The sequence below is a fragment of the Gordonia sp. PvP123 genome (assembly GCF_040547295.1).
GTDB lineage: Bacteria > Actinomycetota > Actinomycetes > Mycobacteriales > Mycobacteriaceae > Gordonia > Gordonia terrae.
On the sequence record NZ_JBEPPN010000001.1, the window covers coordinates 115,344 to 173,014 of the forward strand.

General features: G+C 68.6%; 51 protein-coding genes and 1 pseudogene (2 of these 52 cut by a window edge). 22 read left to right on the forward strand and 30 right to left on the reverse strand.

Annotated elements, in window-relative coordinates:
- Nucleotides 1-920: the 5' portion of a mechanosensitive ion channel family protein gene (locus ABIC25_RS00515; RefSeq protein ID WP_064570804.1), read on the reverse strand. Its footprint begins 10 nt before the window's first position; only the first 920 of its 930 coding nucleotides appear in the window; it begins with the start codon at nucleotides 918-920; its stop codon lies off the left edge, out of view.
- Nucleotides 921-1,012: 92 nt separating this feature from the next.
- Nucleotides 1,013-2,275 carry a M23 family metallopeptidase gene (locus ABIC25_RS00520; RefSeq protein WP_354559514.1) on the reverse strand — a complete coding sequence of 421 codons (1,263 nt, stop codon included), beginning with the start codon at nucleotides 2,273-2,275 and terminating at the stop codon, nucleotides 1,013-1,015.
- A gap of 112 nt (nucleotides 2,276-2,387) precedes the next feature.
- Between ABIC25_RS00520 and ABIC25_RS00525 the strand changes: the two genes are divergently transcribed.
- The 3 genes from ABIC25_RS00525 to ABIC25_RS00535 all read left to right on the forward strand — a co-directional run bounded on the left by ABIC25_RS00525 (nucleotide 2,388) and on the right by ABIC25_RS00535 (nucleotide 5,991).
- Complete coding sequence (locus ABIC25_RS00525) at nucleotides 2,388-3,455, forward strand: nucleoside hydrolase (protein WP_354559516.1); 1,068 nt, start codon at nucleotides 2,388-2,390, stop codon at nucleotides 3,453-3,455.
- 4 nt (nucleotides 3,456-3,459) lie between these two features.
- A complete protein-coding gene (locus ABIC25_RS00530; RefSeq protein ID WP_354559518.1) occupies nucleotides 3,460-4,410 on the forward strand; it encodes an LLM class F420-dependent oxidoreductase in 951 nt (316 codons plus the stop codon).
- Nucleotides 4,411-4,653: 243 nt separating this feature from the next.
- Nucleotides 4,654-5,991, forward strand: coding sequence for an IS110 family RNA-guided transposase (locus ABIC25_RS00535; RefSeq protein WP_354559519.1), 1,338 nt, complete (start codon nucleotides 4,654-4,656; stop codon nucleotides 5,989-5,991).
- Between the two features lie 328 nt (nucleotides 5,992-6,319).
- Here ABIC25_RS00535 and ABIC25_RS00540 read toward each other — a convergent pair.
- From ABIC25_RS00540 to ABIC25_RS00555, 4 genes and pseudogenes are all read right to left on the reverse strand, one after another.
- A pseudogene (locus ABIC25_RS00540) lies at nucleotides 6,320-6,895 on the reverse strand (P-loop NTPase family protein); the annotation flags it as partial.
- A gap of 55 nt (nucleotides 6,896-6,950) precedes the next feature.
- Entirely contained in the window at nucleotides 6,951-7,949 is a 999-nt protein-coding gene (meaB, locus tag ABIC25_RS00545) for a methylmalonyl Co-A mutase-associated GTPase MeaB (protein WP_004019109.1), read from the reverse strand.
- Nucleotides 7,949-10,237, reverse strand: a complete 2,289-nt coding sequence (gene scpA / locus ABIC25_RS00550) for a methylmalonyl-CoA mutase (protein ID WP_354559520.1) — start codon at nucleotides 10,235-10,237, stop codon at nucleotides 7,949-7,951. Before scpA ends, meaB begins: the two co-directional genes overlap by 1 nt.
- The gene (locus ABIC25_RS00555; protein WP_354559522.1) at nucleotides 10,234-12,180 is read right to left on the reverse strand and encodes a methylmalonyl-CoA mutase family protein; all 1,947 of its coding nucleotides are present in this window, start codon (nucleotides 12,178-12,180) and stop codon (nucleotides 10,234-10,236) included. Before ABIC25_RS00555 ends, scpA begins: the two co-directional genes overlap by 4 nt.
- Nucleotides 12,181-12,325: 145 nt before the next feature.
- Here ABIC25_RS00555 and ABIC25_RS00560 point away from each other — a divergent pair, with 145 nt between their 5' ends.
- The 3 genes from ABIC25_RS00560 to ABIC25_RS00570 all read left to right on the forward strand — a co-directional run bounded on the left by ABIC25_RS00560 (nucleotide 12,326) and on the right by ABIC25_RS00570 (nucleotide 14,451).
- The gene (locus ABIC25_RS00560) at nucleotides 12,326-13,111 is read left to right on the forward strand and encodes a TVP38/TMEM64 family protein (RefSeq protein WP_354559523.1); all 786 of its coding nucleotides are present in this window, start codon (nucleotides 12,326-12,328) and stop codon (nucleotides 13,109-13,111) included.
- 81 nt (nucleotides 13,112-13,192) lie between these two features.
- The gene (locus ABIC25_RS00565; RefSeq protein WP_101818860.1) at nucleotides 13,193-13,804 is read left to right on the forward strand and encodes a hypothetical protein; all 612 of its coding nucleotides are present in this window, start codon (nucleotides 13,193-13,195) and stop codon (nucleotides 13,802-13,804) included.
- Complete coding sequence (locus tag ABIC25_RS00570; protein ID WP_004019114.1) at nucleotides 13,801-14,451, forward strand: hypothetical protein; 651 nt, start codon at nucleotides 13,801-13,803, stop codon at nucleotides 14,449-14,451. Before ABIC25_RS00565 ends, ABIC25_RS00570 begins: the two co-directional genes overlap by 4 nt.
- A gap of 16 nt (nucleotides 14,452-14,467) precedes the next feature.
- Here ABIC25_RS00570 and ABIC25_RS00575 read toward each other — a convergent pair whose 3' ends face one another.
- The 3 genes from ABIC25_RS00575 to ABIC25_RS00585 form a co-directional block, all read right to left on the reverse strand.
- A complete protein-coding gene (locus ABIC25_RS00575) occupies nucleotides 14,468-15,691 on the reverse strand; it encodes an SPFH domain-containing protein (protein ID WP_004019115.1) in 1,224 nt (407 codons plus the stop codon).
- A 50-nt stretch (nucleotides 15,692-15,741) separates the two neighbouring features.
- Entirely contained in the window at nucleotides 15,742-16,170 is a 429-nt protein-coding gene (locus ABIC25_RS00580; protein ID WP_004019116.1) for an NfeD family protein, read from the reverse strand.
- A gap of 82 nt (nucleotides 16,171-16,252) precedes the next feature.
- Nucleotides 16,253-17,080, reverse strand: coding sequence for a DUF3097 domain-containing protein (locus ABIC25_RS00585; RefSeq protein ID WP_064570799.1), 828 nt, complete (start codon nucleotides 17,078-17,080; stop codon nucleotides 16,253-16,255).
- Nucleotides 17,081-17,223: 143 nt separating this feature from the next.
- Between ABIC25_RS00585 and ABIC25_RS00590 the strand changes: the two genes are divergently transcribed.
- On the forward strand, nucleotides 17,224-18,093 hold the full coding sequence (locus ABIC25_RS00590; RefSeq protein ID WP_354559837.1) for an Rv1486c family protein: 870 nt from the start codon (nucleotides 17,224-17,226) through the stop codon (nucleotides 18,091-18,093).
- Here ABIC25_RS00590 and ABIC25_RS00595 read toward each other — a convergent pair.
- The 9 genes from ABIC25_RS00595 to ABIC25_RS00635 all read right to left on the reverse strand — a co-directional run bounded on the left by ABIC25_RS00595 (nucleotide 18,079) and on the right by ABIC25_RS00635 (nucleotide 27,680).
- Complete coding sequence (locus tag ABIC25_RS00595) at nucleotides 18,079-18,600, reverse strand: hypothetical protein (RefSeq protein WP_354559525.1); 522 nt, start codon at nucleotides 18,598-18,600, stop codon at nucleotides 18,079-18,081. The two genes, ABIC25_RS00590 and ABIC25_RS00595, sit on opposite strands and share 15 nt — an antisense overlap.
- 452 nt (nucleotides 18,601-19,052) lie before the next feature.
- Entirely contained in the window at nucleotides 19,053-20,156 is a 1,104-nt protein-coding gene (locus ABIC25_RS00600) for a ferrochelatase (RefSeq protein WP_354559527.1), read from the reverse strand.
- Nucleotides 20,153-20,992, reverse strand: coding sequence for an NADH-dependent enoyl-ACP reductase InhA (inhA, locus tag ABIC25_RS00605; protein ID WP_004019121.1), 840 nt, complete (start codon nucleotides 20,990-20,992; stop codon nucleotides 20,153-20,155). Before inhA ends, ABIC25_RS00600 begins: the two co-directional genes overlap by 4 nt.
- 76 nt (nucleotides 20,993-21,068) lie before the next feature.
- Nucleotides 21,069-21,803, reverse strand: coding sequence for a 3-oxoacyl-ACP reductase FabG1 (fabG1, locus tag ABIC25_RS00610; RefSeq protein ID WP_004019122.1), 735 nt, complete (start codon nucleotides 21,801-21,803; stop codon nucleotides 21,069-21,071).
- A gap of 86 nt (nucleotides 21,804-21,889) precedes the next feature.
- Nucleotides 21,890-22,858, reverse strand: a complete 969-nt coding sequence (locus tag ABIC25_RS00615; protein ID WP_354559528.1) for a VWA domain-containing protein — start codon at nucleotides 22,856-22,858, stop codon at nucleotides 21,890-21,892.
- 4 nt (nucleotides 22,859-22,862) lie between these two features.
- The gene (locus ABIC25_RS00620) at nucleotides 22,863-23,801 is read right to left on the reverse strand and encodes a DUF58 domain-containing protein (protein WP_004019124.1); all 939 of its coding nucleotides are present in this window, start codon (nucleotides 23,799-23,801) and stop codon (nucleotides 22,863-22,865) included.
- Nucleotides 23,791-24,990, reverse strand: coding sequence for an AAA family ATPase (locus tag ABIC25_RS00625; protein ID WP_004019125.1), 1,200 nt, complete (start codon nucleotides 24,988-24,990; stop codon nucleotides 23,791-23,793). Before ABIC25_RS00625 ends, ABIC25_RS00620 begins: the two co-directional genes overlap by 11 nt.
- 193 nt (nucleotides 24,991-25,183) lie before the next feature.
- The gene (locus tag ABIC25_RS00630; RefSeq protein WP_033203537.1) at nucleotides 25,184-26,695 is read right to left on the reverse strand and encodes an NlpC/P60 family protein; all 1,512 of its coding nucleotides are present in this window, start codon (nucleotides 26,693-26,695) and stop codon (nucleotides 25,184-25,186) included.
- Nucleotides 26,696-27,068: 373 nt separating this feature from the next.
- A complete protein-coding gene (locus tag ABIC25_RS00635; protein WP_239398643.1) occupies nucleotides 27,069-27,680 on the reverse strand; it encodes an Rv1476 family membrane protein in 612 nt (203 codons plus the stop codon).
- A gap of 372 nt (nucleotides 27,681-28,052) precedes the next feature.
- Between ABIC25_RS00635 and ABIC25_RS00640 the strand changes: the two genes are divergently transcribed.
- Nucleotides 28,053-30,875 (forward strand): aconitate hydratase, encoded by a 2,823-nt coding sequence (locus tag ABIC25_RS00640; protein WP_085944170.1) that lies wholly within the window; start codon nucleotides 28,053-28,055, stop codon nucleotides 30,873-30,875.
- Nucleotides 30,876-30,890: 15 nt separating this feature from the next.
- Nucleotides 30,891-31,457 carry a TetR/AcrR family transcriptional regulator gene (locus ABIC25_RS00645; protein WP_101818848.1) on the forward strand — a complete coding sequence of 189 codons (567 nt, stop codon included), beginning with the start codon at nucleotides 30,891-30,893 and terminating at the stop codon, nucleotides 31,455-31,457.
- Between the two features lie 3 nt (nucleotides 31,458-31,460).
- Here ABIC25_RS00645 and ABIC25_RS00650 read toward each other — a convergent pair whose 3' ends face one another.
- The gene (locus ABIC25_RS00650) at nucleotides 31,461-32,324 is read right to left on the reverse strand and encodes a hypothetical protein (protein WP_239398640.1); all 864 of its coding nucleotides are present in this window, start codon (nucleotides 32,322-32,324) and stop codon (nucleotides 31,461-31,463) included.
- 151 nt (nucleotides 32,325-32,475) lie between these two features.
- On the opposite strand from ABIC25_RS00650, the gene ABIC25_RS00655 reads away from it, so the two are divergent.
- From ABIC25_RS00655 to ABIC25_RS00680, 6 genes are all read left to right on the forward strand, one after another.
- Nucleotides 32,476-34,086 carry a GMC oxidoreductase gene (locus ABIC25_RS00655; protein ID WP_452206333.1) on the forward strand — a complete coding sequence of 537 codons (1,611 nt, stop codon included), beginning with the start codon at nucleotides 32,476-32,478 and terminating at the stop codon, nucleotides 34,084-34,086.
- 112 nt (nucleotides 34,087-34,198) lie between these two features.
- On the forward strand, nucleotides 34,199-35,761 hold the full coding sequence (locus ABIC25_RS00660; RefSeq protein WP_354559530.1) for an acyl-CoA synthetase: 1,563 nt from the start codon (nucleotides 34,199-34,201) through the stop codon (nucleotides 35,759-35,761).
- Nucleotides 35,762-36,019: 258 nt separating this feature from the next.
- Nucleotides 36,020-37,702: a thiamine pyrophosphate-binding protein gene (locus ABIC25_RS00665; protein ID WP_354559531.1), complete on the forward strand. Its 1,683-nt coding sequence runs from the start codon at nucleotides 36,020-36,022 to the stop codon at nucleotides 37,700-37,702.
- Entirely contained in the window at nucleotides 37,699-38,364 is a 666-nt protein-coding gene (locus ABIC25_RS00670) for an SRPBCC family protein (RefSeq protein ID WP_354559532.1), read from the forward strand. Before ABIC25_RS00665 ends, ABIC25_RS00670 begins: the two co-directional genes overlap by 4 nt.
- Nucleotides 38,361-39,392, forward strand: coding sequence for a 3-oxoacyl-ACP synthase III family protein (locus ABIC25_RS00675; RefSeq protein WP_064570809.1), 1,032 nt, complete (start codon nucleotides 38,361-38,363; stop codon nucleotides 39,390-39,392). Before ABIC25_RS00670 ends, ABIC25_RS00675 begins: the two co-directional genes overlap by 4 nt.
- On the forward strand, nucleotides 39,389-40,447 hold the full coding sequence (locus ABIC25_RS00680) for a pyridoxal phosphate-dependent aminotransferase (RefSeq protein ID WP_354559534.1): 1,059 nt from the start codon (nucleotides 39,389-39,391) through the stop codon (nucleotides 40,445-40,447). Before ABIC25_RS00675 ends, ABIC25_RS00680 begins: the two co-directional genes overlap by 4 nt.
- Here the strand turns inward: ABIC25_RS00680 and ABIC25_RS00685 are convergent.
- A complete protein-coding gene (locus ABIC25_RS00685) occupies nucleotides 40,431-42,059 on the reverse strand; it encodes an ABC-F family ATP-binding cassette domain-containing protein (protein ID WP_033203399.1) in 1,629 nt (542 codons plus the stop codon). The two genes, ABIC25_RS00680 and ABIC25_RS00685, sit on opposite strands and share 17 nt — an antisense overlap.
- Nucleotides 42,060-42,159: 100 nt before the next feature.
- On the opposite strand from ABIC25_RS00685, the gene ABIC25_RS00690 reads away from it, so the two are divergent.
- Both ABIC25_RS00690 and ABIC25_RS00695 read left to right on the forward strand, forming a co-directional pair.
- Nucleotides 42,160-42,972, forward strand: a complete 813-nt coding sequence (locus ABIC25_RS00690) for an SDR family oxidoreductase (protein ID WP_004021937.1) — start codon at nucleotides 42,160-42,162, stop codon at nucleotides 42,970-42,972.
- Nucleotides 42,973-43,029: 57 nt separating this feature from the next.
- Complete coding sequence (locus tag ABIC25_RS00695; RefSeq protein WP_354559536.1) at nucleotides 43,030-44,157, forward strand: lycopene cyclase family protein; 1,128 nt, start codon at nucleotides 43,030-43,032, stop codon at nucleotides 44,155-44,157.
- Here ABIC25_RS00695 and ABIC25_RS00700 read toward each other — a convergent pair whose 3' ends face one another.
- From ABIC25_RS00700 to ABIC25_RS00735, 8 genes are all read right to left on the reverse strand, one after another.
- On the reverse strand, nucleotides 44,158-44,550 hold the full coding sequence (locus tag ABIC25_RS00700; protein ID WP_004021939.1) for a DnaJ family domain-containing protein: 393 nt from the start codon (nucleotides 44,548-44,550) through the stop codon (nucleotides 44,158-44,160).
- Between the two features lie 101 nt (nucleotides 44,551-44,651).
- Nucleotides 44,652-45,044 carry a metal-sulfur cluster assembly factor gene (locus tag ABIC25_RS00705; RefSeq protein ID WP_101818846.1) on the reverse strand — a complete coding sequence of 131 codons (393 nt, stop codon included), beginning with the start codon at nucleotides 45,042-45,044 and terminating at the stop codon, nucleotides 44,652-44,654.
- The gene (sufU, locus tag ABIC25_RS00710) at nucleotides 45,041-45,508 is read right to left on the reverse strand and encodes a Fe-S cluster assembly sulfur transfer protein SufU (protein ID WP_004021941.1); all 468 of its coding nucleotides are present in this window, start codon (nucleotides 45,506-45,508) and stop codon (nucleotides 45,041-45,043) included. The genes ABIC25_RS00705 and sufU overlap by 4 nt, the downstream gene beginning before the upstream one ends.
- Nucleotides 45,509-45,511: 3 nt before the next feature.
- Nucleotides 45,512-46,801: a cysteine desulfurase gene (locus ABIC25_RS00715; RefSeq protein WP_101818963.1), complete on the reverse strand. Its 1,290-nt coding sequence runs from the start codon at nucleotides 46,799-46,801 to the stop codon at nucleotides 45,512-45,514.
- Nucleotides 46,802-46,845: 44 nt separating this feature from the next.
- Entirely contained in the window at nucleotides 46,846-47,619 is a 774-nt protein-coding gene (gene sufC / locus ABIC25_RS00720) for a Fe-S cluster assembly ATPase SufC (protein WP_239398630.1), read from the reverse strand.
- Between the two features lie 55 nt (nucleotides 47,620-47,674).
- The gene (gene sufD, locus ABIC25_RS00725; RefSeq protein WP_354559539.1) at nucleotides 47,675-48,862 is read right to left on the reverse strand and encodes a Fe-S cluster assembly protein SufD; all 1,188 of its coding nucleotides are present in this window, start codon (nucleotides 48,860-48,862) and stop codon (nucleotides 47,675-47,677) included.
- Nucleotides 48,862-50,310: a Fe-S cluster assembly protein SufB gene (sufB, locus tag ABIC25_RS00730; RefSeq protein WP_354559540.1), complete on the reverse strand. Its 1,449-nt coding sequence runs from the start codon at nucleotides 50,308-50,310 to the stop codon at nucleotides 48,862-48,864. Before sufB ends, sufD begins: the two co-directional genes overlap by 1 nt.
- Nucleotides 50,307-51,161, reverse strand: a complete 855-nt coding sequence (locus ABIC25_RS00735) for a helix-turn-helix transcriptional regulator (protein WP_033203401.1) — start codon at nucleotides 51,159-51,161, stop codon at nucleotides 50,307-50,309. Before ABIC25_RS00735 ends, sufB begins: the two co-directional genes overlap by 4 nt.
- Before the next feature lie 133 nt (nucleotides 51,162-51,294).
- Here ABIC25_RS00735 and mptB point away from each other — a divergent pair, with 133 nt between their 5' ends.
- The 4 genes from mptB to ABIC25_RS00755 all read left to right on the forward strand — a co-directional run bounded on the left by mptB (nucleotide 51,295) and on the right by ABIC25_RS00755 (nucleotide 56,077).
- Nucleotides 51,295-53,127: a polyprenol phosphomannose-dependent alpha 1,6 mannosyltransferase MptB gene (gene mptB / locus ABIC25_RS00740; protein WP_101818841.1), complete on the forward strand. Its 1,833-nt coding sequence runs from the start codon at nucleotides 51,295-51,297 to the stop codon at nucleotides 53,125-53,127.
- Nucleotides 53,128-53,235: 108 nt separating this feature from the next.
- A complete protein-coding gene (locus tag ABIC25_RS00745) occupies nucleotides 53,236-54,225 on the forward strand; it encodes an ABC transporter ATP-binding protein (protein ID WP_420871548.1) in 990 nt (329 codons plus the stop codon).
- 35 nt (nucleotides 54,226-54,260) lie between these two features.
- Complete coding sequence (locus ABIC25_RS00750; protein WP_354559839.1) at nucleotides 54,261-55,037, forward strand: ABC transporter permease; 777 nt, start codon at nucleotides 54,261-54,263, stop codon at nucleotides 55,035-55,037.
- Complete coding sequence (locus tag ABIC25_RS00755) at nucleotides 55,034-56,077, forward strand: COX15/CtaA family protein (RefSeq protein ID WP_354559542.1); 1,044 nt, start codon at nucleotides 55,034-55,036, stop codon at nucleotides 56,075-56,077. Before ABIC25_RS00750 ends, ABIC25_RS00755 begins: the two co-directional genes overlap by 4 nt.
- A 12-nt stretch (nucleotides 56,078-56,089) precedes the next feature.
- On the opposite strand, the gene ABIC25_RS00760 is transcribed toward ABIC25_RS00755, so the two are convergent.
- Nucleotides 56,090-56,476: a hypothetical protein gene (locus ABIC25_RS00760; RefSeq protein ID WP_004021951.1), complete on the reverse strand. Its 387-nt coding sequence runs from the start codon at nucleotides 56,474-56,476 to the stop codon at nucleotides 56,090-56,092.
- Between the two features lie 32 nt (nucleotides 56,477-56,508).
- On the opposite strand from ABIC25_RS00760, the gene ABIC25_RS00765 reads away from it, so the two are divergent.
- On the forward strand, nucleotides 56,509-57,483 hold the full coding sequence (locus ABIC25_RS00765; protein WP_101818837.1) for a quinone oxidoreductase family protein: 975 nt from the start codon (nucleotides 56,509-56,511) through the stop codon (nucleotides 57,481-57,483).
- A 7-nt stretch (nucleotides 57,484-57,490) separates the two neighbouring features.
- Here the strand turns inward: ABIC25_RS00765 and ABIC25_RS00770 are convergent, their stop codons facing one another.
- On the reverse strand, nucleotides 57,491-57,671 hold the 3' end of the coding sequence (locus tag ABIC25_RS00770) for a heme o synthase (protein ID WP_086535445.1). The gene runs 815 nt beyond the window's last position; the window shows 181 of its 996 coding nt (coding positions 816-996); the start codon falls outside the window, past its right edge; the stop codon is at nucleotides 57,491-57,493.

Below are 57,671 nucleotides of genomic sequence, written 5' to 3' on the forward strand. Positions count from 1 at the left end.
ACGGAATCCGCCAGCGCCGCCCAGGCCCGCGAGTACGGCAGGTCGATCGAGTTCTCCACGAAGGCCCGCAGGATGGCACGGCGCAGACGCCGCTGCACCGCCCACTGGCCGTTCGGCTTGGTCTTCACCGTCAGCCGCAGGACGACCTGATCCGACGACACCTCCTGCACGCCGAGCATCTCGATCTGGCCGAGGATGTCCGTCGAGTCCTCCTCGACCGCGGTGCGGGCCGCCTCGTCCGCCACCTGCTGCGCCTTGTCGATGTCGGCACCCGGTGCCACCGGGACGTCGACACGCGCGACCGCGAATTCCTGGCTCATGTTGCCCACCCGGGCGATCTCGCCGTTGCGGACGTACCAGAGGGTGCCGTCGATGTCGCGCAGCGTGGTCACCCGGAGACCCACCGACTCGACCTCGCCGACCGCCTCGCCGAGATCGACGATGTCACCCACGCCGTACTGGTCCTCGAGGAGCATGAACACGCCGGTCACGAAGTCCCGCACCAGATTCTGCGCGCCGAAACCGATGGCGAGGCCGACGATCCCGGCCGAGGCGATGAACGGTGCGATGTTGACGCCGAGGACGCTGAGCACGCTGAGCACGACCCAGACGAGCAGGACGATCGACACCGTGGACTTGAGGACCGAGCCGATCGTCGCCGCGCGTTGCGCCCGCCGGGCGGCGATCTGCGCGCTGCGTTCGGGCGAGGGCGATTTCGACCGGAGCCCACGCATGAGGGCCGTCCCCCGGCCCGGCTCGCCACCGGCGGTTCGCGGCCGGGTGGCGCGGTCGATGGAGCGATGGATCACGAAACGGACGATCAACGCGACGACCACGTAAGCGACGATGCGAGCAGGATTCTCGATCAGCCATTCGCGATTCGTTTCCGTCCATTCGAAGGCAGAGTCTTGAATCGACATGGGTCCGACCGTACGGATGATGACCTCGATGTCCAGTCGCGACGGGCCGCGTCATCGCGGGCGGTCGCGTGTGACGGAGTCGAAAACCGTTGTCAGCCTGCGGTGAACGAGACGATGTTCTGATCGAGGATCATCTGATCCTCATGTGTGCTCTCGGTCACGCCAGGGCTGAGCCGAAGCGGTACCCCGGTCCCCTCCGACGCGTCGAAGGCCGCGGTGTCGGCCACGCGCCCGGTGACCGTGAATCTGTCGGTCACACTGGGGACGCCTTCCGACCCGAGGAACTCCGGTCCGTTCATCACGTGCACATGCAGGTGCGGCGCCACCGAGTTCCCGCTGTTGCCGACCTTGCCGAGGACGTCGCCGCGCCGCACGCGATCGCCCGCTGCGAAGCGCACCGAACCGGGTTGCATGTGCGCGTAGTTCACGTAGAAGCCATCGCCGATGTCGAGCACGAGATTGTTGCCGTCGGCGTCGTCGATCGGCAGTCCGGCCGGATACTCTCCCGGGATCTGCTCGGGCAGGTCGTTGCGGCTCGCGACGACGGTGCCGTCACCGACGGCGAGGACGTCGTCGCCGAAGATCCGATAGCTCGCCGGGTTCTTCGCGTCGCCGACGAAGATCCGTCCGTCCGCGGCCGCCTGTTCCCAGTCCACCGCGTAACGCTGCGCGAGGACCGGCGATCCGTTCAGCGGGAGGACGGCACGGGTGTGCCGGACGGCGTCGCAGCACGCATCGGCGGCGATGTAGTACTCGCCGGCGAGTGGCGGTCCCAGGACCGGGACGGTCGAGTCGCTGACCGTGACGGGCGCGATGCGTTCGTCGAACACCTGCATACCCGGCGGCGCCTGGTCGGCGCGTACCGCGATCTCGTGGACCAGTTCCTTCGGCGCGTTCCCCGAGAAGATCACGTGCAGGAAGAGGACGCCGTTCTGACCCGCGGCCAGCACGGCCGCGTACCCCTCCGGTGTGCCGGGGGCCGTCGGCACCGACGGTGCGCCGGTGGGCTTGAGCCGGCTGCGGACCCCGTTCTCGTCGAGAGCGAGCAGCGGTTCGCCGTTGGCGGTGGCGTCGAGAACCTCCACCCCGGTGATCGTCACCGGTGCGCGCATGAAATTGGTCAGCGAGATCTCGTAGACGAGATGGTTGTTGCCGTCGGAACCGGCGAACGGCGTGGGGGCGAACATCACCGAACCGACCACCGGTGTGACGACGGGTTCCGGCGGGGTGCCGCTCGACCCGGCCGTATCACTGCTCGCGGAGGCATCCGGATCCGACGAGTTCGCGCCGCATGCGCTCATGAGGAGTACCGCAGCGGCACCGAGGGCGGCCAGCATGAGTCGTGTCGAGGCCATCGGTTTCCTCCGGGCTCATCGGGCCGACGTCGGTTCGTCCCGGCTGCGGCGAGCGTAGGGCTCCGGCGGGGTGGTGCGGCGACGTTCGCGCCGGACCCGGCACAATTGTGTGGTGACCCAGCGCCTGTTCTTCGACTGCGACACCGGCATCGACGACTCGCTCGCCCTGATCTACCTACTCGCACGCGCCGACGTCGATCTCGTCGGTATCGCATCCACGGCCGGCAACGTGCCCGTCGACGTCGTCACGTCCAACAACCTGTCCTGGCTGGAACTCTGCGGCCGTCCCGAGGTACCGGTCTCGACCGGTTCGGCCACTCCCCTCGTCGCGGCACTGATGACCACCGAGGACACACACGGACCGCTGGGTGTCGGGCACGCCGAGCTGCCTGCCCCCACGACGACGCCGAGCCATCTCGATGCCGCCGACGCCTGGATCGAGGCGTCGCAGGCGCACGACGGTGAACTCGTCGGCCTGGTGACCGGACCGCTCACGTCCCTGGCGACCGCGATCCGCCGGGACCCCGGCCTGCCGCAACGCCTGCGGCGACTGGTCATCATGGGCGGCGCCTTTCACACGCACGGCAACACGACACCCACCTCGGAGTGGAACGTCGCCGTCGATCCGGAGGCCGCCGCCGAGGTGTTCGCGGCCTTCGGCACCGCGGGTGCGCCCGAACCCATCGTCTGCGCACTCGACCTCACCGAATCGGTCGTGCTGACCCCCGATCATGTGGTCCGGCTCGCCGCCGCGGCCGGCAGCGCACCCGTCGAATGCCCGGACCCGACCGACGAACGCGGCCTCCGGTCGGTCGCCGACAACGAGATCGTCCGGCACCTCGTCGACGCCCTGCGGTTCTACTTCGAGTTCCACGACGACCACGACGAGGGCTACATCGCCCACCTCCACGATCCGTTCGCCGCGCTCGTCGCGCTGGTCCCCGACACGGTGCAGACGCGCGCGGCGTATGTCGACGTCGAGCTCGCCGGGAGCCTGACCCGGGGCATGACCGTGGCCGACGAACGCTGGATGACCTCACCCGGCCCCAACGTCCGCATCGCGACATCGGCCGACGTCGACGCCGTGTTCGACGAACTCATCGAGACGATCGGCGCGTTCGCCCGACGCCGTGCAACGGAAATGAACGGCGCCACGGCGGAGTCCGCCGGACTAGTCTGAACGGGTGACTCGACTCGGATACCAGATCCCGAACTTCACCTACCCCGGCGTGCCCGCCGACCAGCTGTTCCCCACCGTGGTGGCGCAGGCGCGAGAAGCCGAGAACTCCGGATTCGACACCGTTCTCGTGATGGACCATTTCTATCAACTGCCGATGCTGGGTGAACCCGACGATCCGATGATCGAGTGTTACACCCTGCTCGCGGCCCTCGCGCAGCACACCTCGAAGGTCCGTCTGTCATCGCTGGTCACCGGCAACACCTATCGCAATCCGACCCTGCTCGCGAAGACGGTCACCGCACTCGATGTGGTGTCCGGTGGTCGGGCTCAGCTCGGCATCGGCGCGGGATGGTATGAGCTGGAACACGATTCACTCGGGTACGAGTTCGGGACGTTCACCGACCGGTTCGAGCGTCTCGAGGAGGCGCTGCAGATCATCCTCGGCATGCTCGCCGGGGAGGCTCCCAGCCTCGACGGCAAGCGCTACCGGGTCGCCGATGCCCTCAATGTGCCTGCGCCGCTGTCGAAGATCCCGGTGATGATCGGTGGCGGCGGTGAACGCAAGACGTTGCGGATGGTCGCGCAGTACGCCGACGAATCGAACCTGCTCTGCACGCCCGCCGACATCCCCCGCAAACTCGACGCCCTCGCCGAACACTGCGAACGACTCGGTCGCGACCGCTCGGAGATCACCGTGACCGTGCAGACGTCGGCGTGCGTGGCGCCCACCTCCGCCGAGGCGACCGCCGAGCTGGAGGCATACCTGGAGCGCACACCGGCGGCCGAGTCGCGTCGCGGATCGACGATCGTCGGCGACCCCGAGGAGGTGGCCGCCCGGTACGCCGACCTGCTCGCGACCGGTATCGACGGTGTCACGGTGAACGCACCCGCCAACGGCCATGTGCCGGGACGTGTCTCGCTGCTCGGCGAGACACTGGCACCGCTGCTGGCCTGACCGCGGCCACCTCTGCTCCCTGAGGTGCGAGCGGAGCGAGCCCCTGCTCCCTGAGGTGCGAGCGGAGCGAGCCACGAAGGGCATGGTCTCGTGCGTCGGCAGCCCTTCGTGGCTCGTCGCTATCGCTCCTCGCACCTAGTAATAGCTGGAAGGGCTGGTAACTGGGACACCCTCCTGATGTGGTCGTAAGGGCTTGGTTATCCCAACCACAAAAGGAGGATGTCAATGTCTAAGGCTAGTCGTTTGAGTCGGGGAGACAAGCGTCGTAACGATCGGTTGAGTCGGTTCCGGGGCATCGTGCGCCGCGAGTTCGCGGTGGTGGCGATCGATCTGGCCGCGCGCAAACAAGTCGTCGCTGTTGTCGATCACGATTCGCGCATCCTGGCGCGCAGAACGTTCGCCTGTACGCCGTGGCAGTTGGCCACCGCCATCGAGTGGGGCCGTACCGCCGCTACCGCCGCAGGGTTCGCCGGCATCGTCGTCGCGTGTGAACCGACCGGGCATCGCTGGAAAACGGTGCGAGACCTTGCTGCTGCGGTCGGAGTGGACGTGGTGTGTGTGCAACCGATCGCGGTGGCCCGGGCCCGAGAGACCGAAGACTTCACCCACGACAAATCCGATGACAAAGACGCCCTGCTGATCGCCCGGTTGACCACCCAACTCCACCTCTACCTGCCCGAACACGCCGATGAGCAGTGGACCCGGTTGCGTCACCTCGGTGTACGCCGATCCCAGCAACTCACCCGCCGTGGCGCGGCGCAGCAACAAGTCCGCGACCTGCTCGAGGGCGCCTGGCCACACGCCCTGGACTGCGCCGGACAACCCTTCAAATCGGTGACCTGGCTCGCCGCGATGACCGTCATCGGGTGCACCCCGGAAACGCTGAGCGCCCTGGGCGGGCGCGCACAGGCGGTGGCGTGGCTGCGAGAGCAAGTGCGCGCAGAACTGCCCTCGTGGGGTGGGCACCGGGTCAGCACCCGCATCCTGATCGCGATCGTCGATGCCGCCTTCGCCGTCCAGACCGAGACCACAATCATCGGGGAGGCCGGTGCGCTGGAACGCGCCCGCTACGCCCTGGACGACTTTCACCATGCCCGCAGCGCCTGCGCGCAGGTCGAGGCGGCCATGATCGAGATCCTCACCGGTCTGGGCCTACACGAACTCGCCGGATCCATCCCCGGCGTCTCACCGATCTCGGTCGCAGCGATCCTCGCCGAAACCGGCGATCTGACCCGTTTCGATTCCGCCCGCGCGCTGGTCAAACACGCTGGACTGTGCCCGCGAGAGAACTCCTCGGGCAACTACCGCGGCACCACCCGCATCAGTGGTCGTGGCCGGCCACTGTTGCGGGTCGCGGCGTGGCGAGCGGCGTTCGCCGCGCTCACCCACAACGAGGTCTACGCCGACCGCTACCGACACCTGACCAGCCGAGAAACCAACCAGCTCAACCCCAACCAAGCACGGGTCGCGATCGCCGCCGCCCTGCTACGGCAACTGTTCGTCGTCATCACCACCGCCACACCATGGAACCCCGACATCGCTGCCGGCCGTACCCGACCCGCCGAAAGGACCGCCGCCTGACCGTCAAACCCCTCCGACCGGGACAAGCTCGCTGCTCCTTGGGCACCGGCCCGACCCTGAGCCTGAGCAGTCCCACCCCGGCGCGAACCAAGCTCGAATGAAGGCTGTTGGGTACCAACCCGTTTGAACGCTAGGTAGAGCCCGCGCCAGGCGCGACCCCGGCCGACGAACCACCACCTCATTCCCATCCCGCAGCCACCACCGGCCGCCGGGCCACACCCCCACGCCCACACCCATCACAGGACCCCATTGACACAACCCTCATAGGCTGCTCAGGGAACACTAGAACCGGCCGCTCCTGCACCTCACCGGAGCAGAGGTGGGTCACTCAGCGTTCGTCGAACGCGTCCACGATCCGTTGCGCCGCGAGTGCGGGGGTCAGTGACCCGTCACGCAGCTGCTGCTCGACCTCGCCGCGGATTCCGCGCACCGCGGACGAGTCGCCGAGCCGGGACAGCACGATGTCGTTGACCATCGCCCACGTCCAGTCGATCTGCTGCTGGTTGCGGCGCGCGGTGAACTCCCCCGCCTCGGTGAGGGTCTCGTTGTGTCGCACGACGGTCTTCCAGAACTCGTCCACCCCGGTGTTCTCGATCGCGCTCATCGTGAGCACCGGCGGCATCCACAAGGCGTCGTGTGGGTAGATGAGCTTCAGCGCGTTGGTGAGTTCCCGGGCCGCGCCCTTGGCCTCGTTAAGGTGTTTGCCGTCGGCCTTGTTCACGACGACCACATCGGCCAGTTCGAGGACGCCCTTCTTGATGCCCTGCAACGAATCTCCGGTGCGGGCCAGGGTGAGGAACGTGAAGGTGTCGACCATGTTGGCGACCGTCACCTCGGACTGGCCGACCCCGACGGTCTCCACCAGCACGACGTCGAAGCCGGCCGCCTCGACGAGCACGATGCTCAGGGAACACTAGAACCGGCCGCTCCTGCACCTCACCGGAGCAGAGGTGGGTCACTCAGCGTTCGTCGAACGCGTCCACGATCCGTTGCGCCGCGAGTGCGGGGGTCAGTGACCCGTCACGCAGCTGCTGCTCGACCTCGCCGCGGATTCCGCGCACCGCGGACGAGTCGCCGAGCCGGGACAGCACGATGTCGTTGACCATCGCCCACGTCCAGTCGATCTGCTGCTGGTTGCGGCGCGCGGTGAACTCCCCCGCCTCGGTGAGGGTCTCGTTGTGTCGCACGACGGTCTTCCAGAACTCGTCCACCCCGGTGTTCTCGATCGCGCTCATCGTGAGCACCGGCGGCATCCACAAGGCGTCGTGTGGGTAGATGAGCTTCAGCGCGTTGGTGAGTTCCCGGGCCGCGCCCTTGGCCTCGTTAAGGTGTTTGCCGTCGGCCTTGTTCACGACGACCACATCGGCCAGTTCGAGGACGCCCTTCTTGATGCCCTGCAACGAATCTCCGGTGCGGGCCAGGGTGAGGAACGTGAAGGTGTCGACCATGTTGGCGACCGTCACCTCGGACTGGCCGACCCCGACGGTCTCCACCAGCACGACGTCGAAGCCGGCCGCCTCGACGAGCACGATGCTCTCGCGGGTGGCCTTGGCGACGCCACCGAGCGTGCCCGAGGTCGGCGACGGCCGGATGTACGCGTTCTCCGACATCGACAGCCGACCCATGCGCGTCTTGTCGCCGAGGATCGAGCCGCGGGTACGCGTCGAACTCGGATCGACGGCGAGCACCGCGACCTTGTGACCGAGCTCGAGCAGATGCATACCGAGCGCTTCGATCGTCGTCGACTTGCCGACGCCCGGAACCCCGGTGATGCCGACCCGGAACGACTTGCCCGCGTGCGGGGTCAGCTTCAGGAGCAGTTCCTGCGCGGCTGCGCGATGGTCGGCGCGCTTGGACTCGACGAGCGTGATCGCACGCGCCAGGTCGGCGCGGCGATCCGCCAGCACGGCGTCGGCCAGCGCGTCGACGTCGACGGGACGTCGAGGTTGCACCGCCATCAGTTCGCGGTCGCCCCGGGCAGCTCCAGGCCGAGCGTATCCGCCAGCTTGCCGATGAGCTCCACGGCCGAGTCGGCGATGACCGATCCGGGCGGGAAGATCGCGGCGGCGCCGGCCTCGTACAGCTCCGCGAAGTCACCGGGCGGGATCACACCGCCGACGACGACCATGATGTCCTCGCGGCCGACCTCCTTCAGCGCCTCCCGCAGGGCGGGGACCAGCGTCAGGTGCCCGGCGGCCAGCGACGACACTCCCACCACGTGCACGTCGTTGTCGGCGGCCTGGGCGGCCACCTCCTCGGGCGTGGCGAACAGCGGGCCGACGTCGACGTCGAAGCCGAGGTCGGCGAAGGCGGTCGCGATCACCTTCTGACCGCGATCGTGACCGTCCTGGCCCATCTTCGCGACCAGGACACGCGGCTGACGACCCTCCGCCTCGGCGAACTGGCGCACGGCCTCGATCGCCGCATCGATGTTGCTCACCTCGCCCGCCTCATGCCGATACACCCCGCTGATCGTCTTGATCTCCGCCTGATGGCGACCATAGACCTTCTCGAGTGCCTCCGAGATCTCGCCGACGGTCGCCTGGTGACGCGCGGCCTCGATGGCCAGCGCCATCAGGTTGTTCTCCAGACCACCTTCGGATGACGCGGCGGCGCGGGTCAGGTCAGCCAGGGCCGCCTCGACTGCTGCCGAGTCACGCTCTGCGCGAAGCCGATCCAGCTTCTCCAGCTGCTCGGCACGCACTTTGGAGTTCTCGACCTTGAGGACCTCGATCTCCTCGTCGTCGGCGACCTGGTACTTGTTCACGCCGACCAGCGGCTGCTGGCCCGAGTCGATGCGCGCCTGGGTCCGTGCCGCAGCTTCCTCGATACGCAGCTTCGGCAGGCCCTCGTTGATGGCCTGCGTCATACCGCCGGCCTCTTCGACCTCGCGGATGTGCTTGCGCGCCTTCTGCGCCAGCTGATGGGTGAGGCACTCGACGTAGTTCGAACCGGCCCACGGATCGATCGGGCGCGTGGTCCCCGACTCCTGCTGCAGCAGCAGCTGCGTGTTGCGGGCGATGCGCGCCGAGAAGTCGGTCGGCAGCGCGATCGCCTCGTCGAGGGCGTTGGTGTGCAGAGACTGGGTGTGCCCCTGGGTCGCGGCCATCGCCTCCACGCAGGTGCGGGCCACGTTGTTGAACACGTCCTGGGCGGTCAGCGACCATCCGGAGGTCTGCGAATGTGTGCGCAGCGACAGCGATTTCGCGTTCTTCGGCTCGAAGTCGGCGACGAGCTCACTCCACAGGAGACGCGCCGCCCGCAGCTTGGCGACCTCCATGAAGAAGTTCATGCCGATGCCCCAGAAGAACGACAGGCGCGGCGCGAACTTGTCGATGTCCAGACCGGCCTCGAGGCCCGCGCGGATGTATTCGACGCCGTCGGCCAGGGTGTAGGCCAGTTCCAGGTCGGCCGTCGCCCCGGCCTCCTGGATGTGGTAGCCGGAGATGGAGATCGAGTTGAACTTCGGCATCTTCTGGCTGGTGTACTCGAAGATGTTCGAGATGATCCGCATCGACGGCTTCGGCGGATAGATGTAGGTGTTGCGGACCATGAACTCTTTGAGGATGTCGTTCTGGATGGTCCCGGCCAGCTTCTCCGGCGGCACACCCTGTTCCTCGGCGGCCACGACGTAGAGCGCGAGGATCGGCAGCACGGCGCCGTTCATCGTCATCGACACCGACACGCTGCCGAGGTCGATGCCGTCGAAGAGCTGACGCATGTCGAGGATCGAGTCGATCGCCACACCGGCCATGCCGACGTCGCCGGCGACACGCGGATGGTCGGAGTCGTATCCGCGGTGGGTCGCGAGGTCGAAGGCGACCGACAGTCCCTTCTGGCCGGCCGCGAGGTTACGGCGGTAGAAGGCGTTGGACTCGGCGGCGGTCGAGAAGCCGGCGTACTGGCGGATCGTCCACGGCTGGTTGACGTACATCGTCGGGTACGGGCCCCGGATGAACGGCGCGGCACCGGGAACCGAGTCGAGCGGGTACGGATGCTCGGCGTCGTCGAGCACGGCGTCGCGCTCGGCACGGGTGTAGACCGGCGTGACGTCGATCTGCTCCGGGGTGTTCCATGTGACCTGGTCCACCGAGTAACCATGCGCCGAGGCGAGTTCGTCGGTGACCGCGGCCGCGGAACCGGACGGTCCCCCGCCTGCGATCGACGAGCCGGTGTCGTCCGACGTCAGCCCGATCCCGGCGAAGCTCGGGATCGACTGTGTCACATCGGGTTCGGTCTGGGTCATGCCGTAGCTCCCGCCGTCTTCGGGGATGTCGAGGCCAGCTGGTCGAGAAGGTCACCGAGGGTGCTCACCGCGTCGATGCCGACCCGCAGTGAACCGTCGGGGCGATCGTCTCCCTCGGGCCATTCCTTGTCCGGTCCGGCGAGCAGGACCTTCGACAGTCCGGCCGCGCGAGCGGCCGCGAGTGCGGCGGGCCCCTCCTCGGCGTACCGGGCCTTGGTGCCACAGAGCACCGCGATCGGGGTGCTCGCCCCGGCCACCGCGTCGCCGATCTTGTCGGCGGTCAACGGGCCCGGGTTCACGACGGTGATGCCGCCGGCCCCCAGGAAGTTCGCGACGAAGGTGGTGCGGCCGTTGTGTTCGGCGACGCTGCCCAGCGGGATCAGCAGGATCGAGGGCCGGGCCCCGCGCTCGGCGAGCACGACGTCGGAACGATCCCGCAACGCCTCGAAGGCGCGCCCGATCCGCGCGAGACGCGGTGTTCCGGTGACGACATCGGTGACCGCCGAAGCCGGGGCCCCCGTCGTCTCCGACAGCGCGCGCTCGTCGATGTTCGGGAACTCGTTGACGCCGGTCACCGAGATCCGACGGTGTGCGACCTCGGTGTCGCGGCGTGCGAGCGAGGCGTCGACCTTCTCGGTGATCCAGCCGGTGTCGAGCGCGACACGGTAACCGCCCGCGGCCTCGACCTCGGTGAACACCGTCCACGCATTCGTGGCCATCTCGTCGGTCAGCGATTCGACGAACCACGAGCCACCGGCCGGATCGAGGACACGGCCGACGTTGGACTCCTCGAGCAGCAGCAACTGGGTGTTGCGCGCGATGCGCCGTGAGAACGAGGCGCTCGAGGTGCGCTTGTCCGCCGGGATGGTCGCGTCGTAGCCCAGGACGGTGAGCTGGTCGGCACCGCCGACACCGGCCCCGAACGCCGCGATGGTGCTGCGGAGCATGTTCACCCACGGGTCGCGCTGGGAGTACATCGACAGATCGGTCACGCCGTGGGTCAGGGCACCGCCGGCTGCGGGTGCGCCGACCACCTCGGCCACTCGGGCCCAGATCTTGCGCAGCGCACGGAATTTCGCGATCGTGGCGAACTGGTCGTCATCGGCCGAGACGCCGAAGGTGATCTGACCCAGCGCTGCCTCGGCCGAGAGGCCGGCGGCGGTGAGGTCCCGGAGATGGGCGACCGCGGCCGCCACCGTGAGGGCCAGTTCGAGGCCGTTGTCGGCGCCCGCGGTGGCGAAGTCGCTTCCGTCGACGCGGAACGTACGCACCCCGTCGGGCAGCCCGGAGGCCGCGAGCGCGGTCGCCTCGTCCGGATCGACGGTGGGTCGGCCGGAGAAGGCCGCCGTCAGCGGCGACAGTCCGAACGAGTGGACGGTGGCCGCCGTCGGAGCGGCGGCGACCGGAGCCGACTGGGCCTGTTTCTTCAGGGTGAGCAGTTCGCGGGCTGCCGCGATCCCCTCCGTGCCCGCATCGAGGGTCACCGGCACCAGATCGAGGTACACGGCGCGCAGCGCTGTCGCGAGGTCGGCGACCCCGAGCCCGTCGCCGGGCCTGCTCACCGAGAGCCAGAGTCCGCTCGTCCCGTTGGCCATCGCCTCGAGGATGAGCTCGTTGAGGTCCTCCGCGGAGGCCGCGTCGTCGCCGAAGCGCTCGGTGACACGCCAGCCGGTGGTGACATCCCGAGCGGGATCGGCACCGCGGACGAACGGGAAGCGACCGGGAACACCGGGTTCGGCGAGTTCGTCGCGCCGCGTGTAGAGCGGTCGGATGGTCAGCCCGTCGGCGGTGTCGGTCGAGAGCAGCGCTTCGGGTGTGTCGGGCAGCTCGTCGACGTCGACACGTCGCGACTTCGCCAGAACGGCCGCGGCGGCCGTGGACCACGCCTGGTAGGCCTGGTCGAGTTCTGGGTCCGGTTTGGGCTGGTCAGTTTGCTGTGGCATGTGGGGAAGCACACCTCCGTGAATGCACTGTGATGAGCGCGTAGACGACACTAGCCGATCGCTCGCTCGGCCCGGCGCCGAGGTGGGCGTGACGTGGCCCACTCGAGCAGGCTGACCGTCGCGGGGTCCAGAGTAGAGTGTCCGGGTGCCCGATCCTTCCACTGTCAGCGAGGACGTCGCCGACCCGATCGGGACCGATGCCGCCGATGCCGCGGACGCGGGAGCGACCGGCGACGCCCGGACCCCGGTACCCGGCCGCCGGCGATTCGATCGCCGAACCGTGCGCCGGGCGGTCTTCGCCGCCGCACTCCTCGCAGCCGTCCTCGTCGGTTCCTACTTCGTCCCGCTGCCCTCGATCGTGAGCGTGCGCGACTGGGGCGCCGACCTCGGCCCGGCCTTCGTGTGGGTGTTCTTCCTCGCCTACGCGGTGATCACCATCGCGCCGATCCCGCGTTCGACGTTCACCGTCATGGCCGGGGTGTTCTTCGGGCCGCTCGTCGGCTTCGCGGGGGCGATGATCGCCTCGTCGATCGCGGCGGTGGCCGCGTTCGCCCTGGTCCGCCGGGTCGGGCGTGATCGCGTGCAGCCCTATCTGAAGACGCCGGTGGTCCGGGCCGTCGAGTACCGGCTCGAGCGACGCGGCTGGCTGGCGGTCGGGTCACTGCGCTTCATCGCGGCCTGCCCGTTCTCGGTGGCGAACTACTGCTCGGCCCTGTCGTCGGTGCGTCCCGTGCCGTACGCGGTGGCCAGCATCCTCGGGATGGCCCCGGGTACCGCGGCCGTGGTGATGCTCGGCGATTCCCTGACCGGTGACACGCATCCGGCTCAGCTGGCGGTCACCGGCGGCTTGTTCGCGATCGGCATCGCCGGCCTGGTCCTGGACTCACGCCTGCCGGTGGTGCGCGCCGGGGCGACAAGCTCCGAGCGTTGATGGCCACCGATCAAGCCATCAGTCTTGATTCATCTAGCTCCATGCCTTGATTCACCCTGATCAAGCATGTAGCCTTGAGTGATGTTCGTTGTGACCGTCGACCAACGGGGCAGCCGGCGCGACATCGACCGGGTGGACCCCGTCCTCGCCGCACTCGAGGCGGTCGACACCGTCCGCGCCTTCGAACGCACCGCGGGTGACGAGATCCAGGGCATCCTCGCCGACCCGGTGGCCACTGCCCGACTGGCCGTCGAACTCACCGCCGACGGGCACTGGAGTGTCGGCATCGGCGCCGGCGATGTCGACGAGCCCCTCCCCCCGTCCACCCGCGCCGGGCGCGGACCCGCCTTCGTCCACGCCCGCGACGCCGTCGAGGCCGCCAAACGGCAGCGGATACCGCTGTGCGTCCGCGGCCCCGACGCCCGCTGGTGCCGCCACGCCCAGACAGCCGGCCGGCTCATCGCCGACGTCATCACCGCGCGCAGTTCCGCCGGGCGGGAGGCGGTGGAACTCATGCGGCGCGGCCTGACCCAGGTCGACGCAGCCGCCGAACTCGCCATCACGCCGCAGGCCATGAGCCAACGCCTGCGTGCCGCGGGCTGGGATCTCGAATCCGACTCCCTCGACCTCGTCGCCGATGCGCTCGCCGAGGCAGACCGACGGATGACAGCACCGACCGGAGGACCGGAATGACCACCGCCGCGATCGTCCTGCTGCTCCTGACCGCCCTGACGACGCCGATCTGGGCACTCGCGACGCGCACACGGCGCAGCCGGGCTCCGGTGGCCGTCGTCCGCAGACTCGACGTGATCGGAGCCGTCGTACTCCTCCTGCTGGCCTCGATCGCCGCCGTGCTCGCCGCCGCAGCCGGGCCCGCGACCGGCTTCCTCGCATCGGCGGTCCCGGTCGTCGCCGCCCTCGCGGCGGTCACCGGCGGCGGACCCGTGGTCCGGACGGTTCTCGTCGCCGGCGGGGTCGGCGCGCGAACAGGCCGCGGGCCCGACGCCCCGGACTCGCCGGACCACGAACCGGGCGGCGACGCCGAATCACCGGACGCCCCGGAGCACCCGGCACCCGACGCCGACGGACCGGCCGGGGCCACCGACGGCGGCCCGCTGCGCGGTGGCCGCGTCATCGGCTATCTCGAACGACTCGCGGTCGTCACCACGCTCATGGCCGGATGGCCCGAGGGCCTCGCGATCATCCTCGCCGTGAAGAGCCTCGCCCGTTATCCCGAACTCCGCGCGCCGCACGCGGCCGAGCAGTTCATCATGGGCACTTTCGCCTCGGTGATGTGGGCCGTCGGGATGGCGGGGATCGAACACCTCGTCATCCGCTGAACGCGGCGCCGACCGACTACGTCGTGGGCTCGGACGTGCCCGGATCCGCGGGTTCGGACCAACCGCCATCGGTGAGTTCGGCCGGCTCGGTCCCGACCGGCGGTACATGTCGTGAGGCGCGCCCGGCGCGCGCCGTGATCTCGGGCGCGACCGGGGTACGGGCGACCGCCTCGGCCTCGGCGACCGCCTGCGCGACCTTCGGATCCGAGGCCATCGAGAACCAGTCCTCGGTCTCCGTGTCGTCGATCGGCGAGGGCGGCGAGTCCGTCGGCTCGTACCGGAACACCCCATCGTCCCCCTGCACACCGAACGACTTGGCGAATCCCTGTAGGGCCGAACCGAAGTCGGAGGGCACGACCCACACCTTGCTGCCCTCCCCTTTCGCCATCTCGGGCAACTGCTGCAGATACTGGTAGGCCAGGAGCTCGGGCGTCGGCTTGGCCGCCTTGATCGCGGCGAAGGTCTTCTCGATCGCCTTCGCCTCACCCTGCGCGTTGAGGTACGACGCGGCCCGCTCGCCCTGTGCCCGGAGGATGCGCGACTGCCGGTCGGCCTCGGCCGCGAGGATCGCGGCCTGCTTGGCACCCTCGGCGGCGAGGATCTGTGACTGCTTGTTGCCCTCGGCGGTCTTGATCGCCGACTCGCGCTGGCCCTCGGCGGAGAGGATCGTCGCCCGCTTCTCGCGGTCGGCCTTCATCTGCTTCTCCATCGACTCCTGGATCGACGGCGGCGGCATGATCGACTTCAGCTCGACGCGTGCGACCCGGAGTCCCCAGCGGCCGGTCGCCTCGTCGAGGACGCCGCGCAGCTGACCGTTGATGGAATCGCGAGAGGTCAGGGTCTCCTCGAGTGTCATCCCGCCGACCACGTTGCGCAGTGTCGTGATGGTCAGCTGTTCGACGCCGGCGATGTAATCGTCGATCTCGTAGACGGCGGCCCGCGGGTTGGTGACCTGGAAGTAGACGACCGTGTCGATGGACAGGGTCAGGTTGTCCTCGGTGATGACCGGCTGCGGCGGGAACGAGACCACCCGCTCACGGACATCCACGCGAGCGCGGATGCGGTCGATGAACGGCAACAGCAGCGTGAGTTGCCCGGACACGGTCCGCGTGTAGCGGCCCAGTCGCTCGATCACCGCCGCCTCCGCCTGCGGGATGAGGGCCACCGACTTGACCAGCATCACCACCACGAGCAACACGAGCAAGACGAGGACGGTCAGGCCGAAGATCTCGTACTCCATGGTCACCTTCCTGCGTTGTCGTTCCTATGTGTCCGCACTGCCGCCGCGGATCAGGCGCGCCACACCACCGCGGTCGCGCCGTCGATCTCGACGACGGTCACGTGGGTTCCCGGTTCGAGCACCTGAGACGGATCCATCGTGCGGGCCGACCACACGTCGCCGTCGATCTTGACCCGACCGTCGGTGGCGTCGACCTGTTCGGTCACCACCGCGGGCCGACCCTCGAGAGCCTCGGTGTTCATCAGCACCGCGGGCCGGTTGAGCATGTGCCTGCGGGCGATCGGACGAACCGCGACGAGCAGCAACACCGAGACGAGTGCGAAGACGACGCCGTCCACCCAGAGCGGTGGCTCGAAGACGAAGTCGACGCCCGCAGCAGCGAGTGCGCCTCCGGCCAGCATGAGCAGGACCAGTTCGCCCCCGAACATCTCCGCGACCGTCAGGACGATCGCGGCCGCCAACCACAGCAGGGCGCTCATGCGTCCAGTCTGCCAGAGATGTCCGAACCCCCTTCGGCGCTCGCGACGCGGACGTATCCCTGTCCGCGTCCGGCCGGAGTGGTCACCTGGGCTCTTCGGCCGCGGTCACGAAGTCGATGAGTTCTTCCACCGAGCGCAGGAGGTCGACCTCGAGGTCTCGGAAACTGCTCACGCCGCTCAGCACCCGTCGCCAGCCGTCGCGCGGCTCCCCCCAGCCGAGTTCCGCGCACACCCCCGTCTTCCAGTCGGTGCCCCGCGGAATCCGCGGCCACGCAGTGATCTTCACCGACGCGGGCTTCACGGCCTCCCAGACGTCGATGTAGGGGTGCCCGCACACGAGGACGTGCTCCCCGACCTCGGCGGTCAGGTGTGCTTCTTTGGACCCGGCGACCAGATGGTCGACGAGGACCCCCGCGCGTCGATGAGACGCGGGTTGGAACTCCTCGAGCGCCGCATCGAGGTTGTCGAGTCCGTCGAGACTGACGACGACCACACCCTCGGCGCGGAGATCGTCGCCCCACACGCGTTCGAGAAGCGTCGCGTCGTGCACGCCCTCGACGAAGATCCGGCTCGCGCGGGCGGTGCGCGCGCGTGCACGCGGCGCGGCTCGCGAACCCGAGGCCGTCATGGCCGGTTTCTGCGGGCCCCTGGTGCGCGGCCGGACGAGCGTCACCGGGCGGCCGTCGATGAGGAACGCACCGGGGTGCATGAGGAAGACCCGCGTCTGCCCCCGCCGGTCCTCGAGTCGCACGAGGTCGCCGGCGTAGCTCTTCTCGAGGCCGACGACCGCACCGCAGAATCCGGTGGCGGCGTCCTCGACGACCAGGTCCCGCTCCGCGGCGACCTCCGCGGGACGCGGCTTCGCCCGGCGGGGTTGAGAGAGCACGTCGCGCCCGTAGCGGTCATCCATCGCACACCACCTTCTCGATCCGACCTCTCGCCGCCGCAGCGGAGAGCGTTGCCGCGGCGCACACACCGTATGCCCCCACGCCCCGCTCAGCGGGTTGCCACGCCCGACCCGACCGTCGGCCGCGGCGGTACCCTGGCATCTTGATGAATCGCAGCCGCCTCCTCTCCTCGACCGTCGCGTGGCCGACGTGTGCTCTCGGCGCGTGGTCGGCCGCCTGGCTGACCGGCCGTTGCTCGCCCGACGACGTGATCGAGACGCTGGCGGAGTCCGCCGACCGGCACCTGGTGCAGTGGCCGGACGCCCCCGGTCCGGCGGTCGAACAGGAGTCGCTCCCAACGGGTTCGGCGAGCGGAGTGCTCGACCTCCTGGCACTTCTACGACCGGCACGGCGACTCGTTGTCCGTCTGCCCTCGACGGGCGATCCACAGGGGCTCCCACCCCATGCGGCGACATCGGCCGCCCTCGGCGCGGGCGAGGTCCTGCTCGTCGACGACGCGACGGGCACCGGCACGCTCGCCCTCGTGCCGACCTTCACCGTCAGGACGTCCGCCGTTGACGTCGCCGAACCGCCGTTCATCATCTGCACGTGGTACGCCCACCGATATGACACCGCACTCGACCTCGGACACCTCGTCTCCGCGGGACCCAGCGCGGGCGACCTGGAATACGAGCTGCGGCAAGCCGTCCGGGACGCCACCACGATCATCGGCGGTCTCGGCGGCCGACGGGCGACGGACGCGACCGACCTCCGCGCGCAGCTGGTCGCGCTCACCTCGCGGCATCGGGTCGCCCTGCCGCCCCACGTCCTGGACGCCCGGTCGACCCGCCTGATCGACACCGCGGCGCAGGTGGAGGCCATCGTCGACCTCGCGGGCGCGCGCGGCGTGGAGATCGGCGACAGTGCCGGACAATGGGATTCCGGCGACGCGACCCTCCGCGGTCTCCAGGTGTTGACCCGGACCGCGAGGGCGGCCGCGGTCAACCAGACGATCCTGGAGTTACTGCGTCACTGAGTCGCGGTGGTGTTCACCGGCACGGACTTCTCGCAGTCTGGGTGGGCGCTCGGACACGACGCCGTACAGGTCGAGTCCGTTCCGGCTCTCCGTCGCGAACAACGACGCTCCCCATTCGTGGACGAACCAGTCCCGCAGCCGTTCGGAGCCGGTCCAGGCGTAGTACGGCCGGGCCGCCGAGACACAGAACCGTTCCACTTCGCGCATCATGCCGGTGAGGGCGTCGCCACCACGGACCTCGGGAGCGACCGCCGCGATTCGCACATCGACGGCATCTGTTGCCGGGAACGGCAACTGCTCGCTGGTCAAGAACTGGATCAGCCGCTCTCGGAGTCCGGGGATGGTCGCGACCCGGACGAAGTCTTCGGGGATGAGTAGCGGTGCACCGTCGGATGACAACTCGACGTCATGAGGATGCCAGATGAGGATTCCGACGAGGTGCTCGTCGGAAAAGGAACCGATCACATATCCGGCTCCGAGATAGGGGCGTACCAGAATCTCGGCCAACCATTCACGCAGCGAGCGATCTGTGAGGCGATCACCCAATACCCATCGATACAGCGGAATTTCCTCGACCGCTCGGGCCAGGAGTTCAGTGGCGGGCCGTAGATCAGCGGCGGTCAGTGTTCGTTCTGAGGTGAGCACGGTGGTGTACGCCCTGGAAGAAGGTGGTCATGCCGTGGTGAGCCGAGTCGACGACACAGCCCACCACGGCTGAACAGTTTTAGGTGGGGGTTTCGCTGCTGCCTTCAGCGGAGCCGGACATGAGTGTTTCGAGAATCGGTCCGAGGACGTCGATCTCGAGCCTGATGGGTCCTTCTGCCATAGCAATTCCTCTCTCACATTCGCACTCTGATCCGAGTGCGCGTGCTAAGAGGGTTACATTTCTGTTGAGGCGAAGATCACATTTCGGCACGTTCCTATATCAAAACGTTATAGACGCGAATGATTTGTGCCGATCAGCGAGAATTGTTCGCCGCCGATTTCGGTCGCGCCGCAGGCACACAACACCGATCTCGACACGTACGACCGTTGTCGCCGCACCCCATGGCGGACAGATCGCCGTCGCCCCCGGCGTAACCCTGGACGAAGTCGCCGATCATCGAGATGAAACGCGGATCGGGACCCACGGTGGCGGCGCGCGCATAGTCGATGCCCAGCCGTTCGGCGACCTCGGCGCCCTCGTTGTCCAGATCCCAGATCACCTCGAGATGGTCGGAGATGAACCCCACGGGGTACACCACCACGCGCCGGACCCCCTGGGCAGCAAGGCTTTCCAGATGATCACAGATGTCCGGCTCGAGCCATGGGATCTGCGGCGGACCCGACCGCGACTGCCAGACCTGATCGAAGTCGGTGACGCCGAGTTCGTCGGCGACAGCCTGTGAGGCAGCCATCACCTGGCGCGAGTACAGGCCGCCGCCGTCCGCTGCGGGCCCCGACGCGGCGTCGGCCGAGGTCGGTACCGAGTGGGCGGTGAACACCAGCCGCGGGGTCTCGTCACCGGGGCCGAGCGTCTCGAACGCGCGGCGTACCGCGTCGGCCCCGGCCGCGACGAACGCCGGATGCGACCAGTACTGCGGAAGTTTGCGCAACACCACCGCGTCGTCGGGACGACTGCTGCCCGGCTCGCGTTCGGCCAGTGCTGTCAGCGCCCGGTCGATGTCCTCGTGATACTGCCGGCAGCCGGAGTAGCCACCCCACGCCGACGTCGGGAACACGAGGATCCGGCGATGTCCGGCCCGATACATCTCGGCCAGTGTGTCCTCGACCATCGGGTGCCAGTTGCGGTTTCCGAAGTACACCGGCAGGTCGACACCGCGCCGGCCGAGCTCGTCGCGGAGCGCGTCGATCATCTCCAGGTTGAGCCGGTTGATCGGCGAGACACCACCGAAGTGGAGGTAGTGCTCGGCCACCGACTCGAGCCGCTCACGCGGGATTCCGCGACCACGGGTGACGTTCTCCAGGAACGGCATCACGTCATCGGGTCCGTCCGGCCCGCCGAACGACAGGAACAGGACGGCATCGAAGGGCGCGGTGTCGCCCGGTGCTGGCGAGCTCATGAGCCGGTGGTCATGCCCTCCGGGAACCAGGTGTTGTGGCTGGCGCCGCCGTCGACGTAGACGATGGAACCGGTGGTGGCCGGCAGCCAGTCGCTGAGCAGTGCGCAGACCGACTTGGCGACGACGGTCGGGTCATCGACGTCCCAGCCGATCGGCGACGCACCGTCCCAGTACTCGTTGAGCATGTTGAGCTGCTTGGCGTCGTCTGTCGCGGTCCCGGCGATGGCCTTCGCGGCCAGGGTCTTGATGGGACCGGCGGCCACGAGATTCGATCGGACGTTCTTGGCGTTGCCGACCTCGCGCGCCACGTACCGGTTCACCGATTCCAGCGCAGCCTTCGCCACGCCCATCCAGTTGTAGTACGGCATCGCGGTGCGGGGGTCGAAGTCCATGCCCACGATCGATCCGCCCTCGTTCATGGCGGGCAGCACGGCCCGGGCGAGCGAGGCGTAGCTCCAGGCCGAGATCTCGAAGGCCTTCGCGGCGTCGGGGCCGGGCCCCTCCAGGAACGGCTTGGCCTCGGGGCCCATCAACGTCCGGGGCGCGAAGGCGATCGAGTGCATGACGCCGTCGATGCCCTGCGGTGCCAGTTCGGTGATCTTCCCGGCGAGTGCGTCGAGGTCGTCCTCGTTGGTGACGTCGAGACCGATGGCCGGCGGCACCTCCTTGGGCAACCGCTTGGCGATCCGGTCGATCAGCCGGAGCCGCTCGGGGATGCCGGTGATGATGACGGTCGCGCCCTGCTCCTGCGCCATGGCGGCAGCGTGGAAGGCGATCGACGCATCGGTGATGATGCCCGTGATGAGGACGGTCTTCCCGTCCAGGATTCCGCTCACGTGGATGTGCTCCTGAGATCGACGTTGATTGACGTGCCGTGTGGCCGCGCATGGCGGCTCGGTGATCGGGTGACGGTCAGTGCCCCATGCCCATGCCGCCGTCGACGGGCAGGACCGCACCGGATATGTAGCCGCCCTCGTCGGAGGCGAGGAAGCTGATGGCCGCGGCGACGTCCTCGGGCTTGCCGGTACGGCCGAGCGGGATGGCCTGCTTGGCCATCTCGATGTAGCGGTCCTCCATCGACGCGGTCATGTCCGTCTCGATGAATCCGGGCGCCACGACATTGGCGGTGATGTTCCGGGACCCGATCTCACGTGCGATCGAGCGCGCCATGCCGATCAGGCCCGCCTTCGAGGCGGCGTAGTTCACCTGTCCGGGGATGCCGGACATCGCGACCACCGAGCCGAGGAAGATCATGCGTCCCCACTTGGCGCGCTGCATCCCCTTGGTGGCGCGCTTGGCGCACCGGAATGCGCCGGTGAGGTTCGCGTCGACGACCTTCTCGAAGGAGTCCTCGGACAGTCGCATGAGGAGCATGTTGTCGGTGATGCCCGCGTTGGCGACGAGGATCTCGACGGGGCCCTGGTGCTCCTCGACCTCGGCGAACGCGCGGTCCACCGACTCGGAGTCGGTGACATCGCACTTCACGCCGAACAGTCCGTCCGGGGCCCCGGAACCACGATGGGTCACCGCGACCCGGTGACCGTCGGCCGCGAGGCGCTGTGCCACGGCCAGGCCGATTCCGCGGTTGCCGCCGGTGACCAGGACCGAGCGGGAGGGATTCTGCGCTTCGTTGCTAGCTGCCGTCATGGGTGTTCAACCTATCCGTTCTCGTTGCGTGGGTGGCACGCGGTCGGCGCGCGGGGGCGCGGCGGCACACCCCGGACACCTCCGCGTCAGGGCAGCCGGCGATTGATCGCCAGCGCGGCGAACGCCGACACCAGCGCAAACAACGTACCCGCGATCAGCCACGGCTTCGAATTGTCCCCTCGCCGGGTCTCATAACCGATCTCGTCCTGCAGCTGCTCGTAGACCTTGTTCAGTTCGTCGAGGCTGGCCGCGGTGAAGAAGTCGCCGCCGGACAGGTTGGCGATCTTGCGCAGCGAGTCGTCGTCGACCGGGACCGGCACCCGGTCACCCTCGAGTTCGACGGTGCCCGTCCGGGTGCCGAAGGAGATGGTGGAGACCGGGATCTTCTCCTCCTTGGCCTTGCGGGCAGCGGTGAAGGCACCGCGCGGATCGTCGGGGTCGTCCGGCACGGTCTCCTTGCCGTCGGAGAGCAGCACGATGCGCGCGGGCGGCGCGCCCTCGGTGCCGCCGAGCACCGCGTTCAGGGTGCTGATCTGCTGGAGCGCCGCGAAGATGCCCTCGCCGGTTGCCGTCTTGTCGTCGAGACGGAGTTTGTCCACGGCGACCTTGGTCGCGTTGTGGTCGGGTGTCGGTGACACCAGGCTCGCCGCGGTCCCGGCGAAGGAGATCAGACCGAGATTGATCCCCTCGGTCAGCTCGTCGGCGAACTTCTTGGCCGCCTCCTGGGCCGCGCGGATCCGGGAGGGCGACACGTCGGTGGCGTTCATCGATCGCGACACGTCCATCACCAGCACCACCGTCGCCTTGTTGCGCGGCACCTTCCGATCCGCCTGCGGGCCGGAGAGCGCGACCGTCAGCAGGATCAGCGAGATGATCAGGAGCGCGATCGGCAGGTGACGCAACCGGCCGCGGTCGGCCGGGGCGACCGACTTCAGCAGGTCGAGGTTCGCGAAGGTCAGCGCGCGTTGCCTACGGCGCCGCAGCATGTACACGTAGGTTACGCCGAGCAGCACCACGACCAGGAGCAGCAGCAACCACCAGGGACTGGACAGCATCGGCCTACCCCACCCCCGCCGCGAGGCCGCGACGGCGTTGTGCGACGAACTTGACGGTGTCGGCGATCCATTCGCGATCGGTACGCAGGGTCAGGACCGCCCCGCCACAACTGCGCAGCGTGCGGTGGACCCGCTGCTGGTGCGCCGCGGCCGCGGCCGCGAAGTCGCGTCGGAGATCTTCGGTGATCGTCACGTCGTGGATCTCGCCGGATTCCGCATCGGCCAGCGTGACCTCGCCGATCGCCGGCAGATCGAGGTCGCGGGGGTCGAGGACCTCGACCGCGAGCAGTTCGTGATGCGCGCCGATGGCGCGGAGCGAGCGTTCCCAGTCGATGGGTCCGAGGAAGTCGCTGATGACGACCGCGAGCCCGCGCCGACGCTGGGGCCGGCGGAGGGCCTCGATGCCCGCCCTCAGATCGCCGCGCACCCCGGGAGAACTGCGTCGGGTCGTGGCGATGGCCTTCAAGAGGTTCTGTGCGTGCGCGCGTCCCGCCCGGGCGGGAACCCGCACGAGGTCGTCGCCGGTCACCACCAGCGCGCCGTGCCGGTTGCCGCCGCCGGTCGTGAGATGGACCAGCGCCGCGGCCGCAGCCACCGCGAGGTCACGCTTGGTGCAGTCGACGGTGCCGAAGTCGAGACTGGCCGAGGCATCGACGACGAGCCAGGTCTCCAGTTCGCGGTCGGCGATCATCTGCCGGACATGCGGCTGCGTGGTGCGCGCGGTGACCGACCACTCCATCCGCCGGACGTCGTCGCCCGGCTGGTAGGCCCGTGCCTCCCCCGGTTCCGAACCCGGTCCGGGAATCAGTCCCAGGTGCTCACCCTGCAGCACGCCGTCGAGCTTGCGCCGCACGGTGAGCTCGAGCATCTTCAGGGCCGCGGTCAGCTGCGGCTCGTCGAGCAGACCGGCTCCGAGGCGCGGAAGGTCGCGATTAGCCGCCATACTGAGGTGAATTCCGGTTCGCCGGTGCCGAATTCGGGTCAACCGGTCCGGCGGACTGCGAGACCTGCTGTCCCGCATACCCATTCGGCCCGTGTCCACCGTTGGGCGCCTGCGGCTGCCCGGCCGGGTACTGCCCCTGCGGGATCGGCTGCGCGCCGACCTGCGGCAGTCCGACGGTCTGCAGGACCCGGGCGATCACCTGGTCGGCGTCGATCTCGTCGGCGAGCGCGTCGTAGGACAGCACCAGTCGGTGCCGGAGCACGTCGGGCATGATCTCGACGACGTCCTGCGGGATCACGTAATCGCGACCGCGGACCAGCGCCAGCGCGCGAGCGGCGGCCACGATGCCCAGGGTCGCGCGCGGCGATGCCCCGTAGGACAGCCAGGAGGCGACGTCGTTGAGGCCCAGCTCGGCCGGGCGGCGGGTCGCGTTGATGACGCGGACGACGTAGTCGACGAGGGCGTGGTGGACGAAGACGTTCGCCGCGGTCCGCTGCAGGCGCAGCATCGCGGCCGGATCGAGGACCTGGGACGCGGTCGGTGGGACGTTGCCCATCCGGTAGACGATCTCTCGCTCCTCCTCCACCGACGGGTAGTCGACGAGCACCTTGAACAGGAAGCGGTCCCGCTGGGCCTCGGGCAGCGGGTAGACGCCCTCGTTCTCGATGGGGTTCTGGGTCGCCATCACCAGGAACGGATCCGGCATCGAGTAAGTCTTGCCGCCGATCGAGACATGCCGCTCGGCCATCACCTCGAGCAGGGCGGACTGCACCTTGGCGGGTGCGCGGTTGATCTCGTCGGCCAGCAGGAAGTTCGCGACGACCGGGCCCAGCTCGGTGTCGAATTCCTCACGGCCCTGGCGGTAGATACGCGTACCGATCAGGTCGGTGGGCACCAGGTCGGGGGTGAACTGGACGCGGGAGAACGACCCGCCGACGACGCGGGCGAACGTCTCGACCGCGAGCGTCTTCGCGACACCGGGCACACCCTCCAGCAGGATGTGGCCTCGGGCGAGCAGACCGACGAGAATGCGCTCGACGAGCTGATCCTGGCCGACGATGACGCGCTTGACCTCGTAGATGGCCCGTTCGAGCAGGGCGACGTCGGCGTCGCTCAGCACCGAGGAGTCCGCTCCTGCCGCCCCGGGATCCCCCGTGGCCGCCTTGCCGAGGGAGTGCGATTCGGTCAACCCGTGCTCCTGTTCCTCTGAACTGCTGTTCTTCTCGGGCGGCGAGGCGTCAGCCCTGGGTGCGGCCGCGATCGCGCAGCGCGCAGGCGTCGACCCCGCGTGTCTGTGCCAGCCTAGCCGTGCGAACTGAAAAGGTGCCAAGAAGACTCGGCGGTTGTCGGTCGTTCACGACCCCCGCCCGGACCGCCGGCCGTCAGAGCAGACGCACCACGTTCGGCATCGCGCCGTCGGTGCGCAGCGGCGACACCTTGACGACGTCTCCGGACTGCGGCGCCTCGACCATCTTGTTGTCCCCGAGGTAGAGCGCGACGTGCGCACTCGCGTTGGGGCCGTAGAAGATCATGTCGCCGCGGCGCATCTGCGACAGCGGGAACTGCGGTCCCGAGGTGTACTGGTAGCCGGTGTAGTGCGGCAACTCGATACCCACTCCGGCGAACGCGTAGATCATCAGACCCGAGCAGTCGAAGCCGATCTTGTTGTAGTCGCCGTAGCTGTCGGCGACGCCGCCGTCGCGGATGCCCTGCGTGGGCCCGTTGGCGTCGCCGCCGCCCCAGGCGTAGGGCACGTTCAGCTGCGAGAGGGCGCGGTTGACCGCGATCTCCACCGCCTGCGGGCCGCGCAGTCCGGGTCGGACCATCCCACCTCCGCCGCCACCGCCGGAGGAGCTGCCGAACAGGGTGCCGAGGCTTCCGGAACCGAGTCGCGCGCTGAGGGTGTCGCCACCGCTGCTGCCGGTGACATCCGCACCACCGAGTCCGAGCTCATTCAGCAACTCCGACTGCGGCAGCTGCTGCTGACCGACGAGACCCGCGAGGATCGACTGACCGACATCGACCGCGAGGCGTGCGGCGGCCTCGGCCGCGACGGCGAGCGCCTGGTTGTCGGTGACCGGCGTGGCCGGCAGCGCCTTCAGGGCACCCTCGGCCGACGGGTCCTTCGGGAACAGGTTGGACAGCAGATCGCTCGCCGACGGCCCCTCGACCGTCTTCTTCGGGACATAGCCGCGAATGGTGTTGAGACGCTTCTGTACCCGATCGCGCTCACCGATGAGGGTGGCCTTGCGCTTCTGCTGGGTCGTGATGGCGGTCTTGGCCTCGGTCACCGCGGCCATCGCATCGATCTTGCGCTGCTCGGCGCTCTTGGCCGCGAACGACGCCTGTCGACGGGTGGCCTCCACCGCGGCGAGACGGTTGGCCTTCTGGTTGCGTGCGACCTGCAGCCGCCGGATCATCTCCTGCTGCTTCTTGCCGACCTGGTCGATCAGCTTCATGCGGTCGAGCACGGCCTGCGGGTCTTCCGAGGACACGTAGTTCGACATCGAGCCCTGCTCGGGTCCCTGCTGGTAGGCCAGCCGCGCGAACCGGTCGAACTCCTTCTGCGCATCGACGACGGCCTTGCTGGAGCGATCGAGTTCGGTCCGGGCGCCGCGTGCGGCCACCGTGGCGAGGCGTCGCTGGGCGAGGGAGTTCTGGAAATCGGCGATCGACCGGTTCACGTTCTCCTGGCGGGCGGCGAGCGCCTGATCCAGGTCGGCGATGTCCTGGTTGACCGTCGCGATGCGGTTGATCAGACCGGAGATGGGCGACTCGGGCGTCTTCTTGGGTGCCGCGTCGGCGTGACCCGCGCCGAGCGCGCAGATGAGTACGACAGCCAGGGCTGCCGAGACGCGCGCCGGCCACGACGCACCAGTTCTTCCTCGCCTCACCTGGAACTCCTCGCGATTCGTGCGGGGATCTCGCGATCCCCGGCCGGCGATCGTCCGGGTCGTCGAAACCGCGGCGATCACGCACTGCACTTGCGCCACATCGGACCCTGTAGGGGACACAGGCATCACACGTGACATCAGAACCGTACGTCACATCAACCACACGAGAAAACCGCGTTCGTGAATTACAAACGCGTGATTACCTGCGAAAATGCCGTGAACTGGCGAAAGCTCGAGCAGTTGTCGAGGTCTCGAATTGGCAACAGACCGGACGACACGCCGGCCATGGTCCGCAGGGAGGGACGAGACGGGTGTCAGGGGGTCGAGATCGGGCGCCCCGGCTGTCGCGTCGAGCGGCGCCGGAGCCTCGCGACTACCTGCCGGAAGAAGACGACTCGCGGTGGCGCGACGACGGTTCGTCCGATGTCGTGCCGGCGGGCTGCACGGGTCCCAGCGGACCGGCGGCCAGGTTCTTGCGGGTGCGGATCCGACGCAGCCTGGCGAGCACCGCACCGATCGCGACGACGAGGACCAGCAGGACGCCGACGATCGTCCAGTCCACATTCGGACCGGTCATCGTGTCGATCATCTGGCGAGCCGCCCCGGCCGGGTCCGTCAGCGTGAGGCCGTCGGTGGCCTGCTCCTGCACCACGCGGCTGAAATCCGGAGACGAGCTACCGACCGAGTTGGGGCCCAGCACGATGACGGTTCCGCCGACCTGCTCCTGCAACTGGTTCGCGATGTCGCGGTAGAGCGTGAAGCGCGGCTGCACCTGATCGATGACCACGAAGCTCACGTCGTGACCCTTGGAGTGGGCGTACTCGACGACCTCGAGCATCCGGGGCAACTGCTCGGGTGTCGCACCGGCGACACCGTCATCGGCGATGTCCCGGGACAGCTCGCCCATCTCGACCCCGACGAGTCCGGTGAGTTCGTTGTTCTCCGCAGGAGCTGCCAGCACCAACGTCGTCGCCTGCGGACCCATCCGCCACCCCTGTCCTCTCGAGATCACCGGGGTTGCGCAGACGTGGACGGCCGGTATCGCGCCGACGTCGAGTGTCCACTCGCCGAACCCCGCCCTGCACCGTACGACACAATGGAGTCGTCTGGGTACTCCGGTGGCGGCACGTCCGCCCGGCGCGTCCCGGGCACGAGCTTGGTAACAGTACGCTCGTACTGTTAGACTGGACGATGTTGTCGCGGGTGGCCCTCGCGGACATCCGATGGCGCCGGCGCAGCCCGCCGGTGCAGAACGTCAGACGGCGCACACACCGACGGAACGGGAGCGACGCCCGCCCGCCGGTCACGCCCGACCGCAAGTGGATCATCGAGTATCGCCGGCGCAGCCCGCCGGTACATGAGGAGAGTGGATTTAGACGTGAGTATCAATTCCTTCGACGCCCGCGGCACGCTGGACGTCGGCGACAACAGCTACGAGATCTACCGTCTGAACGCGGTCGAGGGCACCGGCAAACTCCCCTACTCGCTGAAGGTCCTGGCGGAGAACCTGCTGCGCACCGAAGACGGCGCCAACATCACGAAGGAACACATCGAGGCGATCGCGAACTGGGATCCGAACGCGGACCCCAGCATCGAGATCCAGTTCACCCCCGCGCGCGTGATCATGCAGGACTTCACCGGCGTGCCCTGCATCGTCGACCTCACCACGATGCGTGACGCGGTCAAGGAACTCGGCGGCGACCCGGACAAGGTGAACCCCCTCGCGCCCGCCGAGATGGTCATCGACCACTCGGTCATCATCGAGGCCTTCGGCAACGCGCAGGCCTTCGAGCGCAACGTCGAGATCGAGTACCAGCGCAACGAAGAGCGCTACAAGTTCCTCCGCTGGGGCCAGGGCGCCTTCGACGACTTCCGCGTCGTGCCGCCGGGCACCGGCATCGTCCACCAGGTCAACATCGAGCACCTCGCGCGCTCGATCATGGTCCGCGATGGCGTGGCCTACCCCGACACCTGTATCGGCACCGACTCGCACACCACCATGGAGAACGGTCTCGGCGTCCTGGGCTGGGGCGTCGGCGGCATCGAGGCCGAGGCCGCGATGCTCGGCCAGCCGGTCTCGATGCTGATCCCGCGTGTCGTCGGCTTCAAGCTGACCGGCTCGGCCAAGCCCGGCGTGACCGCCACCGACGTGGTCCTCACCATCACCGAGATGCTCCGCAAGCACGGCGTCGTCGGCAAGTTCGTCGAGTTCTACGGCAACGGCGTCGGCGAGGTCCCGCTGGCCAACCGCGCCACCATCGGCAACATGAGCCCCGAGTTCGGTTCCACCTGTGCGATGTTCCCCATCGACGAGGAGACCGTGAAGTACCTGCGGCTCACCGGCCGCAGCGAGGAGACGCTCGCGCTCGTCGAGGCGTACGCCAAGGAACAGGGCATGTGGCTGGAGAAGGACGCCGAGGAGGCCGTCTACTCCGAGTACCTCGAACTCGATCTCGCCGACGTCGTGCCCTCGATCGCCGGCCCGAAGCGCCCGCAGGACCGGATCGAGCTGTGGGACGCCAAGAACGCGTTCCGCAAGGACATCCACAACTACGTCGAGAACGGCAACTCCGCCCCGCAGACGAAGCTCGACGAGGCCGTCGAGGAGACCTTCCCGGCGTCCGATCCCGCGACGCTGTCCTTCGCCGACGACGACGCCGAGCCACTGCACTCGGCCGCCAACGGCGCCGAGGGTCGGCCGACCAACCCGGTCCGGGTCGACTCCGAGGAGCGCGGCTCGATGATCCTCGACCACGGCATCGTGACCATCGCGTCGATCACCAGCTGCACCAACACGTCCAACCCGTCGGTCATGCTCGGTGCGGCGCTGCTCGCCAAGAAGGCCGTCGAGAAGGGCCTGAGCTCCAAGCCGTGGGTCAAGACCTCGATGGCACCCGGTTCGCAGGTCGTCACCGGCTACTACGACAAGTCCGGCCTGTGGCCGTACCTGGAGAAGCTCGGCTTCTACCTCGTCGGCTACGGCTGCACCACCTGCATCGGCAACTCGGGCCCGCTGCCGGAGGAGATCTCCAAGGCGATCAACGACAACGACCTGACCGCCACCGCGGTGCTCTCGGGCAACCGCAACTTCGAGGGTCGCATCAACCCCGACGTGAAGATGAACTACCTCGCGTCGCCGCCGCTGGTCATCGCCTATGCACTGGCCGGAACGATGGACTTCGACTTCGAGACCGACGCCCTCGGCCAGGACACCGACGGCAACGACGTGTTCCTCAAGGACATCTGGCCGTCCAACGAGGAGATCGAGGCGACCATCGCCTCGTCGATCTCGCCGGAGCAGTACGCCTCGGATTACGCCGACGTCTTCAAGGGCGACGAGCGCTGGCAGAACCTGCCGACCCCGTCGGGCAAGACCTTCGAGTGGGACGACGAGTCCACCTACGTGCGCAAGCCTCCGTACTTCGAGGGCATGCAGCGTGAGCCGTCGCCGGTCTCCGACATCAAGGGCGCACGCGTGCTCGCGAAGCTCGGCGACTCGGTGACCACCGACCACATCTCCCCCGCGTCGACGATCAAGCCCGGCACCCCCGCCGCGCAGTACCTCGACGCGAACGGTGTGGCCCGCAAGGACTACAACTCGCTGGGCGCCCGCCGCGGCAACCACGAGGTGATGATCCGGTCGACCTTCGGCAACATCCGTCTGCAGAACCAGCTGCTCGACGGTGTCACCGGCGGCTACACCCGCGACTTCACCCAGGAGGGTGCACCGCAGTCGTTCATCTACGACGCCGCGCAGAACTACGCCGAGCAGAACATCCCGCTCGTCGTGCTCGGCGGCAAGGAGTACGGCACCGGGTCGTCGCGTGACTGGGCCGCCAAGGGCACCAGCCTGCTCGGCGTCAAGGCCGTCATCACCGAGAGCTTCGAGCGCATCCACCGCTCGAACCTGATCGGCATGGGCGTGATCCCGCTGCAGTTCCCCGAGGGTGAGTCGCACAAGTCGCTGGGCCTCGACGGCACGGAGACCTTCGACATCGCCGGGATCGAGGAGCTGAACAACGGCACCACGCCGTCGACCGTGCACGTCACCGCCACCAAGGAGGACGGTTCGACGGTGGAGTTCGATGCGAAGGTCCGCATCGACACCCCCGGCGAAGCCGACTACTACCGCAACGGAGGCATCCTGCAGTACGTGCTGCGCAACATGATCAAGAGCTGACAGGAGGCACTCGACGTGCCCAAGGTCAGCGATGACCGGCTTGCCGCGCGTCGTCGGGAGATTCTCGACGGCGCGCGGCATTGCTTCGCGGAGTACGGATACGACGGCGCCACCGTCAAGCGCATCGAGGAGTCCACGGGCCTGTCCCGCGGAGCGATCTTCCACCACTATCGGGACAAGGAAGCGCTGTTCCTCGCGCTTGCCCGGGAAGATGCCGAGCGCATGGCCGATGTGGCTGCCGAACAGGGTCTGGTGCAGGTGATGCGCGACATGCTCACCCGGCCGCAGGATTTCGACTGGCTCGGCACCCGGTTGGAGATCGCCCGAAAACTACGGACGGACAACGGTTTCCGGGCGGAGTGGGTGTCGTACTCGGCCGAGGTCGAGCAGGCGACCCTGAGTCGGCTGGAACGGGGCCGCCAGGCGGGACGCCTGCGCGACGACGTGCCGACAGACGTCCTGCTGAACTATCTCGACCTCGTCCTCGACGGCCTGATCACCCGGTTGGCCACCGGCCAGCCCACCGACGACCTGCACGCGGTGCTCGACCTGGTCGAGGCGTCGGTGCGCGCTCACGAGTGACGCTCACCGCGCATTCAGGATGGTGACGACCTCACTGATGGAACGGTTCGCCGACAACCGGTAGGCCCGGACCGCCTCGTCGCCCGTCAGCTGGACGACGGGATCGCCTCTCGTCGTCCAGCGCTCCGTTCCAGCGACCCCCGACCCCATCGGCCACAGCTCCGGCGCCGGCATCCGGGAGGCGTCGATGACCGGGGCCAGTCCCCGTGCCTGCCTCGCCCGCTGTCCGGCGACGGCGACCAACCAGCACTCGGCGACCGCGACGGGCCGGATCGATGACATGACCCCATGCGTGCCGTCGAAGGTCATGGTCATGGTGTCGGCGCGCTGTACCCGTATGGGCGATCCGAACAGCGTGAAGCGTGCCAGCCGGTCGTTGTGCAGATCGAACTCCGCGCCGAACCCACGCAACGCCGCGGTGCAGTCGTCGGTCAGATACCGAGCCGACGAGTCGCTCTCCCGGCGACGCTCTTCCTCCTCACGTCGCCGGTCGCCGATGGGGCGGTACTCCCGTTCCAATGCGGGCCGGTTCGCGGCCGTACCGTCGGCGAGCCGCCGATGCAGCCACGCCGGGTCGATCTGCAGGAAGTACCGGTAGTGGATCCGTCGCGGCCCGTCCGAGGCGGACACCGGAGCGTCCTCGACGAGCATCTGCACGCCGTGGTCCACCGACCAGACGGCGGCGACCCGGCCGTCGACGTCGGCCACCCAGGACCACCCCCGGGCACGGATCTCGGGCGCCGCCGACTCGAGCACGACACTCAGCGCCGTACCCGGTTGCACCGCGAGCGAATACCCGTGTGGCGAGACATCATCCCCCATCGACACACTGTCGCGGTCCACCCCGATCACCAGCGAAGCCGTCACGCCCGGAGCCTATCGTCCGGGCGCGCCCACCGGCTCGTCGAGACATCCCGTGACGTCATGGGAAAGAACCGGCCCGAACGGTGATCCATCCCACATTCTCACCTACGTTGAGGAGTTCCTAACCTTACTTAGCTCACGCTAAGGTGCCCAGGTGAACCACGACATCTCCGGTCCGGCCGTCTCTCGCCGGACCCTCATGCGCTCGGCGGCCGGCGCCGGAGCACTCGTCGCGCTCGGCGCGACTGTCACTCCGGCGCAGGCGGCGCCGGGGCAGACCGCGATCGTCATCGGCACCGGCTTCGGCGGCGCGGTGGCCGCCCGCCGGCTCGGCGAGGCCGGTTATCGCACAACAGTTTTCGAGCGTGGCCGCCGCTGGCCGATTCGGCCGGACGGCAACACCTTCGCCACGACCACCAATCCCGACAAGCGCGCGGCGTGGTTCGGCAGCCCGGCCGGCGCGAGTGCGGCGAGTGGACTGCCGGTCGAGCCCTACCCCGGTGTCCTCGACCATGTGATGGGCAACGGTGTCGAGGCCGTGTACGGCGCGGGCGTCGGCGGCGGATCCCTCGTGTTCGGTTCTTTCACTCCCGTCCCCCGCCGCCAGGACTTCGACCACATCTTCCCGGCGGCCGCCGACTACGCGCAGCTCGCCCAGACCTACTTTCCGCGCGCCAAGGCCGGGCTCGGCGTCTCGCCGCTGCCCGCGGACATCCTCGCGCACCCGAAGTACGTCGGCGCGCGGTCGTGGCTGAAGGTCATCGAGCGCTACGGAGCGTCCCCACACTTCTTCGACTTCGCGATCGACTGGGACATCGTCCGCGACGAACTGGCCGGCCGGGCAACCCCGTCGGTCACCGCGGGCGAACTGAGCTACGGCGTCAACAGCGGCGCCAAGAAGTCGCTCGACCGCAGCTATCTCCTCGCCGCCGAACGGACCGGCAACGTGTCCGTCATGCCGATGCACGAGGTCTTCGACATCCGGCCCCGGTCACGGCGCGCCGGATTCGTCGTCACCGCACGGGTTCTCGACGAGCAGGGACGCTCGGTGCGTACCGTCACCGCCGAGGCCGATCACCTCTTCATGGCCGCGGGGTCGTTCCACACCACTCGCTTGCTCGTCCAGGCGCGCGCCCAGGGGCGCCTCCCGCGGTTGTCGCCGCGCATCGGTGACGGCTTCGGCGTCAACGGCGACTTCCTCACCATCCGCGCGAACCCGCGTGAGGACTTCGGCGCCGTCCAGGGCGGACCGGGTTATGCCCGGATCTATGAGGACAACCTGCCCGGTGGGCCGGTCTCGATGGTCTACCAGGCCACCCCGCTGCCCGCGCCGCTCGGCAAGGCGGCGACCACCCACCTCGTCCAGGCCCACACCGACGAGCGGGGCACGATCGACTACGACCATCGCACGCGTCGGGCGCAGTTGAACTACCCCCACCCGGCCGACCGCAACGACCTCGACCGTCGCAGCAACGCATTCATCAGGCGGTTCCACGAACGCACCGAGGGCCGGTTCGGGTTCGGCGCGAACGGTACCCATGTGTCGTCGCGGGCGCTCGGATTCGGTTCCGCGAGCACCTATCACGGACTCGGCGGCGTGGTGATGGGTGCCGCTGCCGACATGGACGGCGGCGTGCGCGGCTACGACAACCTGTGGGTCGTCGACGGCTCCTTCGTCCCGGGCGCCGTGGGCCTGGTGAACCCCGCGCTCACCATCACCGCTCTCGCGGAACGCACCATGGACAGGTTTCTCGCGACGCGGTGAGGGTCTGAGAAATCGGACACGACGCTAGGGTAATGTGACTCGCACCACCCCGAACGATCGTTAGATACGGCCGTTCGGGGTGTCCATCCCTTCGTCACGAGGAGCGCCTCCCTTGTTTCCTGGAGTCTTCGCGAAATCCACTCCCGACAAGCCGGCCGTCGTCCGTGCCGCGACCGGTGAGGGACTGACGTACCGGCAGCTGGACGAGAACTCGACCCGCCTCGCCAACTACCTCGAGTCCCTCGGCCTTCGCCGCGGCGACAGCATCGCAGTGGTCTCGGCCAACGACTTCCACGTGTTCGAGGTCTACTGGGCGGCCCTGCGCAGCGGCCTGTACGTGACCGCCGTGAACCACCACCTCACCGCAGCCGAGACCAACTACATCCTCGCCGACTGCAATGCCCAGGTCCTGTTCGCCGGCGCATCGGTCGTCGATGCCGTGTCGGCGTCCGGCGAGATCGAGGCACTGGCGGGCCCGGGACGGCGCGTCGTCTGGGGCGGCGACATCGACGGCTTCGACAGCTTCGACGAGGTACTGGCCAATGCCTCATCCGAAACCCGTACCGATCAACCGCGCGGCACCGACATGCTCTATTCCTCGGGTACCACCGGCCGCCCGAAGGGCATCAAGACACCGATGCCCGAAGGACAGGTCGACGAGGTCCCCGACGCCTACACCGCGATCTTCGCGCCGATGTACGGCTACGACGACACCGCCGTCTACCTCTCCCCCGCACCGCTGTATCACGCTGCGCCACTGCGCTATTGCGGCATGACGAATTCCGTCGGCGGCACGGTCGTGATGATGGATCGTTTCGATCCGGAAGCAGCCCTCGCGGCCATCGAGAAGTACAAGGTGACCCACAGCCAGTGGGTCCCCACCATGTTCATCCGGATGCTCAAGCTCCCGGCGGACGTCCGCACCAAGTACGACGTCAGCAGCCTGAAGGTCGCCGTCCACGCGGCCGCGCCGTGTCCGGTCGAGGTCAAGCGCGCGATGATCGAGTGGTGGGGCCCGGTGATCCACGAGTACTACGCGTCGACCGAGGCCGCGGGGGCCACGTTCATCGGCCCCCAGGAGGCGCTGGACCATCCCGGTTCGGTGGGCAAGCCACTGCTCGGCGTCGTCCACATCTGCGACGAGGACGGCAAGGAACTCCCGACCGGCGAGGTCGGGCAGGTGTTCTTCGAACGCGAGGACGTGGCCTTCCAGTACCACAACGATCCGGACAAGACCCGCAAGGCCCAGCATCCCGAACACGAGAACTGGTCCACCACAGGCGATGTCGGGTACGTCGACGCGGAGGGTTACCTGTACCTGACCGACCGCAAGGCGTTCATGATCATTTCCGGCGGCGTCAACATCTATCCGCAGGAGGCCGAGAACGTCCTCATCAATCACCCCGCGGTGTTCGATGTCGCGGTGATCGGCGTCCCCGACGCCGACCTCGGCGAGGTGGCGAAGGCATGTGTCCAGCTCGCGGACGGTCACGAACCCACCGATCAGCTCGCCGAGGAGCTGATCTCGTTCACCACCGACAGCATCGCGGCGTACAAGGCGCCCCGATCGGTCGACTTCGTCGACGAGCTGCCGCGCACGCCCACCGGCAAGCTCGTGAAGGGCGACCTGCGCAAGCGGTACTGGCCGGAGACACCAAGCCCCTCAGCTGGTTGAGCCGCCCCACCGCTGGTCGAGCCGACACCGAGCGGAGCCGCCGGGCCGAGCAAGCGACGAAGGAGCGCGTCGAGGTCGAGGAGCCGAGTCGAAGCCACCTGGTGACCCGACCACTCGTCCAGACCATACCCCCTGCCGTCGGACATTAGCTTACGCTAAGCTAACTCGAACTGAGTTGTCCGTGTGAGTCGGACTCCGGCGAATCGACCGGTGCCGCACGATGTTCGGGGCTGGGAGTGCAGGGTTGTGGACACACGCGTGGGGCACTCACCCGCACCGGTCGGCCGCGCAACGGTGGCCGACCGGGTCGCCGGGCGACTCGTCGACGCCGGTGTGCGGACCGCATTCGGCGTTCACGGCGCCAACATCGAAGACGTCTTCGACGCGGCCCTTCGGCATCCTCGATTGCGCCCGGTCATCGCCAAGCACGAGTTCGGGGCCGGCGCGATGGCCGACGGGCACATGCGGCTCACCGGTGAGCCGACCGCGGTCCTGACGACGTCGGGCGGCGGGGCGCTGAATGTCGTACCGGCGCTGGGCGAGGCCTACGACAGCCGCGTCCCGGTGATCGCCCTGATCGGTTCGGCGCCGACCCCCTCGGTGGGACGCGGCGGTTTCCAGGACATGCTCGATCCGCCCGACACCGTGGATCTGCGCGCGGTCTTGTCCGGTGTGACCGGCTTCTGCGAACTCGTCGACGAGCCGTCTGGTCTCGACCTGGTCCTCGACGCTGCGTTCGCCACCATGGCGCGCGGTCTGCCGGCCGCGGTGATCGTGCCGAAGGACGTCCAGTGCTCGCCCTGGACGGGTGCAGATGCGAACGCAGACCGGCCGAAAGACACCGGCACGGTGCCCGCGGCCGTGGTCGACGGACTCGCCGGCCGGCTCGCGGACGTCGTGCGCGACGGCGGGACCGTGTGCATCTGGGCCGGCGAGGAGGCGTCCCGTCTCGAGATGTCGGTTGCGGTGGACGATCTCGCTCACCTTCTCGGCGCCGCGGTCGTGGTGTCCCCCGGTGGGCGCGACGTCGGGCGCTCCACATGTTCCGGGGTCACCGGGGTGATGGGACACCCGTCGGCGCACCGCGCCGTGCGGGATGCGCAGTTGCTCCTGGTGCTCGGCTGCCGGATGTCGATGACGGATCGCGCGGGCCTCGACGACGCGCTCGCCACGATCCCGATCGTCCATCTCGGCAGCGCGCCGCCGCGCACACCCGCTGCCGCCGAACACATCCGAACCCCGCACCTCGCCGACACCGTCGACGCGCTCCGCAACTCGCTCGCCGACCGAGTCGGCCACCGCCGGTCGCCGCGGGCCCATCCGATCGACCATCTGCCCGTGGACCCGCCGTCGAGGGCCGTCGGGATGCGCGAGGTTCTTAACACCATCGGCGACGCCCTCCCCGAGCGAAGCGCGGTGTTCGCCGACGCCGGGAACACCGGTGCGGCGGCGATCCATCACCTCCCATTCCGCGACGGGCGGTTCGTCGTCGCTCTGGGCATGGGCGGGATGGGATGGGCCATCGCAGCGGGGATCGGCTCCGCGATCGCCCTAGCCCCCGATGCCGACGGCCGGGTCGTCGTCATCGCCGGCGACGGCTCGTTCCTCATGCACGGCATGGAGATCCACACCGCGATCGAACACGATGCGCCGGTCACCCTCATCGTGCTCAACAACGACGCACACGGCATGTGCGTCACGCGGGAGGCGCGCTTCTTTCCCGACGCGCCGAGCGTCAACCGGTTCCGCCACACCGACATCGCGGGTGGGCTGGCCGCGATGTTCGCCGGTCTGCCGGTGCGCTCCGCTCCCGACCTGGAGTCCCTGCGTTCGGCGTGCGACGAGCTGTTGGCACGTCCCGGACCCAACTGCATCGTCGTGGATGTCGATCCCGACGAGACACCCCCGTTCGCCCCATTGATCGCGAGAGGTACCCCATGACCACGCACTCCCCGGCCCTGTCCGACCTCGGGGACACCGCGGCCACGCTCGACGGCGTGGTCCGGGTGGAGACCCACCCCCGGTCCGCCAACACGGCACTCGTCGTCGACAAGGTCCGCTCGGTGTATCCCCATCACCAGGTGTTCGGCGACTTCTGCCCCGTGCAGGGTTACGTCGACGCACCCCCGCGCGAACTGTACGAATGGCTGGCCGACACCCGCTCACTCGAGGAATGGACCTACAGCACACGAGGTTTCGAGCCGGCCGGGGAGCCGAACCTCTGGGTCGGATACGACCGACTGAACGAGGACACCAAGATCTATGTCCGGACTGTGGCCAACGCCGAGTCCATGACCGTCGACTACCACTGCGCCTGGGACCAGGGAGAGCACCTCTGGATGATCTATCTGATGCGGGTCGTCGACGCGCAGCTCGTCCTGAACCGCCCCGGTTCGGTGGTCCTGTGGAACAACTGCCACCACCCGTTCTACGACGAGAACCCCTACCCCGACACCGCACCGGCCGGTCGCGAGGAGTGGGTCGGCGACCTGTGGGACATGTTCGGTGCCGGACACCAGATCGAACTCGACAACCTCACGGCCATCGCCGAACACCGCCATCGCCACGGCCTTCCGCTGACCCCCGAATGGATGCGCTCATGACCGCCGCCCCCGCCCCGTCGATCTCCCTCGCCGATCTCGCCACCTACCGGCCGGCCGCGCGGGTCCCTGCGGAGTTCTTCGCGCAGTACGCCGAGGACGACGAACTCGCCGACAACGTGATGTTCCGGGCACCGGCCTTCCGGCATCATGCGGCCGACGATGAGACCTCCGCGGACATGATCGTCGCCGCCGCACGCCGTCTGCTCGATCGGCACGGCGACACCTATCTCGACGACGTGGACGTCGTCCTCACCCACAGTCAGCTGCCGGAGGTCCCCGTCCGCGGGTGTGTGGGCGAGGTCGCCCATCGACTCGGACTCGCGCCGCGGACCGTACTCGACGTGCACAACGGCGGCTGTGCCGCATTCGTCCACCTGATCGAGATCGCCGGCGCACTGCTGCGCGCGGGCGGAGGTCGCAAGGCCCTGATCGGGTTGGCGCAGAACAGCGCCGGACAGATCTTCACCCAGGAGCAGGTCCGGGTGAAGGCCCAGGCCGCGATCCCCGGCGACGGGGCGGCGGTCGCGACCCTGACGCTCGGCGACTCCGGGAACCCGGTGCTGGGCACCGAGTCGCGGTCCTTCGGCCAGTTCTCGGCGGACATGACCGCCGTCGCGCAACCGGAGCGCAAGTACTGGGAGGCGGGTCCGGGACAGATCCACGTCGGCTTCACCGAGGCGAAGATCGCCAAGGTCCTGGCCCGCGGGAACCGGATGGTTCCGGAAGTGGCTGCGGCACTGGCCGACCGAATCGGCGTGCGACCCGCCGACCTGGATGTGCTCGTCACGAATCAGCCCAACCGGATCTTCCTGCGCAACTGGCGCGAGGCCCTCGAGCTGCCCGAGTCGCGGCATCCCGACACCTTCGACGAGTGCGGGAACCTGTTCGCGGTCGGAATCCCGATGACCTTGGACGCGGCTGTCGACGACGGACGGGTCCGTCCCGGAGATGTCGTGATGATGTCGGCGTTCGCCCACGCCGGCGACTTCGCCGCGGCCGGTGCGATCCGGTGGAGCGGACGTTCGTGACCGTCCTCCTCCCCGGCCCGGCGGGTGCACGCGTCGACGACTCGATCACGCACTCGACGGATACCGTGTGGTGCGACCGGAACGAGTCGGCGTACCCACCCCTACCCGCGGTCGTGTCCGCGCTCCGCCGTCACACGACCGCAGCGCACCACTACCCGTCGTTCCGTCCCGACCATCTGCGCAGGGCCATCGCCGAGCACACCGGGTCGGACATCGACCACATCACCGTCGGCGCCGGTGCGACCGCCGTACTCGCGGCGATCCTGCACGACTCGGCGACGCGACGCCGGACGGCGGGCCACTTCGTCCCTCCGATCGTCACCCCGGCACCGACTTTCGAGGGTTTCGCGCTGCTCGCCGACATGATCGGCCTGGTGCTCGACACGACGCCGCTGCTCGACGACGGGCGTCCCGACCTGGCTGCGCTCGCGGCCGCCGCGGGTCCCGAGACCGCGGCCCTCGTCGTGTGCAGCCCGCACAACCCGACTGGAGCGGTCCTGACCGATGACGAGGTGCGCGCGCTGCTGGCGTGTGTCGATCCGTCCATTCCGGTGGTCCTCGACCAGGCGTATGTCGAGTACTGCCGGGACACGCCCGATGTCCGGATGTTGCTCGACGAGCACCCCAACCTGATCGTCGTCCGGACGTTCTCCAAGGCCCACGGCCTGGCAGGGCTGCGCGTCGGGTACGCGTTCGGGTCGGCGACCTCGGTACGCGGCGCCCGGCGCCTCGAGATCCCGTTCGCGATCACCGCGGCCGCCGAACAGGCCGCCGCGCTGGCGCTCGGCGCGTCCGACGAACTGGCCGGGCGGGTCACGGCGATGCGCCGCGAACGCGACCGACTCGCCGACGCCTTGCGGCGGGCGGGCCATCCCGCGCTGCCGAGCGAGGCGAACTTCCTGTTCGTGCCGGGCGCCGACGGCATCGAGTTCGGCCGGCGGCTACGGGCGGCCGGAGTCGTCGGACGGGAATTCGACGGTCACGGCCACCGACTGACGGTGCCCGACCGGGCCGGTACCGACCGGGTCGTCGAGGCGATCAGGCGAGCTCGATGAGCTCCTGATACTCCTCGCTCCAGTGGTCCTCGGTGCCGTCGGGCAGCAGGATCACGCGCTGAGGATCGAGCGCGGCCGCGGCGCCCGGGTCGTGCGTCACCAGGACGACGGCACCGGTGTAGCTGCGCAAGGCGTCGAGGACCTGTTCACGCGAGATCGGATCGAGGTTGTTGGTCGGCTCGTCGAGGAGCAGCACATTCGCGGCCGACGACACCAGCCCGGCCAGAGTGAGACGGGTCTTCTCACCACCCGACAGCGTGCCGGCCGGCTGATCGAGCTGGGCGCCGCTGAACATGAACGCGCCCAACAGACCTCGGAGATCCTGCTCCCCGGCGTCGGGGGCGGCGTGCCGGATGTTCTCCCACACCGAGGCCTGATCGTCCAGGGTGTCGTGTTCCTGCGCGAAGTAACCGATCTTCAAGCCGAAGCCGGGCTCGATCTGTCCGGTGTCCGGCTTCTCCACTCCGGCAAGCATTCTCAGCAGCGTGGTCTTGCCCGCACCGTTGAGACCGAGGACGACGACCCGGCTGCCCTTGTCGATCGCGAGGTCGACGCCGGTGAAGATCTCCAGCGAGCCATAGCTCTTCGACAGACCGGACGTCATCAGCGGGGTCTTGCCGCAGGTGGCGGGTTCGGGGAACCGGATCCGCGCGGTGCGGTCGGCCACCCGCTCGTCGTCGAGGGCATCGATCATCCGCTCGGCGCGCTTCAGCATGTTCTGCGCGGCCGTCGCCTTGGTGGCCTTGGCACCCAGCTTCGCGGCCTGCGCACGCAGCGCGGACGCCTTCTTCTCGGCATTGGCGCGTTCCCGGCGACGGCGTTGCTCGTCGGTCGCCCGGGCATCCAGGTATCGCTTCCAGCTCATGTTGTAGATGTCGGCCTCACCGCGCACCGCGTCGAGGAACCACACCCGGTTCACCACGTCGGCCAGCAGATCCACATCGTGGCTGATCACGACGAGACCGCCGTCGTGGTTCTGCAGGAAGCTGCGGAGCCAGGCGATCGAATCGGCGTCGAGGTGGTTGGTCGGCTCGTCCAGCAGCAGCGTGGTGTCGGACTTCCCCGAACCGTCCGACGCCGCGAACAGGATCCGCGCGAGTTCGATGCGGCGCCGCTGCCCGCCGGACAATGTCCGAAGCGGCTGGTTCAGCACCCGATCGGGCAGCCCCAGGCTGTTGCAGATCCGCGCCGCCTCGGACTCCGCGACGTACCCGCCGAGCGACGCGAACCGCTCCTCGAGTCGGCCGTAGCGCGCCACGGCCTTGTCACGCAGCTTGTCGTCGGCGGCCTCGGCCATCTGCGCCTGCTGCTTCTCCATGTCGCGCAGGATCTGGTCGAGACCGCGGGCGGAGAGCACCCGATCCTTGGCCAGGACGTCGAGGTCGCCCTCCTTGGGGTCCTGCGGGAGGTAGCCGAGTTCGCCGGACCGGCGGATCGACCCCGCATAGGGTTCGGTCTCGCCGGCCAGGATGCGCAGCGTGGTGGTCTTGCCGGCACCGTTACGGCCCACGAGGCCGATCCGGTCGCCGGGCTGAATGCGTAGGGCGTCGCCGGGCGCCGACAACAGGGTCCGAGCACCCGCTCGCACTTCCAGGTCGGTCGCGGTGATCACGACGGTCGATTCTACCGGTGCCGCGCCACTGGTTTGTCCACGCACGGGCCGGCGCACCGCATGCGCGAGTCGGCCCGCGGTGACATGGTGGCCCGATACGGTGTGGGGCGTGACGCACTCCACAACGATTCCGCAGAATTTTCCGCAGACCTCCGACCTGACCGGCCGCTCCGCACTGGTCACCGGTGCCAGTCGCGGCATCGGCGAGGCGATCGCGACCGAGCTGGCCCGACGTGGGGCGTCGGTCGTCATCACGAGCCGCAAGGCCGAGCCCCTCGAGGAGGCCGCCGGCCGGATTCGGGAGTCGGTGCCCGGCGCGACGGTCTCCGCGTGCGCGGGAAACACCGGCGACGCCGACGATCGGGCGGCCGCGGTGGCCGCCGCCGTCGCCCAGGGCGGCGGCATCCACATCCTCGTCAACAACACCGGCATCGCACCGCTGGCCGGCCCCCTGATGGATGCCGACCTGTCTGCCTACCGCAAGACGTTCGACACCAATGTGGTCGCCGCGCTGGGATTCGTCCAGGAGGCCTACCGGGCGGGCATGAAGGACACCGGTGGTTCGGTCGTCAACATCTCGTCCGTCGCGGGCCTGCGGTCGACCGGCGTCATCGCGGCGTACGGAACATCGAAGGCGGCGCTGATCCGGCTCACCGCCGAACTCGCCTGGGAACTCGGGCCGAACATCCGGGTCAACGCGATCGCCCCCTCGATCGTGCGGACCAAGTTCGCATCGGTGTTCACCGAAGGTGACAACGAGGCGCGTGCGGCGGCCTCGTACCCCATGAAGCGGATCGGCGAGCCCGAGGACGTGGCCCGCGCGGTCGCCTTCCTGGCGAGCGACGAGTCGGCGTGGATCACCGGCGAGACCCTCGCCGTCGACGGCGGCATGTTGGCGACCGGCGGTTCATGACATCGTCGTCCGACGCCACACCCCGTCCGGATCGCCGCCCGTGACGAAGGACGGGGTGTGAATTCCGGAGTCATCGTCGCGGGGGCCGGACCGGCCGGCCGTGCCCTCGCACACCGGCTGGTCGGTGCCGGTGTTGCCGTCACGCTGGTCGACCCGTCTCCCGATCGGGTCTGGCGGTCGACGTTCGCCTGCTGGTCCGACGAGTTGCCCGACTGGATCGATCCGTCCGCGATCGCCGCCCGCACCGAGCGCGTCGGCGTTGCGGGCCGCGACCTCGAGGAGGTCGCCCGCGGGTACACCGTCTTCGACACTTCGGGCCTGCAACGGTCACTGTCCCTGGACGGGGTTGCGACCGTGGCCGCCCGTGTGGTCGAGATCGACGGTGCGCGTGTGCATCTCGACAACGGAACGGTCCTGACCGGGGACGCGGTGGTCGACTCCCGCGGCGCGCTCCCCCACGACGCGCCCCGGCAGACCGCGTACGGGATCGTCGTCGGGGCGCGGACCGCCGAACCGATCCTGGCCGGACACGAGGCGATGTTGATGGATTGGCGGGGCGGCGCCGCGGACCGCCGGTCGCTGCCGTCGTTCCTGTACGTCGTGCCCCTCGGGGGCGGCGAGTACCTCCTCGAGGAGACCTGCCTCGCCGGGTATCCCGCCCTGGGCCTCGACGAACTCGAACGCCGACTCGCCGCCCGTCTGGGCGGGATGCCGACCGAGGTTCTGCGGGTCGAACACGTCGACTTCCCGCTGACCGGTTCGTCGCCACAACCGTGGCGCGACCGCACGTTCCGATTCGGCGCCGCGGGCGGCTTCAAGAACCCGACGACGGGCTACAGCGTCGCAACGTCCCTCATGTGCACCGACGCAGTGGTGGACGCGCTCGCCGCGGGTCGCGACCCCGCCGTCGACCTGTGGCCGTCGTCTGCACGCGCGGTCCACAATCTGCGTCTACGCGGGCTCAGCGCGCTGCTGCGGCTGAGCCCGTCGCAGACCATCGCCTTCTTCGAGGCGTTCTTCGCGATGCCCGTTGCCGCCCAACGCAGTTACCTCAGCGGGCGCGACGACCTCACCGGCACGATGGGCGCGATGACGCGGGTCATCACAGCGGTGGACATGCGCACCCGCGCAGTGGTGGCACGTGGCGCCATGTCGACACCGGCGTGGGCCGGCGACACCGACTGATCAGCTCCGCAACGCCCGCCACCGCCGGATCACGTCGTCGACGTCAACGGTGTGCGCGACGACACTGTGCGGCAGCGCCATCTGACGCGACGCCAGATGTGCTTCGCGCACACGGCGATTGAAGTCGACGAGGATATCGCGGACCGCGTCCTCGTCGGCGATGTCGCGCAGCGATTCCGGGAAGTCCTGCGCCTCCCGGCGCAGTTGCAGCGGCGCCGGGAGCAACGCCGACGAGTCCAGATTCTCGTCGCGGATCTTCCGTTTCACCCACCAGTCGGGGTCGTCGCTGTCGGTGAGATCGAGGGGCTTGCCCGCACCCGGGAGATCGTCGAACTCGCCGCGTTCGGTCGCCTCACGGATCATCCGCTCGACTCGTGATTCGAAGCGTCTCATGCGATCTACTCCTCGCACGGAAGGTGCTGTGGAACCGACGAGCGCCGGACCCGGTCATCGATCGTGACCGAAGCCGGCGCTCGGGGTGCCTGCGGCGTCTACTAGACGGTGAAGCCGAGGGCGCGCAGCTGCTCGCGGCCGTCGTCGGTGATCTTGTCGGGGCCCCACGGCGGCAGCCAGACCCAGTTGATCTCCAGCTCGGTGCACAGTCCGCTGCTCACCAGTGCTCCACGGGACTGGTCCTCGATCACGTCGGTCAGCGGACAGGCCGCCGAGGTGAGGGTCATGTCGATCTTGGCGACCGCGTCCTCGGTCACCTCGATGCCGTAGACCAGGCCGAGATCGACGACGTTGATGCCCAGTTCTGGATCCACGACGTCGCGCATGGCCTCTTCGACGTCCTCGATGGCAGGCAGCGAGGTCGCGGGTGCCGGAGGTGTGCCGGTCACACCGGTGTCGGTCGGGGTGGTGGTCGTCGCTGTGTCGTCACTCATGCTGTCTCCGCTCGTGTCTCGTGACTGTCCATCGTCTGTGCGAGTGCGTCCTTGAACGCCATCCAGCCCAGAAGTGCGCATTTGACGCGTGCCGGGTACTTGCTCACCCCGGCGAAGGCGATCCCGTCGCCGATCACGTCCTCGTCTCCGGCGTCCTTACCGCGCGAGGTCATCATCGAGTTGAACGACTCGACGGTGGCCAGCGCTTCCCCGACCGGCAGGCCGACGATCAGGTCGTGCAGCACCGATGTCGAGGCCTGGGAGATCGAACATCCCTGTCCGTCGTAGGACACGTCGTCGATGCTGGAGCCGTCATCGGACACCGCGACGCGCAACGTCACCTCGTCGCCACAGGTCGGGTTGACGTGATGGACCTCGGCGCCGAACGGCTCGCGGAGTCCGCGGCCGTGCGGGTGTTTGTAGTGATCGAGGATCACTTCCTGGTACATCTGTTCCATCCGCATGGCTCAGACCGTCCCGAAGAACTTCTGCGCCTTGACGATGGCGGCGGCGAGCGCGTCGACCTCGGCGAACGTGTTGTACGCGGCGAACGATGCGCGTGCGGTCGCCGCGACACCGAAGCGCCGGTGCAGCGGCCAGGTGCAGTGGTGACCCACCCGGATGGCCACGCCCTCGTCGTCGAGGATCTGGCCGAGATCATGCGCGTGGATGCCGTCGACGAGGAAGGCCACGGCCCCACCGCGATCCTCCGCGGTCGACGGGCCGACGATGCGCAGACCGTCGATGTCACTCAGCTGGTCCAGCGTTCGTGCGGTGAGCGCGTGCTCATGCGCGGCAACGGCGTCCATGCCGAGATCGGTGAGATACCGCACCGCGGCACCGAGTCCGACGACCTGTGAGGTCATCGGCACGCCGGCCTCGAAACGTTGGGGCGGCGGGGCGTAGGTCGACCCCTCCATCGTCACGGTCTCGATCATCGATCCGCCGGTGATGAACGGCGGCAACGCAGTCAGCAGTTCAGCGCGGCCGTACAGGGCACCGACACCGCTGGGCCCGAACATCTTGTGCCCCGAGAAGGCGGCGAAATCGACGCCGAGAGCACCGAAGTCGACCGACATGTGGGGCACCGACTGGCACGCGTCGAGCACGACCAGCGCCCCCACCGCGCGGGCGCGCGAGACGAGTTCGGCCACATCGGCGACCGCGCCGGTCACATTCGACTGGTGCGTGAAGGCGACGACCTTCACCGACTCGTCGAGGGTCAGCGAGTCCAGGTCGATCCGACCGTCGTCCGTCACGCCGTACCAGCGCAGGGTCGCGCCCGTGCGGCGGCACAGTTCTTGCCACGGAACGAGATTGGCGTGGTGCTCCAGCTCGGTGATCACGACGGTGTCGCCGGGCCCGAGAGCCGACCCGCCGAGGACGTCTGCCGACCGCGGGTCGCCGAGGGTGTAGGTCACGAGGTTGAGCGCCTCGGTCGCGTTCTTGGTGAACACGAGTTCGTCCGCGGAGGCGCCCACGAACGCCGCGATGACCTCGCGGGCGTCCTCGTAGGCGTCGGTCGCCTCCTCGGCGAGCTGATGCGCACCGCGGTGCACCGCGGCGTTGTGATGCGTGAGGAAATACCGCTCGGCGTCGAGCACCTGGACCGGACGCTGCGAAGTGGCGCCGGAATCCAGATACACCAACGGTTTCCCGTCGCGAACAGTCCGCGACAGGATCGGGAAGTCGGCCCGCAACGCGGCGACGTCCAGTGCTGCGGGAGCCTCTGACGTTGCCTCGGTCGAGAGTGTCACCTGGTACACCTCCTGTGCTGAGGGACTCGGACCGGTCAGGGAGCTCAGCCGGCCTTGGCAGCCGAGGTGAAGCGCTCGTAGCCCTTCTCCTCGAGCTCGTCGGCGAGCTCGGGACCGGCGGATTCGACGACGCGTCCGTTGACGAAGACGTGCACGAAGTCCGGCTTGATGTAGCGGAGGATGCGCGTGTAGTGCGTGATCAGCAGGATGCCGCCGTTGTCGCGGTCCTTGTAGCGGTTCACGCCCTCGCTGACCACGCGCAGGGCGTCGACGTCGAGACCGGAGTCGGTCTCGTCGAGGATCGCGATGCGCGGCTTGAGCAGGTCGAGCTGCAGGATCTCGTGACGCTTCTTCTCGCCGCCGGAGAAGCCCTCGTTGACGCTGCGCTCGGAGAACGACGGATCGATGTCGAGCGAGGTCATCGCCTCCTTGGTCTCCTTGACCCAGTGGCGCAGCTTCGGCGCCTCACCGCGCACGGCGGTCGCGGCGGTCCGCAGGAAGTTCGACATCGAGACGCCGGGCACCTCGACGGGGTACTGCATCGCCAGGAACAGGCCGGCGCGAGCGCGCTCGTCGACACTCATCTCCAGGACGTCCTCACCGTCGAGGGTGATGGAGCCCGAGGTCACCTCGTATTTGGGGTGGCCGGCGATGGCGTAGGACAGCGTCGACTTGCCGGAACCGTTGGGGCCCATGATCGCGTGGGTCTCCCCCGACTTCACGGTCAGGTTGACACCCTTGAGGATGTGGATGGGCTCGGCGTCGGTGTCGGTCTGCGCGACGTCGACGTGCAGATCGCGGATTTCCAGTGTGGTCATAGTCTCAGGATTCTTTCTCCGGGCTGGGGAAGTTCGTGTGGCTGATGTCCGGCGGTCAGGCGCCGGCGAGTTCGAGTTCCTGCTCGACCGCGGCGGACAGACGCTCGCGCAGTTCGGGCACACCGATCTTCGCGATCACCTCGCCGAAGAAGCCGCGGATGACCAGGCGGCGGGCCTGATCCTCCGGGATACCGCGGGCCTGCAGGTAGAACAGCTGCTCGTCGTCGAATCGTCCGGTGGCACTGGCGTGTCCGGCGCCGATGATCTCGCCGGTCTCGATCTCGAGGTTGGGCACCGAGTCGGCGCGGGCATTGTCGGTGAGCACCAGGTTGCGGTTGAGTTCGAAGGTGTCGGTGCCCTCGGCCTCCGCGCGGATGAGCACGTCGCCCACCCAGACGGTGTGGGCCTCGCGGGTCCGGTCACCGGAGGTGTCGCCCTGCAGCGCACCCTTGTAGACCACATTCGAGCGGCAGTGCGGCTGACTGTGGTCGACGAGGAGACGCTGCTCGAGGTGCTGGCCCGCGTCGGCGAAGTACAGACCCCACAACTCGACGTCACCACCCGGTGCGTCGTAGTGGACGATCGGCGACAGGCGAACCAGGTTGCCGCCGAAGCTGATCGCGAAGTGCCGGACCACCGCGTCGCGGCCCGCGCGCACATGGTGCGTCGCGACGTGGACCGCGTCGTCCGCCCAGTCGTGGATGTTGACGACGGTCAGGGCCGCGCTGTCGCCCACGACGAACTCGACGTTCTCCGCGTAAGTTCCACTGCCCTTCTGGTCGAGGACGACCACCGCGCGGGCGAACGCCTCGAGACGGATCTGGGTGTGGCCGAAGGCGGTCTCGCCCTCACCGGGCCCGGTGACCGTGATGGTGACCGGGTCGGCGAGTTCGACCTCGCGGCCGACGGTCACCACGGTCGCCTGCGTGAACGACGAGTAGGCCTGCGCGGCGACACGATCGAACGGCACACCGCCCTCGCCGAGTCGCTTGTCGTCGCGACCGACGGTCTCGACGGTCACACCGTCGGCAAGCCCGGTCACCTCCACGTTCGCCTCCGCGGTCCGTACCGCGGAACCGTCGTGCAGACCTCGGAGACGACGGAACGGGGTGAACCGCCAGGCCTCCTCGCGGGGACTCGGCACCTCGAAGGCGTTCACGTCGAACGAGGTGAACAGCTCCCCCTTGTTGACGACGGGCGCCTGGGAGCCGGGGGTGGACACGGGGAGTGTGGGATCGGCCATCAGCCGACAGCTCCTTCCATCTGGAGCTCGATCAGGCGGTTGAGCTCGAGCGCGTATTCCATGGGGAGTTCTTTGGCGATCGGTTCGACGAAGCCGCGAACGACCATGGCCATCGCCTCGTCCTCGGTCAGGCCACGACTCATCAGATAGAAGAGCTGATCGTCGCTGACCTTCGAGACGGTCGCCTCGTGACCCATCGTCACGTCGTCCTCGCGGATGTCGACGTAGGGGTAGGTGTCGCTGCGGGAAATCGTGTCCACCAGCAGCGCATCACATTTCACCGTCGACCGGCTGCCGTGCGCGCCGTTGTTGATCTTGATCAGACCGCGGTAGGACGCCCGGCCGCCGCCCCGCGCCACCGACTTGGAGACGATGTTGCTCGAGGTGTTCGGCGCCAGGTGGACCATCTTCGAGCCGGTGTCCTGATGCTGACCCTCACCCGCGAAAGCGACCGAGAGGACCTCGCCCTTGGCGTGCTCACCGGTCAGCCACACGGCCGGGTACTTCATCGTCACCTTGGAACCGATGTTGCCGTCGATCCACTCCATGGTCGCGCCGGCCTCGGCCTTCGCGCGCTTGGTCACCAGGTTGTAGACGTTGTTCGACCAGTTCTGGATGGTCGTGTAGCGGCAGCGGCCGCCCTTCTTCACGATGATCTCGACGACCGCGGAGTGCAGCGAGTCCGTCTTGTAGATCGGCGCGGTACAGCCCTCGACGTAGTGCACGTAGGCACCCTCGTCGACGATGATCAGCGTGCGCTCGAACTGGCCCATGTTCTCGGTGTTGATCCGGAAGTAGGCCTGCAGCGGGATGTCGACGTGGACTCCCGGCGGCACGTAGATGAACGAACCGCCCGACCACACCGCGGTGTTGAGCGCGGAGAACTTGTTGTCACCGGCCGGGATGACGGTCCCGAAGTACTGCTGGAAGATCTCCGGGTGCTCCTTGAGCGCGGTGTCGGTGTCGAGGAAGATCACGCCCTGCTTCTCGAGGTCCTCGCGGATCGAGTGGTAGACGACCTCGGACTCGTACTGCGCCGCGACGCCGGAGACCAGACGCTGCTTCTCCGCCTCGGGGATGCCGAGCTTGTCGTAGGTGTTCTTGATGTCCTCGGGCAGGTCGTCCCACGTGGCGGCCTGCTTCTCGCTCGAGCGCACGAAGTACTTGATGTTGTCGAAGTCGATGCCCTCGAGCCCCGCGCCCCAGCCCGGCATCGGCTTCTTGTCGAAGATCTTGAGCGCCTTGAGGCGCTGCTCGAGCATCCACTCGGGCTCGCTCTTCTTCGACGAGATGTCGGCGACGACCGCCGGGGACAGTCCGCGCTTGGCGCTCGCGCCCGCGACGTCGGAGTCGGCCCAGCCGTAGCCGTACTTGCCGAGGGCGGCGATCGTCTCCTCTTGCGAGAGGGGCGCCGCTGGGGTCGGGGTGGCCGGATCGGTGACAGTCATCGCGTGGCCTTTCGGGTTGTCGTGGCAGTCGGTGTCGGAGCAGGGGTCGCGCGGCGCGATACGGGCTGGGTATCGGGATCCGCGCCGGCCCCGGGTGGGTCGGGTCTCGCCTCGTGCGTCCCGCCCGGCGGCGGGTGGATCGGCACATGGGTGGTGCAGGCGCAGTCACCGTTGGCGATGGTCGCCAGACGCTGCACGTGCGTGCCGAGGAGTTCGGTGAAGACCGCGGTCTCCGCCTCACACAGCTCCGGGAACTCGGTGGCGACATGTGCCACCGGGCAGTGGTGCTGACAGATCTGCAGGCCGGTCCCGACCTGACGGGTGTTGGTGGAGTACCCGGCGCTGGTCAGCGCGTCGGCGATCTCCTCGACGGTGTCGGCCACCGTCACCGGGTTCGTGCTCGGACGCACATCGGCGACGATGCGTTCGACGCGCTCCCGGGCGAATTCGGCAACCGCATCGGAACCGCCGAGATCGCGGAGCTTGCGCATCGCTGCGCCGGCCAGGTCGTCGTACGCGTGCCGCATCTTGCCACGACCGGACGCCGTCAGCTGGAAGTATTTGGCGGGACGTCCGCGGCCGCGCTGGCCGAAGCCCGGCGAGGCGACCTCGATGTCGCCGGCGCCCTCAAGGGCGTCGAGGTGACGACGGACACCGGCCGCCGAGATCCCGAGACGTTCGCCGATGTCACCCGCGGTGAGCGGGCCGTCCTCGACCAGAAGGGTGACCACGGCCTCGCGTGTCTGACCGTCGTGGTGCGCGTCGGCACCACCGGCCGTTCCCGTGGCGCCCGTACCAGCGGATGGCACGGCGCCGACGCCGCCCGAAGGCAGCACAACATCGTTCCGCATGGTTTTCACAACACGAGTGTGACGTAATTGCTTCCCACCTGCCAGCAAGGGTGCCCTTATCGCGGGGGGTCGTGAGGCCACCACGTCCGGCGATTACAGTCGTCGTGTGCCCGAAACCACAGCTCCGCGCCGCGTGCCGGACTACTTCGGACTCGTGTGGACCCGACTGCTCGGCGTGCTGACCTATCTCGGGCTGCGCAAACAGCGCCCCGCCGACGCCGTTCCCACCGACACCGATCGCGGCGACTACGGCAAGACCGTCGCCCGCCTCCACCACGACGACGAGCGCGAGGTCGGACCGCTCAACGCCGAGGAGACCCGCCGGCTGCGCCGTATCAAGCTGTTCGGCGCCACCGGTTCGGTCCTCATCCTCATCGGCGCCCTCGGTACCGGGGCGGTGCCCGTGCTGCAGAACCCGGTGGCCGGGATGCGGGTGCTGTCGCTGCCGTCGCGCATGTTCGGTACCGCCCTCGCACTGTCGATCGGCGGTGCGATCACGCTGGTCGTCGCGTGGCTGCTTCTCGGCCGGTTCGCGGTCGGCCGGTTCAGCGTCGAGGTCCGACACGGCCGGAGCCCGGAGCGCCGCATGAGCCGCCGCCAGGCCGACCGGACCCTCATGCTGTGGATCGCGCCGATCATCGTGGCGCCCCCACTGCTCAGCAAGGACATCTACTCCTACCTCGCGCAGAGCGCGATCGCGTTCCGCGGCATGGACCCCTATTCGGTGAGCCCCGTCCGCGGGCTCGGGGTCGACCACATCCTGACCAGGTCGGTCCCCAATCTGTGGCGGGACACCCCGGCGCCCTACGGTCCCTTTTTCCTGTGGATCGGCGAGGGCATCACCAAGGTCACCGGCGACAACATCACCGCCGCGATCTTCCTGCACCGCATCGTCGCGCTGATCGGTGTGGCCCTCATCGTCTGGGCACTCCCCCGGTTGGCACGCCGATGCGGGGTGTCCTCGGTGGCCGCACTCTGGCTCGGCGCGATGAATCCGCTGGTCATCCTTCATCTCGTCGGCGGTATCCACAACGAGGCCTTGATGCTCGGGCTGATGCTCGTCGGCCTCGAGTTGAGCTTCCGTGCGATCTACGGCGCCGAACGATTACGCCGACCCGGAACGCTCGTGCCCACCCGCGCGGGCTGGTTGCTCATCGCCGGGGGCGCGGTGCTCGCGGCGTCGGCGATGATCAAGGTCACCTCGATGCTCGCCCTCGGCTTCGTCGGCATCGCCCTGGCCATGCGTTGGGGCGCCACGCTGCCCGCCCTGCGGCATGCGCCGATCCGCGAGTGGTGGGGCCGGTCGCGCTGGTCGATCTACATGCTGAGCGCCTCCGCGGCGTTCTACGTGGTGGTCCTCGGCATCGTGATGATGGGCATCTCGCTGGGCACCGGACTCGGGTTCGGCTGGACCGGCACGCTGTCGACGGGCGAGATCGTCCGCTCGTGGATGTCGATGCCGACGCTGCTGTCGGTGACCACCGGACGGATCGGCGTGACCCTCGGTCTCGGCGAGCACACCCAGGCGATCCTCGAGGTGGCCCGACCCATCGGTCAGCTCGTCGCCGCACTGTTCATCGTCCGGTGGATGCTCGCCACCCTCGGCGGCCGGCTCCACCCGCTCGGCGCCCTCGGTGTGTCGATGGCCACAGTCGTGCTGTTCTTCCCGTTCGTCCAGGCCTGGTATCTCCTCTGGGCCGTCATCCCACTGGCCGCGTGGGCGACCGGCGCCTGGTTCCGGATCTCCACCATCGCCGCGTCGGCGATCATCGCCATCGTGGTGATGCCCACCAGTTCCAATACCAGCGGAGTGGTGCTGGCACAGGGACTTCTGGCAGGCGTGATCATGGTCGCGGTCCTCACTGCGCTGTTCTTCGAGGACCGCGCGCCCGGCCGCCGGCGTCGTCGTGACGAGGCCCCGAACGTCGACCGGGCACCCGCCGACCCGCCGTCGACACGACGTTGAGCACCTGCGTGGTGGGCCGGGTCACCGTTTTTCGTCCCTGGGCTCCGAGCGCCTAGTCTGACCTGTGTGCGAAGCACGACCTCTCGGCAGATCAGCGACGACGATCGAGTGAACGATCGTCGGCTCCGCGATCCCGGGTCATCATCCGGTGAGGTCGCCGCGGATCGGCCCGGGTCGGCCGGTCTCGCGGTCGAGATCAGCGGCCTGGTCAAACGCTTCGGCGACCGCACCGCCGTCGACCGACTCGACCTCACCCTCCGTCGCGGCGAGATCCTGGCCCTGCTGGGGCCCAACGGTGCGGGCAAGACGACCACCGTCGAGATCTGCGAAGGATTCACCACGCCCGACGCCGGCACCGTCCGCGTCCTCGGACTCGACCCGGTCGCCGACAACGACGCTCTCCGGCGCCGCATCGGCGTCATGCTGCAGGGCGGCGGCGCCTACCCGGGTGCGCGTGCCGAGGAGATGCTGCGCCTCGTCGCGGCGTACGCGGCAGACCCCATCGACCCCGAGTTCCTCCTCGACGCACTCGGCCTGACCGAGGTGCGTCGCACCTCCTACCGCCGTCTGTCCGGCGGCCAACAGCAGCGCCTCGCGCTGGCCTGCGCGGTCGTCAATCGGCCCGAACTGGTCTTCCTCGACGAGCCGACCGCCGGCCTCGACGCCCACGCCCGGCTCGTCGTGTGGGAGCTCATCGACCGCCTGCGGGCCGACGGTGCGTCGGTGCTGCTGACCACGCACCTGATGGACGAAGCGGAGGAACTCGCCGACCACGTCGCGATCATCGACCACGGGCGGGTCGTCGCCGACGGCACACCCGCCGACCTCACCAGCACCGGCGCGGAGAACGAACTGCGTTTCACCGCACCGCGTGGTCTCGATCTGTCGATGCTGGTCCTGGCGCTGCCGGAGGATTACCACTGCACCGAGGCCACCCCCGGTTCGTATCTCGTGATCGGTCCGATGACGCCGCAGGTGCTGGCCACCGTGACGGCGTGGTGCGCGAAGATCAATGTCCTCGCCACCGATCTCCGGGTCGAGACCCGCAGCCTCGAAGACGTGTTCCTCGACCTCACCGGACGGGCCCTACGACCGTGACCTACTCCGTTCCGACCGACGCGCAGCGTTCCGGCATGTTCCCCGACGGCCTGTTCCGCCCGGCCCCGCGCCCGGCGTCCCTGCCCGCGATGATCGCCGCGCAAACCACCCTCGAACTCAAGCTCCTGCTCCGCAACGGCGAGCAACTGCTGCTCACGATGTTCATCCCGATCACGCTGCTCGTCGGGCTGTGCCTGCTGCCGATCGACACCGGCTTCGGGGACGGTCCGGCAGAGCGGGCGGCGATGTTCGTCCCGGCGATCCTGACCGTCGCCGTGATGTCGACCGCGTTCACCGGACAGGCCATCGCCGTGGGCTTCGACCGTCGCTACGGCGCCCTCAAACGCCTTGGCGCCACGCCGATCCCGCGCTGGGGGATCATCGTGGGCAAATCGATCGCCGTGCTCCTGGTGGTCGCGTTGCAGTCGGTGATCCTGGGCGCGATCGGTGCCGCGTTCGGATGGCGCCCGAGTCCCGTCGGCCTGCTCATCGGCGCGGTGGTCCTGGCGGTCGGCACCGCGTGCTTCGCGGCGCTCGGCTTGTTGCTCGGCGGCACGCTCAAAGCGGAAGTCGTCCTGGCGCTCGCGAACCTGTTGTGGTTCGCGTTCATCGGCCTCGGCAGCCTGGTCGTCGTCGACTCCAACATCCCCGACGCCGTGCACTGGATCGCGCGGTGCATCCCGTCGGGGGCCCTGAGCGAGGCACTCGAGATGGCCTCCGAGGGTTCGTTCGACGCCTTCGGGGTGGGTGTCTTGCTGGTGTGGGCCGCAGTGGCCGGCACCTTGGCCGTGAGGTGGTTCCGATTCCGATGACATCCGATACTTCGAACGCACCGGCCGGGTCCCGGTCCGGCGCGCGACCCACGTCCACCGACGACGCACCGCGCCCGCTGACCGGTCCGTGGCGGTTCGTCCCCGGCTTCGGCCGGCCGACAGCCCGATTCGTACACCGTTGGGCCATCGCGCTGCTGATCTCGAACGTGGGCATCGTCGCAACCGGCGGCGCCGTACGCCTCACCGGCTCGGGACTGGGTTGTCCGACCTGGCCACGGTGCACCGACGAGTCGTTCGTGCCGCACGGTGAACTGGGTCTGCACGGCGCGATCGAGTTCGGCAACCGCCTCCTCACCTTCGTGTTGGTCGTCATCGCGATCGCGACCTGGGTGGCGGTCCTGCGCCTCGCCGGGTCCGCACGACGCGACAAGTGGCTGGTCACGCTGATCGCGCTCGGCATCCCCTTCCAGGGTGTCATCGGCGGCATCACGGTGCTCACGCAGCTCAACCCGTGGGTCGTCGCGCTGCACTTCCTGCTCTCCATGGCCTTGGTGTCCGCGTCCACCGTCCTGGTCTTCCGGATGCGCCCGTATCCGACTCCCGCCGCGCCGGACTCGCCCGACCCCGACGCCCCGCCGACCGCGACCCGCCGCCTCGGCATCTATCTCGCCTGGCTCGTCTACGTCGTCACCTGGGCGGCGATCTACCTCGGCACGGTGGTGACCGGCTCCGGCCCCCACGCCGGCGACGCCGACGCCCCGCGCAACGGTCTGGACCCGGGCAATGCGACACAGTTGCACGCTGATGCCGTCTTCGCTCTCGTCGGGCTGGCAATCGCCGCACTCGTCTACGCGCGCGTCTTCGCGCGTCCGCAGCAGCGGTCGGCCGTGGTGTTCATGCTGCTGCTGCTGTTGCAGGGTCTGATCGGGTTCGTCCAGTTCGCCACCGACCTGCCGATCGCGCTCGTCATCGCGCACATGTTCGGCAGCGCGGTCCTGCTCATCGGAGCCACCTGGCAGCTCCTGGTCGCGCGAGACACGGGCACGAAAAAGGCAGACCCGCTGCTCGAGTCTGCCTGATCGACGCCGACCTCAGAGAATGGCGCGGTTGCGTGCGCGTGGGAACCGCTTCTGCCGCGCGACCCAACCGGCCATCTTGCGGTAGTGCGACGTCGACACCGTCGTCTCCGACGTGAGGTCACGATCCCATTCGGCGATCTCGAGACCGTCGACCGCGTCGACCACTGCCTGCGCCGTGGCGAGGTCGGGAACGACCCGGTCACCGAGGATGCCGTTCGCGTCGCCGACCAGCGTGATACGCACGCCGGCGTCGCCGATCGCCTGGAGGACGACCTTCGCGCTTCCACCCTCGCGTGCGACGAACTTGCGTACCGAGGCGACGACCTCGGTGGGTGCCTCGACCTTCTGCTGCGTGCTCGAGTTCTCGTCGGCGGTGGTGTTCGTCATGGGGGTCAGCATACCGGGACGATTTCGGCGTGTAGAACGGTGTCGTGCGAGCTATCCAGGTGACCCGCCACGGCGGACCCGACGTCCTGACCTTCGGCAGCGTCGACGACCCCATCCCCGCTCCCGACGAGGTGATCGTCCGGACCGCCGCGGTGGGCGTCAACTTCATCGACACGTATCTGCGCCGCGGCCTGTATCCCTCGACGCCGCCCTACATTCCCGGCACCGAGGGTGCCGGCGTCGTCGTCGCGACCGGCTCGGAGGTGACCTCGCTGCAGGAGGGGCAACGCGTGGCGTGGTGCGCGGCGCCCGGTTCCTATGCCGAGCTCGTCGCGGTCCCGGCGTCGAAGGCAGTGCGGGTGCCCGACGCGGTCGACGACGCGGTGGCCGGCTCGTCGCTGCTGCGCGGCCTCACCGCGCACTACCTCCTGGACGGGAGTGCTCGTCCACAGGCCGGCGATCCGATTCTCGTGCACGCCGGTGGCGGCGGTGTCGGACTGATCCTCACCCAGCTCGCCAAGCGTCGCGGACTGACGGTCATCACGACGGTGTCGTCCGACGAGAAGGAAGAACTCTCCCGGGCGGCGGGCGCCGACCACGTCCTGCGCTACGGCGACGACCTCAGCTCCCGGGTGCGTGAACTGACCGACGGGCGCGGCGTGCCGGTGGTCTACGACGGTGTCGGCGCCGACACCTTCGAGCAGTCGTTGGCGTCGACGGCGATCCGGGGGATCGTCGTGTTGTTCGGGGCGGCGAGCGGTCCGGTGCCCCCGTTCGATCTCCAGCGGCTCAACCCGGCGGGATCACTGTCGGTGACCCGGCCGACGCTGGCCCACTTCACCGACACGGCCGAGGAACTCGACTGGCGAGCCGGTGAGTACTTCGAGGCGATCGTCGACGGCGGCGTGGAGGTGCGCGTCGGTCAGCGGTACCGACTGGCCGACGCGGCGGTCGCGCACGCCGACCTGGAGGCTCGCGTCACGACAGGCACCACGGTGCTGCTGCCGGCCGGGGTGTGAGCCGGACTCAGAAGTACGACGAGATGGTCTGCAGTCCGACGACCGCGTCGATCGCGAGTCCGCAGAACACGATGGCGAGGTACTCGTTGGACTGCAGGAACACCTTCAGCGGAGCGACCTCGGCACCACGCTTGGTGTCGCGGTAGAGCTTGTGCACGCGCTCCAGGAACCAGCCACCGGCAGCCAGG

Coding starts and splice junctions, on each gene's coding strand:
- ABIC25_RS00520 (WP_354559514.1), bottom strand. CDS start 2,275: ATGGCCTCGACACGACTCATGCTGGCCGCCCTCGGTGCCGCTGCGGTA.
- meaB (WP_004019109.1), bottom strand. CDS start 7,949: ATGGCGGTGCAACCTCGACGTCCCGTCGACGTCGACGCGCTGGCCGAC.
- scpA (WP_354559520.1), bottom strand. CDS start 10,237: ATGACCCAGACCGAACCCGATGTGACACAGTCGATCCCGAGCTTCGCC.
- ABIC25_RS00555 (WP_354559522.1), bottom strand. CDS start 12,180: ATGCCACAGCAAACTGACCAGCCCAAACCGGACCCAGAACTCGACCAG.
- ABIC25_RS00565 (WP_101818860.1), top strand. CDS start 13,193: ATGTTCGTTGTGACCGTCGACCAACGGGGCAGCCGGCGCGACATCGAC.
- ABIC25_RS00570 (WP_004019114.1), top strand. CDS start 13,801: ATGACCACCGCCGCGATCGTCCTGCTGCTCCTGACCGCCCTGACGACG.
- ABIC25_RS00575 (WP_004019115.1), bottom strand. CDS start 15,691: ATGGAGTACGAGATCTTCGGCCTGACCGTCCTCGTCTTGCTCGTGTTG.
- ABIC25_RS00580 (WP_004019116.1), bottom strand. CDS start 16,170: ATGAGCGCCCTGCTGTGGTTGGCGGCCGCGATCGTCCTGACGGTCGCG.
- ABIC25_RS00585 (WP_064570799.1), bottom strand. CDS start 17,080: ATGGATGACCGCTACGGGCGCGACGTGCTCTCTCAACCCCGCCGGGCG.
- ABIC25_RS00590 (WP_354559837.1), top strand. CDS start 17,224: ATGAATCGCAGCCGCCTCCTCTCCTCGACCGTCGCGTGGCCGACGTGT.
- ABIC25_RS00600 (WP_354559527.1), bottom strand. CDS start 20,156: ATGAGCTCGCCAGCACCGGGCGACACCGCGCCCTTCGATGCCGTCCTG.
- fabG1 (WP_004019122.1), bottom strand. CDS start 21,803: ATGACGGCAGCTAGCAACGAAGCGCAGAATCCCTCCCGCTCGGTCCTG.
- ABIC25_RS00615 (WP_354559528.1), bottom strand. CDS start 22,858: ATGCTGTCCAGTCCCTGGTGGTTGCTGCTGCTCCTGGTCGTGGTGCTG.
- ABIC25_RS00620 (WP_004019124.1), bottom strand. CDS start 23,801: ATGGCGGCTAATCGCGACCTTCCGCGCCTCGGAGCCGGTCTGCTCGAC.
- ABIC25_RS00635 (WP_239398643.1), bottom strand. CDS start 27,680: ATGGGTCCGCAGGCGACGACGTTGGTGCTGGCAGCTCCTGCGGAGAAC.
- ABIC25_RS00640 (WP_085944170.1), top strand. CDS start 28,053: ATGAGGAGAGTGGATTTAGACGTGAGTATCAATTCCTTCGACGCCCGC.
- ABIC25_RS00670 (WP_354559532.1), top strand. CDS start 37,699: ATGACCACGCACTCCCCGGCCCTGTCCGACCTCGGGGACACCGCGGCC.
- ABIC25_RS00675 (WP_064570809.1), top strand. CDS start 38,361: ATGACCGCCGCCCCCGCCCCGTCGATCTCCCTCGCCGATCTCGCCACC.
- ABIC25_RS00700 (WP_004021939.1), bottom strand. CDS start 44,550: ATGAGACGCTTCGAATCACGAGTCGAGCGGATGATCCGTGAGGCGACC.
- ABIC25_RS00705 (WP_101818846.1), bottom strand. CDS start 45,044: ATGAGTGACGACACAGCGACGACCACCACCCCGACCGACACCGGTGTG.
- sufU (WP_004021941.1), bottom strand. CDS start 45,508: ATGCGGATGGAACAGATGTACCAGGAAGTGATCCTCGATCACTACAAA.
- sufC (WP_239398630.1), bottom strand. CDS start 47,619: ATGACCACACTGGAAATCCGCGATCTGCACGTCGACGTCGCGCAGACC.
- sufD (WP_354559539.1), bottom strand. CDS start 48,862: ATGGCCGATCCCACACTCCCCGTGTCCACCCCCGGCTCCCAGGCGCCC.
- sufB (WP_354559540.1), bottom strand. CDS start 50,310: ATGACTGTCACCGATCCGGCCACCCCGACCCCAGCGGCGCCCCTCTCG.
- ABIC25_RS00735 (WP_033203401.1), bottom strand. CDS start 51,161: ATGCGGAACGATGTTGTGCTGCCTTCGGGCGGCGTCGGCGCCGTGCCA.
- ABIC25_RS00750 (WP_354559839.1), top strand. CDS start 54,261: ATGTTCCCCGACGGCCTGTTCCGCCCGGCCCCGCGCCCGGCGTCCCTG.
- ABIC25_RS00755 (WP_354559542.1), top strand. CDS start 55,034: ATGACATCCGATACTTCGAACGCACCGGCCGGGTCCCGGTCCGGCGCG.
- ABIC25_RS00760 (WP_004021951.1), bottom strand. CDS start 56,476: ATGCTGACCCCCATGACGAACACCACCGCCGACGAGAACTCGAGCACG.